At 58.0% G+C, this 57671-nt stretch carries 52 protein-coding genes (2 of these 52 cut by a window edge); 18 read left to right on the forward strand and 34 right to left on the reverse strand.

Annotated elements, in window-relative coordinates; genetic code table 11:
• On the forward strand, positions 1 to 728 hold the 3' portion of the coding sequence (locus VN622_06425) for a BON domain-containing protein (protein HWR35488.1). 388 nt of this gene lie to the left of the window's left edge; only the last 728 of its 1116 coding nucleotides appear in the window; the start codon falls outside the window, past its left edge; it ends in the stop codon at positions 726 to 728.
• Positions 729 to 816: 88 nt separating this feature from the next.
• On the opposite strand, the gene VN622_06430 is transcribed toward VN622_06425, so the two are convergent.
• The 6 genes from VN622_06430 to VN622_06455 all read right to left on the reverse strand — a co-directional run bounded on the left by VN622_06430 (position 817) and on the right by VN622_06455 (position 6473).
• Positions 817 to 2286 carry a sigma-54 dependent transcriptional regulator gene (locus VN622_06430; protein HWR35489.1) on the reverse strand — a complete coding sequence of 490 codons (1470 nt, stop codon included), beginning with the start codon at positions 2284 to 2286 and terminating at the stop codon, positions 817 to 819.
• Position 2287: 1 nt separating this feature from the next.
• On the reverse strand, positions 2288 to 2851 hold the full coding sequence (locus VN622_06435) for a hypothetical protein (protein HWR35490.1): 564 nt from the start codon (positions 2849 to 2851) through the stop codon (positions 2288 to 2290).
• Positions 2852 to 2939: 88 nt separating this feature from the next.
• Positions 2940 to 4277 (reverse strand): ATP-binding protein, encoded by a 1338-nt coding sequence (locus VN622_06440; GenBank protein ID HWR35491.1) that lies wholly within the window; start codon positions 4275 to 4277, stop codon positions 2940 to 2942.
• Positions 4277 to 5224, reverse strand: a complete 948-nt coding sequence (locus tag VN622_06445) for a prepilin peptidase (GenBank protein ID HWR35492.1) — start codon at positions 5222 to 5224, stop codon at positions 4277 to 4279. The genes VN622_06440 and VN622_06445 overlap by 1 nt, the downstream gene beginning before the upstream one ends.
• 123 nt (positions 5225 to 5347) lie before the next feature.
• Complete coding sequence (locus VN622_06450) at positions 5348 to 5839, reverse strand: hypothetical protein (protein HWR35493.1); 492 nt, start codon at positions 5837 to 5839, stop codon at positions 5348 to 5350.
• A 127-nt stretch (positions 5840 to 5966) separates the two neighbouring features.
• Positions 5967 to 6473 (reverse strand): DUF1569 domain-containing protein, encoded by a 507-nt coding sequence (locus VN622_06455; GenBank protein HWR35494.1) that lies wholly within the window; start codon positions 6471 to 6473, stop codon positions 5967 to 5969.
• Positions 6474 to 6629: 156 nt separating this feature from the next.
• Here VN622_06455 and VN622_06460 point away from each other — a divergent pair, with 156 nt between their 5' ends.
• Positions 6630 to 7292 carry a hypothetical protein gene (locus VN622_06460; protein HWR35495.1) on the forward strand — a complete coding sequence of 221 codons (663 nt, stop codon included), beginning with the start codon at positions 6630 to 6632 and terminating at the stop codon, positions 7290 to 7292.
• Between the two features lie 72 nt (positions 7293 to 7364).
• Here the strand turns inward: VN622_06460 and VN622_06465 are convergent, their stop codons facing one another.
• Both VN622_06465 and VN622_06470 read right to left on the reverse strand, forming a co-directional pair.
• Positions 7365 to 7928 (reverse strand): tetratricopeptide repeat protein, encoded by a 564-nt coding sequence (locus tag VN622_06465; protein ID HWR35496.1) that lies wholly within the window; start codon positions 7926 to 7928, stop codon positions 7365 to 7367.
• 161 nt (positions 7929 to 8089) lie between these two features.
• A complete protein-coding gene (locus tag VN622_06470; protein HWR35497.1) occupies positions 8090 to 8806 on the reverse strand; it encodes an OmpA family protein in 717 nt (238 codons plus the stop codon).
• A gap of 403 nt (positions 8807 to 9209) precedes the next feature.
• On the opposite strand from VN622_06470, the gene uvrC reads away from it, so the two are divergent.
• Complete coding sequence (gene uvrC, locus VN622_06475) at positions 9210 to 11060, forward strand: excinuclease ABC subunit UvrC (protein HWR35498.1); 1851 nt, start codon at positions 9210 to 9212, stop codon at positions 11058 to 11060.
• Between the two features lie 421 nt (positions 11061 to 11481).
• Entirely contained in the window at positions 11482 to 14892 is a 3411-nt protein-coding gene (locus VN622_06480; protein ID HWR35499.1) for a TonB-dependent receptor, read from the forward strand.
• A 106-nt stretch (positions 14893 to 14998) separates the two neighbouring features.
• Here VN622_06480 and VN622_06485 read toward each other — a convergent pair whose 3' ends face one another.
• Positions 14999 to 15499, reverse strand: coding sequence for a redoxin domain-containing protein (locus VN622_06485; GenBank protein HWR35500.1), 501 nt, complete (start codon positions 15497 to 15499; stop codon positions 14999 to 15001).
• A 167-nt stretch (positions 15500 to 15666) separates the two neighbouring features.
• Here VN622_06485 and dps point away from each other — a divergent pair, with 167 nt between their 5' ends.
• Both dps and VN622_06495 read left to right on the forward strand, forming a co-directional pair.
• Positions 15667 to 16275 (forward strand): DNA protection during starvation protein, encoded by a 609-nt coding sequence (gene dps, locus VN622_06490; protein HWR35501.1) that lies wholly within the window; start codon positions 15667 to 15669, stop codon positions 16273 to 16275.
• Between the two features lie 71 nt (positions 16276 to 16346).
• Positions 16347 to 16721: a 2Fe-2S iron-sulfur cluster-binding protein gene (locus VN622_06495; protein HWR35502.1), complete on the forward strand. Its 375-nt coding sequence runs from the start codon at positions 16347 to 16349 to the stop codon at positions 16719 to 16721.
• Positions 16722 to 16771: 50 nt separating this feature from the next.
• On the opposite strand, the gene VN622_06500 is transcribed toward VN622_06495, so the two are convergent.
• Both VN622_06500 and VN622_06505 read right to left on the reverse strand, forming a co-directional pair.
• Positions 16772 to 17473, reverse strand: coding sequence for a hypothetical protein (locus VN622_06500; protein ID HWR35503.1), 702 nt, complete (start codon positions 17471 to 17473; stop codon positions 16772 to 16774).
• Between the two features lie 81 nt (positions 17474 to 17554).
• Entirely contained in the window at positions 17555 to 18490 is a 936-nt protein-coding gene (locus VN622_06505) for a BadF/BadG/BcrA/BcrD ATPase family protein (protein HWR35504.1), read from the reverse strand.
• Positions 18491 to 18614: 124 nt separating this feature from the next.
• Here VN622_06505 and VN622_06510 point away from each other — a divergent pair, with 124 nt between their 5' ends.
• Together VN622_06510 and VN622_06515 are read left to right on the forward strand one after the other, a co-directional pair.
• On the forward strand, positions 18615 to 20195 hold the full coding sequence (locus tag VN622_06510) for a sodium:solute symporter (protein ID HWR35505.1): 1581 nt from the start codon (positions 18615 to 18617) through the stop codon (positions 20193 to 20195).
• Entirely contained in the window at positions 20188 to 21561 is a 1374-nt protein-coding gene (locus tag VN622_06515; protein ID HWR35506.1) for an amino acid permease, read from the forward strand. The genes VN622_06510 and VN622_06515 overlap by 8 nt, the downstream gene beginning before the upstream one ends.
• Before the next feature lie 22 nt (positions 21562 to 21583).
• Here VN622_06515 and glgA read toward each other — a convergent pair whose 3' ends face one another.
• Positions 21584 to 23068, reverse strand: a complete 1485-nt coding sequence (glgA, locus tag VN622_06520; GenBank protein ID HWR35507.1) for a glycogen synthase GlgA — start codon at positions 23066 to 23068, stop codon at positions 21584 to 21586.
• 50 nt (positions 23069 to 23118) lie between these two features.
• Here glgA and rsmA point away from each other — a divergent pair, with 50 nt between their 5' ends.
• Both rsmA and amrB read left to right on the forward strand, forming a co-directional pair.
• A complete protein-coding gene (gene rsmA, locus VN622_06525; GenBank protein ID HWR35508.1) occupies positions 23119 to 24102 on the forward strand; it encodes a 16S rRNA (adenine(1518)-N(6)/adenine(1519)-N(6))-dimethyltransferase RsmA in 984 nt (327 codons plus the stop codon).
• Between the two features lie 62 nt (positions 24103 to 24164).
• On the forward strand, positions 24165 to 24980 hold the full coding sequence (gene amrB / locus VN622_06530) for an AmmeMemoRadiSam system protein B (protein HWR35509.1): 816 nt from the start codon (positions 24165 to 24167) through the stop codon (positions 24978 to 24980).
• A gap of 73 nt (positions 24981 to 25053) precedes the next feature.
• Here the strand turns inward: amrB and VN622_06535 are convergent, their stop codons facing one another.
• From VN622_06535 to ruvC, 3 genes are all read right to left on the reverse strand, one after another.
• The gene (locus VN622_06535) at positions 25054 to 26745 is read right to left on the reverse strand and encodes a DUF6600 domain-containing protein (protein ID HWR35510.1); all 1692 of its coding nucleotides are present in this window, start codon (positions 26743 to 26745) and stop codon (positions 25054 to 25056) included.
• 144 nt (positions 26746 to 26889) lie between these two features.
• Positions 26890 to 27603 (reverse strand): hypothetical protein, encoded by a 714-nt coding sequence (locus VN622_06540; GenBank protein HWR35511.1) that lies wholly within the window; start codon positions 27601 to 27603, stop codon positions 26890 to 26892.
• A 66-nt stretch (positions 27604 to 27669) separates the two neighbouring features.
• A complete protein-coding gene (gene ruvC, locus VN622_06545; GenBank protein ID HWR35512.1) occupies positions 27670 to 28176 on the reverse strand; it encodes a crossover junction endodeoxyribonuclease RuvC in 507 nt (168 codons plus the stop codon).
• A 188-nt stretch (positions 28177 to 28364) separates the two neighbouring features.
• On the opposite strand from ruvC, the gene VN622_06550 reads away from it, so the two are divergent.
• The 3 genes from VN622_06550 to VN622_06560 all read left to right on the forward strand — a co-directional run bounded on the left by VN622_06550 (position 28365) and on the right by VN622_06560 (position 32339).
• Positions 28365 to 29426 carry a M20/M25/M40 family metallo-hydrolase gene (locus tag VN622_06550; protein ID HWR35513.1) on the forward strand — a complete coding sequence of 354 codons (1062 nt, stop codon included), beginning with the start codon at positions 28365 to 28367 and terminating at the stop codon, positions 29424 to 29426.
• 99 nt (positions 29427 to 29525) lie between these two features.
• Positions 29526 to 31691 carry a thioredoxin domain-containing protein gene (locus VN622_06555; protein ID HWR35514.1) on the forward strand — a complete coding sequence of 722 codons (2166 nt, stop codon included), beginning with the start codon at positions 29526 to 29528 and terminating at the stop codon, positions 31689 to 31691.
• A gap of 111 nt (positions 31692 to 31802) precedes the next feature.
• Entirely contained in the window at positions 31803 to 32339 is a 537-nt protein-coding gene (locus tag VN622_06560) for a hypothetical protein (protein ID HWR35515.1), read from the forward strand.
• Between the two features lie 139 nt (positions 32340 to 32478).
• Here the strand turns inward: VN622_06560 and VN622_06565 are convergent, their stop codons facing one another.
• The 7 genes from VN622_06565 to VN622_06595 form a co-directional block, all read right to left on the reverse strand.
• On the reverse strand, positions 32479 to 32910 hold the full coding sequence (locus tag VN622_06565; GenBank protein HWR35516.1) for a CBS domain-containing protein: 432 nt from the start codon (positions 32908 to 32910) through the stop codon (positions 32479 to 32481).
• 282 nt (positions 32911 to 33192) lie between these two features.
• Entirely contained in the window at positions 33193 to 34254 is a 1062-nt protein-coding gene (locus tag VN622_06570; GenBank protein HWR35517.1) for a hypothetical protein, read from the reverse strand.
• Positions 34255 to 34361: 107 nt separating this feature from the next.
• On the reverse strand, positions 34362 to 35765 hold the full coding sequence (locus VN622_06575; GenBank protein ID HWR35518.1) for a DUF58 domain-containing protein: 1404 nt from the start codon (positions 35763 to 35765) through the stop codon (positions 34362 to 34364).
• Positions 35766 to 35837: 72 nt separating this feature from the next.
• Entirely contained in the window at positions 35838 to 36119 is a 282-nt protein-coding gene (locus VN622_06580; protein HWR35519.1) for a PGPGW domain-containing protein, read from the reverse strand.
• A gap of 159 nt (positions 36120 to 36278) precedes the next feature.
• Complete coding sequence (locus VN622_06585) at positions 36279 to 37262, reverse strand: alpha/beta fold hydrolase (GenBank protein ID HWR35520.1); 984 nt, start codon at positions 37260 to 37262, stop codon at positions 36279 to 36281.
• A gap of 443 nt (positions 37263 to 37705) precedes the next feature.
• Positions 37706 to 38992, reverse strand: coding sequence for an HD domain-containing phosphohydrolase (locus tag VN622_06590; protein HWR35521.1), 1287 nt, complete (start codon positions 38990 to 38992; stop codon positions 37706 to 37708).
• A 123-nt stretch (positions 38993 to 39115) separates the two neighbouring features.
• Positions 39116 to 39826, reverse strand: coding sequence for an HAD family hydrolase (locus tag VN622_06595; GenBank protein ID HWR35522.1), 711 nt, complete (start codon positions 39824 to 39826; stop codon positions 39116 to 39118).
• Positions 39827 to 39937: 111 nt separating this feature from the next.
• Between VN622_06595 and VN622_06600 the strand changes: the two genes are divergently transcribed.
• Complete coding sequence (locus VN622_06600; protein ID HWR35523.1) at positions 39938 to 41707, forward strand: Zn-dependent hydrolase; 1770 nt, start codon at positions 39938 to 39940, stop codon at positions 41705 to 41707.
• A gap of 11 nt (positions 41708 to 41718) precedes the next feature.
• Positions 41719 to 42054, forward strand: coding sequence for a PilZ domain-containing protein (locus VN622_06605; protein ID HWR35524.1), 336 nt, complete (start codon positions 41719 to 41721; stop codon positions 42052 to 42054).
• Positions 42055 to 42158: 104 nt separating this feature from the next.
• Here the strand turns inward: VN622_06605 and VN622_06610 are convergent, their stop codons facing one another.
• The 12 genes from VN622_06610 to VN622_06665 form a co-directional block, all read right to left on the reverse strand.
• The gene (locus VN622_06610; GenBank protein ID HWR35525.1) at positions 42159 to 42842 is read right to left on the reverse strand and encodes a hypothetical protein; all 684 of its coding nucleotides are present in this window, start codon (positions 42840 to 42842) and stop codon (positions 42159 to 42161) included.
• Between the two features lie 137 nt (positions 42843 to 42979).
• Positions 42980 to 43573: a hypothetical protein gene (locus VN622_06615; protein ID HWR35526.1), complete on the reverse strand. Its 594-nt coding sequence runs from the start codon at positions 43571 to 43573 to the stop codon at positions 42980 to 42982.
• A 65-nt stretch (positions 43574 to 43638) separates the two neighbouring features.
• Positions 43639 to 44538 carry an MqnA/MqnD/SBP family protein gene (locus VN622_06620; protein ID HWR35527.1) on the reverse strand — a complete coding sequence of 300 codons (900 nt, stop codon included), beginning with the start codon at positions 44536 to 44538 and terminating at the stop codon, positions 43639 to 43641.
• Between the two features lie 136 nt (positions 44539 to 44674).
• Complete coding sequence (locus tag VN622_06625; protein HWR35528.1) at positions 44675 to 45244, reverse strand: biotin transporter BioY; 570 nt, start codon at positions 45242 to 45244, stop codon at positions 44675 to 44677.
• A 388-nt stretch (positions 45245 to 45632) separates the two neighbouring features.
• Positions 45633 to 46973 carry a Xaa-Pro peptidase family protein gene (locus VN622_06630; protein ID HWR35529.1) on the reverse strand — a complete coding sequence of 447 codons (1341 nt, stop codon included), beginning with the start codon at positions 46971 to 46973 and terminating at the stop codon, positions 45633 to 45635.
• Between the two features lie 78 nt (positions 46974 to 47051).
• Complete coding sequence (locus VN622_06635; GenBank protein ID HWR35530.1) at positions 47052 to 47573, reverse strand: SRPBCC domain-containing protein; 522 nt, start codon at positions 47571 to 47573, stop codon at positions 47052 to 47054.
• A 59-nt stretch (positions 47574 to 47632) separates the two neighbouring features.
• Positions 47633 to 49204, reverse strand: coding sequence for a cellulose synthase family protein (locus tag VN622_06640; protein HWR35531.1), 1572 nt, complete (start codon positions 49202 to 49204; stop codon positions 47633 to 47635).
• A gap of 243 nt (positions 49205 to 49447) precedes the next feature.
• Positions 49448 to 49699, reverse strand: a complete 252-nt coding sequence (locus tag VN622_06645; GenBank protein ID HWR35532.1) for a hypothetical protein — start codon at positions 49697 to 49699, stop codon at positions 49448 to 49450.
• A 59-nt stretch (positions 49700 to 49758) separates the two neighbouring features.
• Complete coding sequence (gene mqnC / locus VN622_06650) at positions 49759 to 50805, reverse strand: cyclic dehypoxanthinyl futalosine synthase (GenBank protein HWR35533.1); 1047 nt, start codon at positions 50803 to 50805, stop codon at positions 49759 to 49761.
• Between the two features lie 152 nt (positions 50806 to 50957).
• Positions 50958 to 51422 (reverse strand): helix-hairpin-helix domain-containing protein, encoded by a 465-nt coding sequence (locus tag VN622_06655; GenBank protein ID HWR35534.1) that lies wholly within the window; start codon positions 51420 to 51422, stop codon positions 50958 to 50960.
• A gap of 4 nt (positions 51423 to 51426) precedes the next feature.
• Positions 51427 to 52140 (reverse strand): VTT domain-containing protein, encoded by a 714-nt coding sequence (locus VN622_06660; protein ID HWR35535.1) that lies wholly within the window; start codon positions 52138 to 52140, stop codon positions 51427 to 51429.
• Positions 52141 to 52274: 134 nt separating this feature from the next.
• Complete coding sequence (locus tag VN622_06665) at positions 52275 to 53096, reverse strand: menaquinone biosynthesis protein (GenBank protein HWR35536.1); 822 nt, start codon at positions 53094 to 53096, stop codon at positions 52275 to 52277.
• Positions 53097 to 53220: 124 nt separating this feature from the next.
• On the opposite strand from VN622_06665, the gene dprA reads away from it, so the two are divergent.
• The 3 genes from dprA to VN622_06680 all read left to right on the forward strand — a co-directional run.
• Positions 53221 to 54396: a DNA-processing protein DprA gene (dprA, locus tag VN622_06670; protein HWR35537.1), complete on the forward strand. Its 1176-nt coding sequence runs from the start codon at positions 53221 to 53223 to the stop codon at positions 54394 to 54396.
• Positions 54397 to 54658: 262 nt separating this feature from the next.
• Complete coding sequence (gene topA, locus VN622_06675; protein ID HWR35538.1) at positions 54659 to 57217, forward strand: type I DNA topoisomerase; 2559 nt, start codon at positions 54659 to 54661, stop codon at positions 57215 to 57217.
• Between the two features lie 292 nt (positions 57218 to 57509).
• Positions 57510 to 57671 carry the 5' end (the start) of a hypothetical protein gene (locus tag VN622_06680; protein ID HWR35539.1) on the forward strand. The gene runs 1089 nt beyond the window's last position, so 162 of the gene's 1251 nt are visible here — the first part of the coding sequence; the start codon lies at positions 57510 to 57512; its stop codon lies beyond the right edge, outside the window.

Consider the following 57671-nt stretch of genomic DNA (forward strand, 5'->3'; position numbering starts at 1 on the left):
CGGCCCCCGTACAGGAACCGGCGCGTGAGCCCGCGCGCCGCTCGGCACAGCGCGCAACCAGCACGCGCGGCTCTTCGGCCAGCCAGACACATGTCCCAGATTACAGTAACAGCAGTAGCAGCTCGGCTTCGACCGCAACAACACCCGCTCCGGCCACACCCGTGATTCCGGCTGCACCCGTGATACAGAAAGTAACCGTACCCGACGGCACGACGCTTGCTATTCGCCTCATCGACGCCGTGGATTCCGAGAAGAGCCAGCCGGGCGATACCTTCCGCGCTACGCTCAACTCACCCATCGTTGTCGATGACAATATTGTCATCCCTGCCGATGCAGACGTGGAAGGTCGCGTTGTCGATGCCAAAAGCGCAGGCCGATTTAAAGGCCAATCGGCACTCGCAATCGAGTTGACAAAGATCAGCATCAACGGGCGCGGCTACCAGATTCGGACGAATCAATGGGCAAAGCAGGGCACGTCGCGCGGCAAGAATACGGCGGCTAAAGTTGGCGGAGGCGCCGCGCTCGGTGCAATCATCGGCGGACTTGCCGGCGGCGGTAAGGGCGCTGCGATTGGCGCCACGGTAGGCGCGGGCGCAGGAACAGGCGTGCAGGCCGCAACCCACGGCCAGCAGATCAAGCTGGGACCGGAAGCGCTGCTTACCTTCCGGCTGGAGAGCCCGGTGACGGTGATTCCGGCATCACAAGCCAATCGGCGCAGATTGGAATAATCGTCCAGCGGCGGCCACAGTCATCTGCAATCGGGGCACGGCTCACGCCGTGCCCTTTCTAGTCCATGCCTGCGCTCGTGCGCTCTTCTCAGTCCAGATCATAGGCGTGAATCTTTGTGAGCAGCGTCTTGTAGCTCACTCCTAGCCTTTGAGCCGTCGCCGCCTTATTCCATTTGCACTCGCGCAGTGTTGCTTCGATTTTTGCACGTTCGACCTGACGCACTGCCTGTGATGACACCTCGGCGAGAGAACCCTCCGCGCTGGGCGTCGCGAATGCCGTCACTTCGGTGCGCGCACACCCCGCACGTACGTTCATGGAAAGCGCGAGGTCGGCAGCGTGCAAATCGCCCTCGTTCAGAATAGCGGCGCGTTCGATTACGTTTTGTAATTCGCGAACGTTTCCCGGCCAGTTATGGGTACACAAAGCGCTCAACGCATCCGGCGCAAACTTCATGCGCGGCTTCCTGAGTTCTTTTCGGAATCGCTCCAGGAAATGCTCGGCCAGCAGCACGACATCCTCGCCGCGCTCGCGCAGTGCCGGTATGCGAATGGGGAAAACAGCAAGGCGGTAGTAGAGGTCGCGCCGAAACTCTCCCGCTTCCACCGCAGATTCCAGGTCGCGATTTGTCGCTGCGACGACGCGCACGTCCACAGTGATCTCGCCCGCGCCGCCCAGGCGATCGATTTTTTTCTCTTCAATGGCGCGCAGCAGCTTGCCTTGAGCGCTCAAGGGCAGTTCGCCGATCTCGTCAAGGAAGAGCGTGCCATGGTGGGCGACCTCGAATTTCCCCGGCTTGCGCTGCAACGCGCCGGTAAACGCGCCTTTCTCGTGGCCGAAGAGTTCGTTTTCGACGAGCGTTTCCGGAATTGCCGCACAGTTGATGGTCACCATCGGCTTGCTTGCCCGCGCGCTCAACTGGTGGATCGCACGAGCGAAGAGCTCCTTCCCTGTGCCGCTCTCGCCGAGCAGCAGAACCGTGCTATCGGTAGTGGCTATGCGCTGCATCTCGCGCGCGGTTACCTGCATGGAGGGGTGATCGCCCACAATGCGGGGGAAGCCGAATTTGCGCGCATACTCCTCGCGCAATACCACGACTTCGCGCACGAGTTCCTGACGCTCCATGGCACGTGCCAGCAGATGCTTCAGATATTCAAGATCGATCGGCTTTTGAATGAAGTCGTAAGCGCCTTCGCGCATGGCATCTACGGCCTCAGCGATGGAGCCGTAGGCCGTCATAATCACGACTGGCACGCTTGCGTCTGCAGCGATGGACGCACGGAGCACGTCCATGCCGCTGCCGCCGGGTAGCTTCAAATCCGTTAACACCGCAGACAGCCGGGTCGTCGCGAGTGCCGCAAGCGCCGGTGGGACACCCGCCGCGGGCACTGCTTCGTACCCCATGCGCGCCAATGCCGTCACCAGCATCTCGCGCAACTCCGCCTTGTCCTCCACCAGCAGAATGTTATCCATCAGCCTCGATTCATCGTGCTTGTCCGTCGATACAAAGAACGAAGGCGACCGAAAGTTCGGTCGCCCGAGAATTTCGTTCAGCGACACGCTAATCCATCGACACGCCAGCCTTACGAGCTTGCTCGCGAAGATCTTCCAGCTTCTGTTTCGCGGCGCTCAACGCAGTCTGGTTCTTCGCCAGGCCCTCTTTATACTTGCGATCTTCGTCGGCCCACTTCTTGTCATCGCGCAGGCGCGCGCCGGCATCGGCGTAGAACACGGCGGCACGCAGTTTGTACTCGCGGTCCATCAAAGCAAGTTCGCGCTCCAGATCCGCGATACCTTTTTTCGCATCGCTCACTTTGTCCTTCCACTCCTGTTCGCGCTTCTTCTTTTCTTCGGGCGTATCGGCATCCTTGCTGTTGCCGGAGTCTGCTTTCGCGGACTTCGCTTCCCTGGACGCGGTCGCGTCTTTTCCCGCATCGCTCCTGGACACATCATTCGGCACTGTTGTCGACGGAATCTCGTCGTTGGTGTACACCTTACTGGCTTTCGCCTTCGGCTGCTGCTCCTTTTGCCGGCGCGCCACATCGCCCAGAGACTGGGCACCTGCGGCGAGCACCAGCGTGCCAAACAGGATCGTGCAAATGCCTGACTTCGCGATGCGGGTCATGAATCAGTCTCCCTCGTTTTTACTGCACCCGGCGCACGCAGAGGCGCGCACTCGAAGCAAAGTTTCTCTCCCGAGTTTCTGGCCTATTCTAGCGCGATTCGTTGCCGTTACCAGTGCCGTTCGCCATGGGTAGCAGGAGCGTAAACGTCGTGCCACTTTCGTCACTAGACACGCGGACACTTCCACCGTGCTCGCTTACAATGCGGTGCACCAGGGCCAAGCCAAGCCCCGTTCCTTGCGCCTTCGTGGTGTAGAACGGGATGAATACCTTGCCAACGTCCTTCGGGTCGATGCCCTTGCCGTTGTCTTTCAATTCGATTTCCAACATCTCGCCGCGCGATTGTGCCCGCACAGATACACAAATAGCTTGACCATTGTAAGCGGCCTCCGCACTGTTTCGGAGCAGGTTGCTGAAGGCCTGACGCAGCGCGGTCCGATCTCCGCGCAAGGCCACATCCAATGACACATCGCAATCCAACGCTACGCCCGCCTCGGTAGCGCAATCCTGCAACACCGGCACAAGTTCGACCGTCACGTTCCGCATTTCGCCGGGACGAGCGAACTGGAGAAAGTCCATCACCACGCGATTCAGGGTCTGTGTTTCTCGCGCGATCCGCTCGCCGAAATCCCTGGCGGTGCCAGCTTCTCCCTGCGCGAGCATCTGTGCGTATCCACTGATGGTTGCGAGGGAGTTCTTGAATTCATGCGCAATCCCAGCCGACATTTCGCCAAGCGCTGCAAGGCTCTCTTTCGTGCGCATCTGACGTGCCAATTGCGTGATTTCCGTGAGGTCGCTGACCAGGCACGCTACTCCGAGGCGCTGTCCCCCGCCGGTCTTCACGGGCGAGAGCGTTACACCCAGGACGCGGACGTCTCCTGCGGGAGTGGTGTAGTCCATCTCCGCGCGCCGGAAGCTCTCGAGTCCGTTGGACTCGGACTGCGCGTCCTCAAGCGCGTGTATCAGAGGAGCGGCATCGGTCTCGGCGTCCGCAGAAAACATTCGCAGTGCGGTCACGCCACGAAACACGTCGCGTGCATGAAGCCCGATGGGCGAAGCGTATCCGAGGATTCGCTTCCCTGCCTCATTCGCCTGCTGCACCATGCCGGCCGTATTGAACAGCACCACGCCGCTTGCCAGATTTGAGAGCACTGCGGCGCTCACGTTTTCAGTTGCCGATGCCTTTGCGCTCGCCTCTTCACGCAAGCGACGCAGTTCCTGCTCCTGCTCCTTCAACCGCTGAATCACGCCGTTGTAGGTCTCCAGCGCGAAAGCGCTTTCGCCGACGGTTCGTGAGCGTAACTCTGTGTCGCCGGTCAGTTCTCGACGCACACGACGCATGAGCCACGCACCGCCAACAAACGCAACCGCCGCAAAGAACAGCACGGCAGCCGCACGCACTGTGACCGGGTTGGCGAGCCAATCCATCAGAAGCGCCCCAGGTACCAGCGCAGGATTGCGTCGCCGAAGAACACCGTCACCAGCGCCGCGATACCGAGAAACGTTCCAAAGGGCAGCCGTAGGCATCGCATCGCTGACTCATATGCCTCGCGTCTGCGCTCTTTCTTATCCGGATAGCGGCGCATCATGGACGGCGAACTGACGCGCTTTCGCCAGAGCAGCGGGAATTGCGCGATGCCCAGTACCGCACCAATCACCGAGCCCAGGAAGATTGTGAGCAGCACCGACCAGACACCCAGGAATGCGCCGATCATTGCCATCAGCTTCACGTCCCCGAAGCCCATGCCGACCATGCCGCGCAAACGGAAATACAATTCGCCCACACCCCAGATAAATCCCGCGCCGACAAGCGCACCCAGCAAAGAATTGGCGAACGAACGCCATCCCCAATCGAATGCTGTCAGCAGCTCCGCACCATGGGCAGAGGGAGAGAACGGACCGCCGACAAACATATCGAGTAGCTGAGGAGAAAAGGCCGGAAGGACGCTGAGTGCGAGTCCGACGAGGGCTCCCGTCAGTGTCAGTTTGTCCGGCAGCAATCGATTTTCACAGTCGGTAAAAATGAGCCCGAGCGTGAGGAAGGAGAAGATACAGAACTTGATGACGAGTCCGATGAAAGGCTGGAACACCACGAAGCACGCCAGGAACAAGAGCGCGGTGGTCAGCTCAACGATCGCGTAACGCGGCGTAATCGGCGTCCCGCAACGGCGACAACGCCCGCGCAAGAACACCCAACTCAGCACCGGAATATTGTCATATGCCGCAATCTCGGAGCCGCACTTGGGGCAAGCCGAACGGGGTTTCACCACGGAAAGTCCGCGCGGAAGCCTGTAGATGCAGACATTCAAAAAACTCCCGAACGCGAGTCCGAACAGGGAAACCGCCGCCATCGCGTAGAACGTGTAAAGGTCCACAATGTGCCTGTCGTGAATCTCTGATGAATTCCGAGATTATACGGGGATAGGACAAGTGGATAGTGGATAGTGATCAGTCGATAGTGACGATAGGATGGTGGCTGGTAGAGTAACCGCTGCGGATTACTCCGCCTTCCCTTCCTCTTCAATGGTGCGCAATAGCTCTCCGGGCATTCGTCCGGCAACAGAGCTATCGGGAGGCAGTTCGCCGGTCCAATTAATCTTGAGGCGGTTCACCAATCGCATCTGCGCACCGCAGTTGTTCCAGTTGCCGTCGCGCTGTTCTCGCACGGCGATCGCGTAACCGGAAATTTCGTCCTGCTTCTTCTCCGCCTTCCACTGCTTCAGCGCGCGAATCAACTCTTCATTCGGCATCTCATCCGGGCGGACAACCAGCACCCAGGGGTGAAATGAATCCATTGCGTACGCGCCTGCCGTAACGCCCGGAATCGCTTTCTTAACCCGTGCGTGATGCTTGCATGCGATTCGTACCGTGCGATCTTCGGAGTCGTCGTCTATAACCAGGAGATCGTTGCAAAACTTCAAAGCATCTAGAAGTTGCCCCAACGACTTTGCATTGTTCTTGGTGTGGACGAGCACAGTAAGTTTTGGCATGGGGCAAGGTCTCCCCATTCAGAGTGATGGGGACGGCCACAAGTTGCACACTCATTTACTGACAAAACAATGCCCGCGAGACACGCGGGCCTTTCCGCAAGGTATGCAATCTCGGCAACGCCGGTGACTAGCTTGTCGCGAGCCTCTCACGAATCTGCTTTACATGATGCCGGGCATGCATGGAGTGAAACTTCCGCCACTGCCGAATCGTAAGCGGACCGAGCACAGGGTGGGACGCGACTCGATAGTTGTCACCCCAACGCGCTTCGGCCTGTGCAAGCATTGAGTCCATCTTTCGGAGATTCGCCAGGGTCGATGCAATGATGGTCTCCAGATACACTTCCCGAGGCCTCACCCTCTCAGGGGCCTCCCGTCCGGACGGGAAGTAACCGATCCCGGTCACCAACAAGATAGCGACGCGCTGCTTCAGTGTTGGGGTTGGAACCTGCGGCTCCTCCGCGCTCGCCAGCAGACGTTCGAAAAGCTTCGCCGTACCGCTGTACGTCAGCGAAAGATGCTCCAGAATCTGGGCAGCACTCCATTTGCCGTTAGGCGCAGCACCCATCTGTTCGGGGCGCGCACCACTGGTGACTTCCGAAATCTCATTCCTCGCCCACTCGATGTATGCATCCATTCGGTCGTCCTCGGTGTCCATTAAATGGTACAACTTTGCTTCAATAGCTTAGAGATACCCGTCCGACCCACTCTGAATCATCGTTAGCGACGTGAAGTTGCGACTCATTGCGATTCAGCGTACGACTCATTGTTGGCAACTGAAAAGGAAAACACGATGGGCAAGTACCACTCAACCATCCCTGTCCTATTCGCACTCTTTTTGCTGGCTTCGCTTGCCGCGTGCTCATCTTCTCCCAACAAATTAAATGACACGGGCAAGACGCAATCCTCAACCACTCAGGAGGCGAAAACGGAAGCAACGCAATACGAGACCGGGCGCAACGCCTTCCAAAAGCTGTACGTGGCGGCCCGCGCCTTCGCCGCCGATGCGAAGCCTTATCGTCTGGAATCCGCATACACCGAAGGCGCTCCGGTTGGGCAGGGAAAGGCTGGCATCTGGAGCGCACAGTTCGCCTCCGCGTCGCGCCGCGCTATCAAGGCTTATACATGGTCCGGCCTGAGCGGCGAAGACGTGCCCGCCCGAGGTATCTCGCGTGGCACAGAGGACACCTACAATCCCGCGAATACTTCAACACAGGTGTTCGACGTGGCATTCCTGAAGATCGATAGCGATGCCGCCTTCACCGAAGCGCAGAAGCACGGTGGCGATAAGTTGATGAAGAAGGATCCCAAGCAACCCGTGTTCTTCTCTCTCGACTTCAGCCCCCGTAAGAGCGAGCTCGTTTGGCACGTCATCTACGGTACAAACCGAAATGACGCCAAGCTCCGTGTGGCCGTCAACGCAACAACTGGCAAATACATTGCGACGGAACACTAGGTTTCGTAGCCCCTGTTCCACCAATGCAAAAGCCCGCGCATCTTCGCGGGCCTGTTCACTTCCACGTATCACCTACTCATTAATTTTCAAGCTGGCTTTTTTGTCTTCAGGCTTCGGCAGGCGCTCAACGGCTTTCTTGGCATATTCTGCAGATGGCCCGTTCGGCAGGATCTTCAGATACTCCTCGTAGGCCTGCCGCGCATCGGCACCCTGTCCAAGGCTCTCCAGCGACTGCCCGAGCCGGAATGTCGCCACTGCGTCGTTCGGCTTCCACGATAGCGCTTCGCGATAGCGGCTAGCTGCCGCCTCAAAATTCTTCTTCTTGAAGTAGAAGTCCCCTATTTCAATGTTCTTCTCCGCTTTGTGCGGGTCGTAGGGTCTCATCTCGGTGACGTCGGCAGGAATCTCGCTGTTCGGATGCATCATCGCGTCGCCCCGGGGCGGGGAAAGGTCGATGCGCGTATCCTTGCTCGAACTGTGACCTGCTCCGTCGTCGGAGCGCGGCGCAGGCTCATTTTCGGCAGGCATCTGGGTGCGTTGGCTAGCCTTCGGCTTTTGCGGGCCGGAGCTTTGCGCGGCTGCTACGCCGGTCGAAAGTAATAGCCCCACCACAGCCCAACCTACAAGCTTTGTCATAGACATATTGTAACGCGCAGCTGCCCGCCACTACACACGCTCAAGGGAAAGCAAACCGCGAAAGACCAGCTCTTTAAGCCACGGTGAAACGCCGCCCGGGTAACAGGCGGCGTCAGATTATAGACACTTCATCAGGCCAGCACGCGGCCGGCGGAGTTTCCTTATTGCTGTGCAGACGTCTGGGCCGGCTGACCCACTACGTTCGTCATCAGCCGAACATCAACGCGGCGGTTCTCCGCGCGGCCTTGTGCGCTTGTGTTTTTCGCAGCTGGCTTGTCCTCGCCCAACCCGATCAAATAGATCTTGTGCGCGGGGATGTTGTGGTTCTGCGCCATGTACTGAATTACGGTGTCGGCGCGGCGTTGGCTCAGTTGGTAGTTGTAGTCCTTGTCGCCTGTTGAATCCGTGCCACCCTCGACGGCCACAATGTAGCCCTTGGTGTTCGGGATCTGCGATGCAAGTTGGTCCAGAACTTCCTTCGCCTTCTTGCTTAAATCAGCCTTGTCGAAACCGAAATGAACGCTCGTCTCCGCAACCGGACGATAGTTGTCCAGATTCGCCACCTGCTGCGTCAGCTGATCGACGCCAGTCACGGCCTTGGAGGCCAACTGCTGTGCCTGCTCTGCCTGCTGGCCTGCCGTTGTGGCTTTCTGGTCGACTTCGGAGGCTTTGGCCTGAACGCCTTGGATGCCTTGCTGAGCGCGCTGGTCGGTGTCGCGGATCTCGCGAGTCGTCTTCGAGGTCAGATCATCCAATTCATTGACCTTGTTGATAATGGGTGCGGTTTCACGTGCCACATGCTTCTTGCTGGCACATCCGGCTGTGAATGCCATGCTGCCCAGCAAGAGAACTGCTACCACTGGAACTCGGGCGATCATCGAAGGGCTCCTCACTCCCCTATATGGGGATTGACCAATCTTTTCGCGCGGCGAGTAACCTGGGGCCACGGAACTCTGCCGACTCGCAGACCGGCTCGCCGTTAGCGCTCGTCATCTGTAAGAGCAAACGCTCTGCCAATTCAGTGGATACCTATGCAGATGTCGCTCGTTTATTTTCTGTGACTTACAGCCCAGGCAGAATTTGTGCTTAGCAATTCTCCCATCAGGCAGGCAATCCGTGGAGGGAGAGTAGAATTTTTACCGGGAGGTTAGGCAGCCACAGTCGGCAGATTGTGGTGTTAACCTGTCGGTAATCTTGCAATGAATGGTGGCGGAGGTACTCACATCAGGAACTGAGTAGCCTGCGGCGAAACTGCCTACGCGCCACTGAGAACTGCTCCTCATGGACCTTCACCAGAAAATTCGGACGCTTCCCACAGACCCCGGCGTTTACATGTACAAGAACGCCGAGGGAGAGGTCATCTACGTTGGCAAGGCGAAGAACCTCCGTGCACGCGTGCGTTCCTACTTCGTTGAAGGTGCCTCTGAGGATGCCAAGACCGGGTCGCTCCTGCGCGAAGCCGTCGATCTGGAATACATCACGGTCGAGAACGAACGCGAGGCTCTCGCGCTCGAGAACAACCTGATCAAGCAGAAGAAGCCGCGCTACAACATTCTCCTGCGCGACGACAAGTCGTACCCGTACGTCAAGCTCACGCTCGGTGAACGCTTTCCGCGAGTTTTCGTCACCCGGCGACTGAAGAAAGACGGCTCAGCTTACTTCGGGCCGTTCTTCCCGGCGAACCTGGCCTATCGCATCGTAGACCTGATTCACAAGCATTTCCTCGTGCCATCGTGCAATATCGACCTGACGCGCGATCACCCGCGTCCTTGTTTGCAGTACTACATCAAGCGATGTCTCGGACCGTGTGTCGCCGGACTCACGACGCCCAGCATCTACTCGGAAGCTATCCGCGACGTTCGTCTGTTCCTTGAAGGCCGCCAGGGCGACCTGACGCATTCGTTGCGCGAACGCATGGAGCGCGCCGCCGTTGACGAGCAGTACGAGCTTGCCGCCAAGTATCGCGACCTCATTACCACCGTCGAGCAGGTCAGCGAGAAGCAGCGTATCGCCACCGCCGATGGGGACGACGCAGATGTCATCAATTATCACTACGAGAACCACCTGCTTGCCGCGAACCTTTTCCACATGCGCACAGGCAAGGTCCTCGACCGCCGTGAATTTTTCTGGGAAGACCTGGGAGAGCTCGAAGCCGGCAACCGTTTCGAGGTCGGAGAATTCTTCGGCACGCTGCTGAAGCAGCTCTACGTTGATGCGCAGTATGTTCCGCGCCAGATTTTCATTCCCGTAGAGTTCGAAGATCGCGCCACGCTCGAAGACCTGCTCAGCGAAAAGCGCGGCGCACGAGTGCACATTGAAGTTCCGCAGCGCGGCGATAAGCGTTCCCTGCTCGACCTCGTTGGCAACAACGCCAAGCAATCATATGACCAGCGCTTCCGGGTCATGAAGCCCCGCACGGATGTAATGAAGTCCGTATTGCAGGACGTATTCATGCTTGCCAAAGAACCTAAGCGCATAGAGTGTTTCGACATCTCGCACATACAGGGCGCGGAAACCGTCGCCAGCATGGTCGTGTGGGAAGACGGAAAAATGCGGAACTCCGAGTACCGCAAGTTCATCATCCGCACGGTCGAGGGCGTGGATGACTTCGCCTCCATGCGCGAAGTGATTACCCGGCGCTACAAGCGGCTGCTCGAAGACAAGGTGCTTCTACCCTCGCTCATCCTGGTGGACGGCGGCATCGGACAACTCCATGCAGCGGCGGAAGCATTGCAGATCATCGGTCTCACTACACAGCCGCTCGCGTCGATTGCCAAGCGCGAAGAGATCATCTACGTGTACGGACAGGAGGACGAGCCCGTTATCCTGGACCGGCATTCTCCGGCACTACACCTCGTACAGCAGGTGCGCGACGAAGCTCATCGCTTCGCCATCACCTTCCACCGCAAGCGTCGCCAGATGCGGGACCGTCACAGCGAATTGCTCGACATCCCCGGCATCGGCGAACTCACTCGCAAACGACTCCTGCAACATTTCGGCTCAGTGGAGTCGGTCCGGCAAGCCAACTACTCCGCGCTTACAGCAGTCGTTAACAGTAAGCAGGCAGACGCCATTCTCGACCACTTCAGTCGCGAAGCTAAGACTCAAGCCACCACACCCGACAGCGCATGACCGTGATTGATCTGCCCCACTAAAGTTCCATTCGGTGCATCAAGCCTACTTCCGCCACATAGGTGGTGGAACTTGCATACCACTTAATAGCCGCATTAGAAGATTCCTAAAAGCTAACAAATCCAAAATTGAATATAGCTTTTCGTCTGTTCTATGAACTTCCATAGGTGTAAGTCGAAACAAAGCACAGCAGCGTTGAAAATTCAGCATCTTACGTTGCTCTATCGCATGGCACCCGACGTGCGACTACTCTGCCCATAGTCGTTCTTCTATAGTTTCTTCTTCTTTTTTGATTCCTAATTAAGTTCTCAGCTTTATCGATTCCTTATTGATCCTCGGCCGAGCCATCTTCCAAAGCAGAATGTAGTCGAGATAGATGGGGAGTTATCCGTTCTGGATGACTCAATTGTGAGGACGATCTATGCACCGTTTTCAGAGACACTTCACGCTCGTGTTGTTGTTGCTGGCGTGCCTCATGGTCTCAGCCGCGGTCGCGCAAGAGACTACGGCTGGGCTCCAGGGCTACGTAAAAGATCCCACAGCTGCCGCAGTCACCAAGGCAACCGTGGAAGTCAGCGCAGCCACCCTCATCGGCACGAAGAAGCTTGAAACCGACGCGAGTGGTTTCTATCGCTTCTCCAACCTCCCTCCGGGCCAATACACCCTCGTTGTTACTGCCGCGGGCTTCCGGACTGTGAAGCGGACCGGCATCAAACTTGAGACCGGCCGACTCCCCAATATTGACATCACTCTCGAGGTCGGCACCACGACTGAGACAGTCGAGGTCACTGGCGCGGCACCTCTCGTTGACGTGAGCCAGAGCAAGGTTTCGGTCACCATCGAAGAACAGACGCTGGACAAGATGCCGAAGGGCCGTTCGTTCCAGTCTGTCATCCCCTTTGCCCCCGGCGCACGCCAGGAACCGCTGCAAAGCCGTCGTGACGATCCCACTCGCGCGAATGGCTTCCAGATCGATGGAGCCAGCGACTCCGAAAACGTCTACATGGTGGAAGGCTTAAACACCACAAACATCCAGGACGGCGGCGTCGGCAAGAACGTACCATTCGAATTCGTCCAGGAAGTTCAGATCAAAAGCAGCAGCTTCGAAGCTGAGTACGGCGGCGCGCTTGGCGGCGTCGTCAACGTCATCCAGAAGAAGGGTGCCAACAACTGGCACGGCAGCCTCTTCACGCACTATCGATCCGACGCATTCAATGCAAACGATCAGTGCGGCACCACGCCTGCACCGAACGCGCTCTCTGGTCAGCAGATCAATTGCGGCCTGCGCGGCGACCCCAACACCTCGTTTAGTTCCGGGACCAGGACGGACCAGGCGGCTCAGTACTATATCCAGATGAAAGATCCGCGCAAAATCGTAGAGCCCGGGTTCGAGATCGGTGGACCGATCCTGAAGGACCGCCTCTGGATCTTCAGCAGCTACGTTCCCACGCTTGACTCGATGGAGCGCACGGTCAATTTCAACGGTTCGACAAACCCCGGCCTACGAACATTCAGTCGCAGCTACCAGCAACACAATGCGATGACGCGCCTTGATTATCTGGCGTTCAGCAAGCTGCGTGTATTCAGCTCATGGCAGTATGGCTACTCCAAGACAAAGGGTGTTCTACCCGGCACGCCGGACTCCGTTTATAACCAGCTGAACACTAGCGCCAGCACCGATCCAAGCACGATTCGCTCGGATACAGGTACTGTCGCTCCTAGCTCCGTCTATAATTTCGGCGGCGACTGGACCCCGAGTTCCAAGATGGTCGTGACCTCACGATTCGGATACTTCTTCAACAACTCCGAAGATCGCGGCCGTCCCGTTGGACTTCGTTACCTGTACTCCGCCCCTCTGAATGCCCCCGCAGGTACAGACCCGGGCACACTCGGACTCGACGGAGCACTGTTGAACCAGGCGTACAAGAACACGATCGGCTTCTCGAACATTGGGCCGAACCAACAATTTATTTTCGACGCGTACAAGCGCAAGACGTTCAGCAGCGACGCTTCGTACTTCGTCAGCAGCTTCCTTGGTACCCACACCTTCAAGGTGGGATACGCTTGGAACAAGCTGTCAAACACCGTGCTGAACGGCTACAACACAGCCGAAGTTGATCTCTTCTATGGCCAGAAGTATCCGGTCGCAACCAACCAGAACGCCTGCGATGCGATCATCGCCCAAAATATCGCTCAGTACGGGGCGAACGGCAACCAGTGCCGTGGCTACGCGGGCTACTTCGTCGTCCATGACGGAGTGGATACTGCTGGCAAGGTAACCAGCAACAACCACGCGCTTTATTTACAGGACGCATGGAACGTCGGACGCGGATTAACGTTGAACATCGGTGTCCGTTTCGATAAGGAGTTCCTGCCGCCGTACGGCCCGGGTGCTTCTTCCATCAATTTCGGCTTTGGTGACAAGGTCGCGCCCCGTATCGGTGGTGCTTATGACGTGCTCCACAACGGAAAGCTGAAACTTTACGCGAGCTATGGGAAGTTCTTCGACATCATGAAGTACTCCCTGCCTCGCGGATCGTTTGGCGGTGAATACTGGCACGACTGCGTCTATGCGATGGACGACCCGAATTTCAACACCATCACGCCCACCGCGCCGGGTAACCATGGTTGCCCGGCGTCCGGCCCAGCGCCTGGCGTGACCGTCGGTCGTTTCATCGAAAACGTCGATTTCCGAAGGAACATCATCAACCCGCTGGATCCTGGAGTCGACCCGAACATCAAGCCCATGCAGCAGCATGAGTATGTGGCGGGTGCCGACTGGGCGATCAGGCCGAACCTGGGCTTGGAAGTTCGTTATTCGCGGAAACGCCTCGACCAAACTATCGAGGATATCGGCATTACCGATGACCTCGGTTTCTACATCGGCAACCCAGGCTCGACATATGGTGATCTGCTTCACCGCACTGCAAACGGCCTGGATCCCCAGTGCCCAAGCTGCCCAGCGCAGCCAAAGGCGATTCGTAACTATGACGGACTCGAGCTCCGCTTGACCAAGCAGGCATCGGAAAAGTGGTTTGGCTCCGTGTCCTACACCTATAGCCGGCTCAGAGGTAACTACTCCGGCCTTACCGATACCGACATTACGGACGGTAACGGCGGACGCCATAGCCCCAACAATCACCGCGCGTTTGATCAACCTCAGTTGCAGTTCGACTCGCACGGAAACATCATCGATGGCCCGCTCAGCACCGATCGTCCTCATGCACTGAAGATGTTCGGTTGGTATCGGCTGAAGTGGTGGGGCCAGGAGACCACGCTTGGCCTGACGCAGTCTGCGTTCTCAGGCACCCCAATCACAACCTGCTGGCCGACCCTTGGCACGACCTCGAGTTGCGTTTACGTCGAGGGACGCGGCAACTGGGTTGACCTGCACGCACTTCCCGGTAGCTATCAGCCGGATTCCACAAAAGCGAACTTCTGCGACACTTGCGGAAATCTCGTCTCGGACGGAATTCAGCACGGCAGGCGTACCGGCGTGTTCTCGCAGACAGACATGTCCTTCAACCACTCGTTCCGCGTCAGCAAGAACCACGAGAACCAGCGGCTCGGATTTGAATGGACCGTCTCGAACCTCTTGAACCAGCGGAACGTGCTGTCGGTCTTCAACACCCCGTTTGCTGGCGGTGGAATTGCTACTCCGAAAGACCCGGCCGTTCCCGAGACCGGCGTTGATTGGAAGGCCTTCCTGAACGGTTGGGACTACGTTGGCGTGAGCAACGGTCAAGCGTTGACTCTCTCCAATCGCTACGGCAAGCCGAACTTGTTCCAGGCTTCCCGTACGATGCGCTTCTCGGTGCGTTACACGTTCTAACTGAATTGCTAACTTCAGTAGGGCCCCGGCCCTGCTTTAACTCAGGACAGGTATTCACAATACCTGTCCTGTTTCTTTACGGGGTAACCGCGCCGAAGCGCCGGCGCTAAGCCGCTCCCTGCAACTGCAACCTCTTCAAGACCTGAAAACATTCTTCATTGTCGGGTAGCTCATCCCACCCATATACCTTGACGAAACGAATCCGCCCGGCTTTGTCCAGGACAGACACTGCCCTTGCGCTCACGCCTTGGTGCGGCGGTTCTTTACAAAAAAGTCTGTATCTTTTGGCAACATCGCCGTGAGGGTAGAAATCGCTACAGAGCGGAAAATCTATAGGTCCAATCGCCTTTTCCCAGGCAGTAATGCCTACGATGGAATCGACGCTAATAGCCAGCACCTGAGCATCGTAGGCAGCGAATGATTCCAAGTCTCTTTGGTACGCAACTATCTGGCTTTGTGAAACGTCGGTCCAGTTCAGTGGGTGAAATGCCAGAACGACGTTTTTGGTGTCTCGGTAGTCGCTGAGCGGCACCCTGATTTTGACACCGCCATTCACGGCTCGGAGGGTGAAATCGGGGGCGAAATCTCCAACTCTCAGTGTGTTCACTGGAATTCCCCTTGAGAGTGCATATCGTAATTGTAAGTCGCAAGATATTAGGTGCAGCAATTTCATCTCCGGTTCTGAGTTCCATTGGTCACGAGACATTAATCACGAGACATGGCCCAGAAGAAACCAAGCTTTAGACGCACGCATCCCTGATGCGGGAGGACTCTATGCAGGAGACTGTGAAACACGGGGATGTCACTCAACGAGTGGGTGTGGAAACCATTCGCGCGCGCGGTGTCGACGTGGAAAAACTGATCCAAATGTTGATCGCCAACGCTGCCGCCGAATTCGCCAGTACTTACTATTACTACACGATCCTGAGAATGCATCTTGCAGGTCACGAAGATTACAAGGAGATTTGCGAAGATGCCCGTCTGGAGGATCGGGCGCACTTCGAGCTGATCGTCCCGCGTATTTACGAGTTAGGTGGAGAACTGCCCAATGACCTGCCAACGTTCCACAACATCGCAGGCTGTGTTGCGGCTAAATTGCCCGATCCACCAACGGCCGTGAACATCCTAACGACTCTGCTCGAGGCCGAGCGGTGTGCGATTCGGAGCTGGAGCGCCGTTTGCGACGTAACATTCGGCAAGGACCCCAGAACCTACGACTTGGCATCTCGCATTTTGAACGAAGAAATCGAGCACGAAGCGTGGTTCATTGAACTACTCGCGTTCGAACGCGACAAGAAATCTGTGCCATCAGGCCACTTCCGGCGCGGAGAACCCGGCGAAGCACCTTACAGCAAAAATCGACCCTTCTACATCGGGTCATAACAAACGTTCCAGGATTCTGCTCGGCTGTGTTTTAGCCGGGCAGATCCTCCAGTTGCACCCAAAAGGACTCTGTGGAGAGCGACTCCGCCCGTACATCCTTCCACGTTCTCTTGACATTGCCCTATGGGGAGAAGCGGATTTCGGTCGGAAGGGACCAGTACATTTGGGACGCCGCGAATTCGGCTGGCATTACGCTGCCTGCGATTTGTCATCAGGGCCGTTGCCTCACCTGCGCTGGTCTTTTGGAGGGTGCGGGGCAGATTGATCAGTCAGATTCGGTTGGATACTATCCCCAGGATAAAGAAGCTGGTTATGTGCTTCTCTGCACGGGAAAACCTCGGACAGACCTTCGCATAAGAACCAACCAACAAACCGCGATGAGAAAACATCGTCTGAAGCTTGGGCTGCCAGCACCGTACTCATGGGTCACACCTATGGATATATAAGCAGCCAGTCTAGTGAGCGAATCTGCCTTGGCATACGTGCGAAGTGGCAGTTAACGATCCAGCAACCGTTCGACATAGTCCTTCACGTTTCGCGGCAGCCTGGAGTGGCTCAGCACGTCTCGCATCTCCCTCAACGGAAGCGCTTGTGCGAACTGTATCGCTTTCGCAAGCGGGGTGAACTCGCTGCGAAGCAGAGCCAATTGCACGTCGCGGCAGAGCGACCACTTGGGATGGGCACACACGGCGTGGACGAGTTGCGCGGGAGCGTCCTCGCGCATGATGGCCTTCGTCACCGCCGCTTCGGTCATTCGCGCGCTTGCCAGGGCCGCTTGCATGACGCGCGCTTCCGTGTCCGCCAGCAGCGCCGAAGCTACTCGCGTCGTGGCCTGCTTCGCCAAGGACAACCGCTCACCGGCGGAGACTCCTTCCAGTCGAGCAACGATGGTCTCCTCGGTGACAATCTTCAAGTCCGAAGCGACTGCAGGCATGAGCGACAGCTTCAGCAACTCGAAGGTGTAAAGCCGGCGAACCATAGGCAATGAGACGAAGCGCGGAGTTCGCGGATGCGCCGCGACTGCCATCTGCACCCTCCGGTGCTTCATGGCGTGGCCGCTGGATGCAATGGCTTCGAGCACGCTCGCGGCAAGATCGCGTCGCACCAGCAGCGCCAGCGCAAGGTCCTCGGTCAATCGTGGATCACCGGCAGCCGCGAGCAGATCGGCTTCCGAGTTCGACGCGATCAGAGTTTCCATTGCGACGCGCCCGTCAGCAACGCTCACCTCCACGCTTGCGCCCAAAGAATGTGTGCATTTTGTACCGGCTGCTTTCACCGCCTACCTGCCTTTTTCCACAGAGGAGGCGATACCCTCCGCCATCTTCCTGGCGAGTCGCACCGCGCCGATTGCTGGATCAAGAGTAGTGAGTTCGACGACCGCGTTCTTGCGTTCGGCGCGCAGAGCGTGGCCGAATGCCTGCCGGATGGTCGGCGAGTTCATGAAGACGCCTCCAGCCATGGCGACGGATAACTGCTGCATCCCCGGCCACAGCCGTCGCGCGACCACCTTCGCCAGATTCGCCAACGCACTTGCCGCCTCAATCAGGATGTTTCCGGCGATGCTGTCGCCTTCCACGGCGGCGGCCTGCACAACAGGAAAAAGCGTGGAATAGTTCGGTGGCGGAGTGGTGTTGCACGCGCGGCTCATCTCTGCATGTGCTTCGACACCCCAAGTGCTCATAATTTTCTCAAGCAGAACTGTGCTCTGCCCTGCATCGCAGGCGCGCAGCGCCGCTGCGACGGATTGGCGCCCGATCCAGTAGCCGGAGCCTACGTCGGAGATGACGCTGCCCCAACCGCCAGCGCGCGCTGTCTCTCCAAGGCTGTTGCGTCCAAAGGCTATGGAGCCGGTGCCGGAGATAGCCACAACACCGGGAGCACCGAGGAATGCCGCCTCGTGAGCCACCACCATATCCCTGACCACGCTGACCTTGCCGGGCACGATCTCGCGCACGATGCTGCCCACCAGTTCACGCACTCCAGTGCGAGAGCTGCCGGCAGCGCCAATGCACGCATACTCTATTTGCGCCGGATCGACGCCAGCGGCGCTACATGCGTCGCGTATGGCCGAGTGCAGATTGTTGCGAGCCTGGTCTGTGGGGCAGCGCGCGGCATTACAACCACCGGCGCTGGCCGTGCCAAGAACGGTATCGCCGGATGCAACGGTTGCTGTGGTCTTCGTGCCTCCGCCGTCGATACCTAAAAAGATTGCCATGGGTGGGCTCTGTTCTATCACAGACGCACAGGGCTGCGAACCCACAATTTGAGCAGCGCACATTGCGGTTTTCCCTGATAATGGCAGCGCCGCTAAAACCAACAGGGAGTATCGCCGGGACGGAATGGGACTGAACACGCTCGACCTTGTGCTCATCGCGCTCTACCTGGTTGGAATCACACTATTTGGGCTGCACTTCCGAAAGTCGCAGCACTCCCTGCGCGACTACTTCCTTGCCGATCGCAACGTTCCCTGGTGGGCGATCGCGCTCTCCATCGTCGCGGCCGAAACCAGCACGCTCACCATCATCAGCATTCCCGGACTCGCGTACGACACCAATCTTGCATTCCTGCAACTTGTGCTTGGATATCTGGTCGCGCGCGTCATTATCGTACTCATCTTTATCCCGCAATACTTTCGCGGGGAAATGTTCACGGCATATCAGCTCATTGATCAGCGCTTTGGGCCGCGTCTGCGATCTCTGACCGCAGGGTTGTTCCTGTTGACGCGCGCTGCGGCGGAAGGCGTTCGCGTCTTCGCAGTGTCGATCGTGGTAAGCATCGCGCTTGGGCCCATGCTGGCAAATTTTAGTGACATGCAGCGCGATGTAATCGCAATCGGTATCGTTACGCTGCTCACGCTGGTGTACACGTTCGAGGGCGGCATGACTGCCGTGATCTGGACGGACGTGGTGCAGATGGCAATCTACGTAGGCGGAACGATTGTCGGCTTCGTAACCATCCTGCACCTCGTGCCCGGAGGTTGGACGACGATAGCGACCGTGGCCGGGAGCGCCGGAAAGTTCAGTATCTTCGATTTCAGCTTCGATGTGACGCGCACGTATACGTTCTGGGCGGGATTGATTGGCGGAACATTCCTGACCACCGCAAGCCATGGGACAGATCAGTTGATGGTGCAACGCCTGCTCGCGGCGCGAAACGAACGGCAGTCAAAGGCGGCGCTGCTGGCAAGTGGCGTTTTCATCCTCTTCCAGTTCACATTGTTTCTGCTGGTCGGGGCGATGCTGTTCGTGTTCTACAAAAGCGTGTCTCCAATGGCGGCGTTCACGCGCTCTGACAGGATCTTTCCTACTTTTATCGTGCAGCAGATGCCACACGGCATTAGTGGATTGCTGATTGCCGCAATCCTGGCAGCGGCGATGAGCAACCTGAGTGCGGCGCTCAATTCCCTTTCCTCGACCTCCATGATCGACTTCTATTTACGGCGAAGACCGCAGACAAGCGATGCGCGAAGGATACTGCTCTCGCGTGTAGCGACAATTGTGTGGGGTCTTGTGCTGTTCGCGCTGGCCCTTCTTTCCCGGCACGGCGGGCGCGTTGTCGAGGTTGGACTCTCGATTGCCTCGGTTGCTTACGGCGCGCTGCTCGGCGTTTTCCTATTGGGAATCCTGACGAAGCGGGCAAGCGAAACGGGCGCCATGGTCGGCATGGCATGTGGATTCGCCGTGAACGTCTACGCATGGCTGGCGACGCTGCCGCCATGGTTCGTCGTCATGTCTACACGCATAACCGGCCACGCCCCGGCAGGGACTAAGCTTGCATGGACGTGGTATGTGCTGCTGGGGACGGCCGTAACGTTCGGCGTCGGATACATCGCGAGCTACTTCTGCACCTCGAATAACCGGGGCCCACGAACAAGCAGGGCGCCAAAAGATAGTCAGGAATTGCGGAGGGTTGATGGTTAAGGCGGGCGTTGCCAAACGTGAACTGGTACGCGAACTCGGCGCGAGCCATGCTACGGCGATCGTGGTGGGCACCATCATCGGCAGCGGAATTTTCCTTGTTCCGGCGGAGATGATGCAAGCTGTAGGCTCGGCGAAAATGGTTTACCTGGCGTGGATCGTTGGAGGAGTCCTCTCACTTTTCGGTGCGCTGACATACGCAGAGTTGGGAGCGCTGAAACCGCAAGCCGGCGGCGAATACGTTTACGTGCGTGACGCCTACGGGCCGACGGCGGGATTCCTCTATGGCTGGGCGTGGTTCATGATCGGCAAGCCCGCTTCTATTGCGAGCGTGACAGTTGCGATTGTGCGCGTGCTCGGCACTTTCAGTTCGCTGGCATTCCTGCAACAGAAGGCGTTCTCGATGGGCGTTGCGATCACATGGGGGCAGTTGGTTGCCATGGCGGTCACGGTGCTCATCTCCGCGCTGAACTATGTTGGCGTCCGGCGCGCCGGTAATTTCCAGGTCGTCTTCACGCTTTTGAAGATCGTGATGATCGTCGTGATCGCGGGGATCGGGTTTTCGTGGGCGGGGGGAAGTTGGTCGAACTTCACTACCAGTTACCCGGCTGCACGCGGCGGAATCGCGGGCTTCGTCGCAGCGCTCGTGGCAGCGCTTTGGGCATACGACGGGTGGAACGATCTCTCGATGGTGGCAGGCGAGGTGAGCCACCCGGAGCGCAACATTCCGCTAGGGCTTATCGGCGGAGTCGGCATCGTGGCCGCACTCTACATGCTGATGAATGCCGCAGTGCAATACGTCATGCCGGCATCGACGATGGCCGCCTCGCAGCAGGTGGCATCGCAGGCGACGGCTATGGCGATTGGAGTGGCGGGCGCGGCAATCGTTTCTGTCGGCATGGCGCTCTCCATGGTGGTAACGCTGAACGGGACGGTCATGAGCGGAGCGCGAATTCCTTTCGCCATGGCGCGGGATGGATACTTCTTCCAGAGTCTGGCGGACGTTCATCCCCGCTTCCACACTCCCTCGGTTGCGATCATCGTGCAGGCGGTGCTCGCGATTATTTTGCTGGCATTCGCCGGCACGTTCAGGGAACTGTTCTCGCTGGCAATCTTCTCAGAGTGGCTGTTCTACATGCTGGCGGCGAGCACGGTCTTCGTGTTTCGCAGGCGCGAACCGCATGCAAAGCGCGCGTACAAGACATGGGGCTATCCAGCGGTTCCCGCGCTGTTCATCGCAGCATCGGCAATTCTGCTCTACTACACCTTTGTGGAAAATCTGCGAAATTCACTGATCGGAACGCTGGTGATACTGGCGGGCATCCCCGTGTTCTGGTGGTTCAGGAGCAAGCGCGTAGCGAGCGCCTAGTACGAAGCGACTCTGTGGGCGGCTACCTGGCTCCGCTCACGAGTGGCATAGGTTGCGGTGCGCTGATGGGTCCCCGCAGCCCTTTCACGCGCTCGTACACCTTGACGTATTCCTTCGCCGAGGTCTTCCACGAAAAATCGCGAGCCATACCGTTGCGCATCAGGGTGTGCCAGACGGCGCTGTCAGTGTATGCGGCTATTGCAGTCTTGACGGTATCGAGGAGCGCTTCGCCGCTGTACTCCGAGAACTTGAAACCAGTTCCCTTGCGTCCATCCCACGGCTCAATCGTGTCATCGAGCCCACCCGTGGCGCGCACAACGGGTACTGTTCCGTACTTCAGGCTATAGATCTGGTTTAGACCGCAAGGTTCATAGCGTGAGGGCATAAGAAACATGTCCGCACCGGCCTCAATCTTGTGCGCGAGGACATTGTTATACGCGATCTTGATGGCGAACTTCTGTGGATATTGCCGGTTGAGGCGGCGGAAGAGGTCTTCGTATTCCTTATCGCCGGTGCCGAGTGCAACGACCAGCAGGTCTTCACGCATGAGGCGGTCGGCCACCTGCGCGATCAGGTCAAATCCCTTCTGGGCGGCGAAGCGCGAGATGATGCCGATGACAGGCAGAGTAGAAGCAGGATTGAGTCCGAACTCGCGCAGAAGGTCCTGCTTGCAACGCGCTTTTCCAGACAGGTCGCTGGCTGAGTAGTTTTCTGCGATGAACTTGTCCGCCTCTGGACTCCACTCCTCATAATCCACGCCGTTCAGAATTCCCGCGACCGAACCGGAACGGCTACGCAAGACTCCCTCCAGTCCGAAACCATATTCTGCGGTTTGAATCTCCTGCGCATATTTGCGGCTGACGGTGGTGATGAAATCACTGTAAGTGAGCGCGCCTTTGAGGAAGTTCACCTTGCCGTAGAATTCCAGCTTGGTAATGGTGAACAGGTCCCAGGGGAGCAGCAGTAAAGGCAGGATGTCCGGTGGGAAGAGTCCCTGGTATCCGATGTTGTGAATAGTGAAGACTGTTGGCACGCCGTGGAACGCAGGATCGTCCGCATAGAGCGTGCGCAGCAGTACGGGAAGCATCGCCGACTGCCAGTCGTGGCAGTGAAAGAGATCGGGGACGCCTAGTATCTTGGTCGCTTCCAGCACGGCGCGGCAGAAGAGATAGAAACGTTCGGCGTTATCGTGGTAGTCGCCAAGCGATGTGCCGTAGAGCGTGTCACGGTCGAAGAATGGCGGGTAGTCTATGAAATAGAATTGCACACCGGCATGAACGCCACCGTCCACGACGGAACAGAATCGGTACTGGTCGTCGAATGGAACGGTTATGCTGGGGATGACGGTCCTGGGATTTTCAAGCCGCGTCTGCCTGTATTTGGGTACAAAGACTGTAACCTTGTGTCCGATCGAGGCAAGTGCGCGTGGCAGTGCGCCGACGACATCCGCCAGGCCGCCCGTCTTCGAGAACGGCACGCATTCGGATGCCGCAAAAGCAATATGCATGGAGACCTCCAGCGGATCCACGCGCCCTGGAGACTATAAGCGAGCGCGGGATGGTAGAACAAATCCTTTCCCGCAGTGCGGCGGGACGGGATCAGATGCCGTTAGATGCTTTCGACGTCATCATGAAGCGGTCCAACGAGTGCGAGTCTAAAGCTACGACCAAGAGGTGGTCAAACGTGCAGAAAGCTACGGCGACCCTGAGTCGCAAACCGAAGCTGGGGCAAAACTTCCTCACCGATATCGGCGCGATCCACAAGATCGTTGACGCACTCGGCGACGTATCGCAAAAGATGGTGGTTGAGATAGGGCCCGGACGCGGAGCACTGACGGACGTGCTGGCCAATCGTGCGGCGCGGCTGGTCGCGGTGGAACTCGACCGCGTTCTCTCCGCACAATTGCGCATGAAGTATGCCACACGCCCGAACGTTGAGGTGATTGAAGCCGATGTGCTGACGGTTGACTTCCACACCATGCTTGGAAAAAGGCCGGGGCCGCTGCGCGACCTGCGTCCGACGGCCCAGGAAAAGGTGCGCGTGGTCGGCAATCTTCCCTACTACATCACTTCTGACATCCTGCTGGCGCTCTTCGCTGCAAGTGACGTAATCGAAAGCATCGTCGTGATGTTGCAACTGGAAGTGGCAGATAGGATTGCGGCGAAACCAGGAAGCAGCGAGTACGGACTGCTCTCGGCAACGGCGCAGCTCTACACAAAGGTGGAAAAGCTATTCACGCTGCCGCCCGAGGCTTTCCAGCCGCCACCGAAAGTACACTCGGCTGTGTTGCGGCTGACGGTCGCGCCGCGAATCCAAGAGCTGGGTGTAGACGAGAAGAAGTTCGTCGAATTCCTGAAGCTCACATTCGCGCAGAAGCGCAAGACGCTGTTTAACAATCTGCGAGACCGCTACGAGGGCGCGGCGGTTAAACGGGCGATGGCGGACGCGGGATTGAAGTCAGACGTGCGAGCGGAAGCAATCAATCTCGACAAGGCCGCCAAACTCTTCCACTTACTGGAGGCGGCGACGCAAGCGCACTAGAGCGGTCTTCAAGCAGGCGAGTGCTCGGATTCGGCGGGAGGCCGCTGGAAGCGGAGGTTGCGATGAACTCGACGATTCGACAGCCGGCAGTTGCCGGACAGTTCTATCCTGGAAAATCCGAGACGCTGCTGAGAGACATTGGGCAATACGCCGAGGCGGTTCCGGGCGAACAAATAAGTGCGCTTGGATGCGTAGTGCCACATGCGGGTTACATGTACTCCGGACACGTTGCTGGCGCGGTTTACGCCAAACTGGCGTTGCCGAAGCGCTACATCATTCTCTGCCCGAATCACACCGGGAAGGGACGTCCGCTGGCGATCATGAGCGAGGGCGCATGGCGGACGCCGCTGGGCGATGCGCGGATTGATGCGGAGCTGTCCGCTCAATTGAAATCCGCCGCGCCGTTGCTTTCGGAAGATGCGGTTGCACATAGCACGGAACATGCGCTCGAGGTGCAGATTCCATTCCTGCAGACGTTGACCCTAGACTTTTCCTTTGTGCCGGTCGCAGTTGGCGTCGGGGACTTCGATGTGCTGAGCACATTAGGTGAGGCCATTGCACAGGTGGTGAGCCGGGCAGAAGGGCCGGTGCTCGTCATCGCTTCCAGCGACATGAACCATTACGAAAGCGATGCGGTGACACGGGCGAAAGACGCAAAGGCAATTGAGCGTATTCTCGCGCTGGATGCTCGCGGGCTGCACGAGGTCGTGCGGCGCGAGAATATCACCATGTGTGGATATGGTCCGGCTGTGGCAATGCTGACGGCAGCAGTGCGGCTTGGGGCAAAATCAGCGGAGCTGATACGGTATGCAACTTCCGGCGATGTATCCGGCGACCGGAATTGGGTCGTGGGGTACGCAGGAATTGCAATCGCGTAAGGCGGCCATTAAGTATTAGTTTGGCAATCAAAAAGGGCGGTCACGGCCGCCCTTTCTGTAGTCTAAAAGCAGGTTAACGCGAACCGCGCCTGCCTCCGCCCTGTGCCGGAGAAGACCGCTCGGTGCGCATCATCGCTGGAGCCCGATCGATGCTTCGCTCAATGCCGCGTTCCATGCGCATTGGCCGCTCACTAGGTGCAGCCATTCGACTTGGAATGGAGCGCTGCGGTGCAGCCGAGGGCGGCGCAGACATGCGAGGCGGAGCCGACTGCTGCGGTGCCGGATTCGCTCCACGGCCTCTCACTGTTCGTTCGCTCGGTTCATAGTTCCCGCGTCCGTTTTCGGGTCGCGACGATTCTATCGTCCGACGTGGCCCGTCCTGCACAGGCGGGACACCTGCGTTGGCTGGAGAATCCGTTGCTATCGGCGTCTCTGGAGTGCGCATCACTCTCGGCGACGCGGGCGAACGGAGGCCTGGTAGCGCGGATTCCCGGTTCGCGCCGTCCACGCCGGGATGCCGTTCAGTCGAATCCCGTCGCAATGCCGGCTCTGTTCCTCGATTTGTGCGGCGAACATCCACGCCACGCATCGGACGATCTCCAATGCGCCTGTCCTCTGCATTGCCCCTATTGCGGAAGTGATCATTCTCTGGCCGGTTGCGTGGGACGGGACGCGCATGCCCTCCACCGGGACCAAGCGGGCTGTTGAAAGCACCTCTGCCCAGGATCACTGTGGGACCGTGATCTCTGTGCGGCGGACGAGGTGGCAAGAAACTGGACGGCCAATGCCTTGCGACCGGCACGGGATTCCACGCGTAGTTGTATCTGCGCGCCGGACTCCAGCACCATCCATAGCCACCGACGTGAACCCACTGGCCATACCGGTAAGGCGTCCAGCCCCACGGATAGGTGGAGACAAAGACCCAACCCTGACTCGGATACCACGCCCACGCGCCGTTATCGAAAGGATCCCAGCCAATGCCAAAGGACGACGGACGCCACATCCAGCCGTAGCCTGGAATGTTGTAGTAGCGGCCGTAGTACGAGAGATCGGCCATGCCGTAGGAAAATGGCGCGCCGTAGTAGCTGTTTGCATAACGGTACGACTGGTCGGATTTCGCGTAACGGTCCCGATAGTCAAGGCGCTCGCGATCCCAACTGTCTTCGCTCTCGACGTCGATTCCCCGGGCAACATAGTAACGAGCATCCTCAACGGGATCGAGCCTGACTGTCTCATTCTTTTTCACGACGACGCGCTCGTTGCGGCCCTGGAGGTCTAATTCACCCTTGAAGACCGCAACTCTGGAGCCCGTTTCGGAGGCGTCAAGACGGAAGTGCGCGGAGTTATTGACGGAGATGGTCTGGCGAGAGAACCAGATTCGGAAGTCGTCATCTCTCTTGTGCTTGATATCGAAGTAGAAGAGACCATTATCGACATCCACGAGCGTTGTCTTGTCGCCGCGGTCGGAGAGAGACAACTGGCGGAACACAATGCTCGCGGTTCCGGACACCCGCAACGTGCTGCCGTTCTCGAATTCAACCTCGGCACGTCCGTCCTCCCCAACTTCGATCCGGGTATCCTGCGTGACCGGCATGTTAAGGATGGCGCGCTCAATGCCCTGCCCCGTGGCGCGGTCGATATTTACCGTGCCATCGACGTAGCTGAGCCGCACAATGCGAGCATTGGACGTGAAGGCCGGAATCGCAAGTAGAACGCACATCCCGGCTATTAGCGCGCACAGAGCCGAAACTCTGCGAATGAACATAGGATGGCTCCCTTCTGTATTACCTTCCCTCAATACCTAAGAACACGCGATTGTAGCTCAATGTTGCGCTCAAATACCTAATGTCCAGGAATTCAGGGTTCGTGCAAATGATTCAATATCCGCGAGCTGCGGGGATGTCCAAAACTATTTTCCGTTCTCCTGCCCCAATCCGTTTCCCTGTTCAAGGATGCGCAGTGCGCGCTGGCGGGTGATATTCATGACCGAACGGTCATTCGCGATCTGCCGGAGTGTGGGCTCAACCACCTGGATTTCAGCAAGTCCGTTGCGCTTGGAAACTTCTTCCATGGCCTTCAAGTCGGCATCGAGACCAATCTTGTCGAAACGCATGGTGAACCTTATTCGGCGTCCGAATTCCATGGTCGTAGAAATGCGCTGAAAAAGTGAGGTGAGCTCCATAAGTTGTTGATTTTGCGACCAGTTGTAAGTGGTTTGCGTCGTGCGATCGCCTTCCTGGTAGCGCAGCGTCTTCGCGCCAGTGTTGGCGATGTTGCCCGTCTTGAACGCGAAGTCTCCCTGGAAGTAATTGAGCGCCTTGGCAAAGCTGAATATTTGGGTGCGAGTTCCCTCTGAAGCCGTGAATTTAACGATGTAAGGATCGCCAGGGATTTCATTCGGCACCTGGCGAGGTTGTGACTGATACGAAGCGCGTCCGGTGGAGTCGACCGAGATGCGATACCAGCGGGGGTCGGCTTCGCGCCAGTTCAACTCAAACGTAACGGTTGGAACTGGCGCATTCGTGCGGTCGGGTTCCGTCTGGGGGACTTGTGAGAACCCAAGCGTTGCGCAGAGAAGCAGAGCGAAAGTGAAGTTGCGCAACATCCTTGCAGTCGTTCTCATCGTAATCGCTCCTCCCGGAGGATGAACGGAACATAGGAAACAGATGCTCGAATCACGTATCGTGCATCAGCCGCGTGCCCGAGCATGGAGTCGGCTGAGCGTCGTAGCGGTATGGACGTGGCATATTGCAATCGCGAGTGCGTCGGCCGCATCCGACGGCTTCGGCGGATCAGCAAGGCGGAGGAGGCGCGCGACCATAACTTGCACCTGTGCCTTCTCCGCCCTACCATATCCGACGACGGCGGACTTGATCGCGAGCGGCGCATAGGCTTCGACGGCCAGTCCGCAACGTGAGGCCGCGAGCATGGCCACTCCCCGAACATGCCCCAACTTCAGAGCTGATTTCGCATTCGCAGCGAAGAAGACATCCTCGATGGCGACGACTTCCGGGCGATGCTCCTGCATGATCTCACAGAGCTGCGTGAAAACGCGATCGAGCCGTATCTCCAGGCGCTCGCGAGGCGACAGGCGAATCGCGCCCACAGTTACGCACTCCAGATGTCCCGTGGGATCGCCTTCGACGATGCCGAAGCCCGTGTATTCGCCGCCGCAATCGATTCCCATTACGCGCATCTTGCTGGAGTGTAGCACTGGCCGCGCACAGGATGGAGTGGGAAAGAGTAAAGCCCGCGAACACGCGGGCAACAGCGAACCGTCTTAAACGGTTTTCTGAATCATAGGTGTTCCTCCACTTCGCAACTGCGCCGCTTCGCCCAGGACGACGAAGCATTCCCCAGCAATAACGACGCAATTCACGCAGCTTGGGAACAAAGAATTCGCTGTTGGTTCTGGGCGCAGTTTGCGCGTCTGCTATCCTCTCGGCCATGGACGTCGTCTCACTTACCCGTCAACTGGTTGACATTGAGTCGCTCACCGGCAACGAGTCACAGGTTGGTGAGTTCCTGATCGAACACCTCACGGCGCTTGGATACCAGACCGAGCAGATGCCAGTTGAACGCCATCGCTTCAACGTTTGGGCTACGCCGGACGAGGAACCCGCGCCCGCTCTCGTTTTCAGCACTCATATCGATACGGTTCCTCCTTTCATTCCGTCGTCCGAAGACAACGAGAATATCTATGGGCGCGGTTCATGCGACGCAAAAGGCATCATTGCGGCGCAGATATTCGCGGCCGAGCAGTTGCGGGCTGCCGGAATATTGTGCGGCCTGCTGTTCGTGGTGGGCGAGGAGCGAGACTCCCTGGGGGCAGCTGTCGCGAACCAGCACGCTCGCGGATCCCGTTTCCTGATCAACGGAGAGCCTACGGAAAACCGGATTGCTCTGGCTTCGAGAGGCGCCTTGCGTGTGGAGGTGACGGCGCGGGGGCGCATGGCGCACTCTGCATATCCGGAACTGGGCGAGTCGGCGATCGACAAACTTCTGGATGCGCTGCAATCGCTACGCGCAATGCCGCTGCCGCACAACGATGAGATCGGCACGAGCACGCTGAACATCGGGATCATCGAGGGCGGTCGCGCGACGAACGTTATCCCCGATTTTGCCAAGGCACAACTGCTGTACAGGCTGGTGGGTCCGTCGGAAGATTTGCGGAAGAAGATCGTGACCGCTGTCGGCGCGCGAGCGGAAGTCGATTTCGTGCTCGATATACCGTTCATGAATTTTCGCAACGTTCCCGATGTGCCGGCAATGACTGCGTCTTTCACCACGGACATTCCGAAGCTGAGTGCGTGGGGTGAACCAGTTCTGCTCGGACCGGGGTCGATCCTGGTGGCACACACGGACCGCGAGTACATCCCCAAAGAACAACTCCGATCGGCGGTCGATCTCTACGCGAGAGTTGCAAGACATCTGCTGGGCCGGTAGCGAAGCGGGTGCGTCATCTGGGATGACAATGCCAAGTCTCTGCTGCGTGATTCGCAGAAGTGCACTCGCACCGTCGTTATGGCGATACACTAATGCCATATGAGCACGAGCCAGACGAACACCCTGGGCCACGCCTCTTCCGCTTACCTTCGATCCGCAATGCACCAGCCGATTCAGTGGCACGAGTGGGGCGATGAGGCTTTTGCTCTCGCTCAACGCGAGAATAAGCCTGTGTTACTGGACATCGGCGCGGTGTGGTGCCACTGGTGCCACGTGATGGATCGTGAGTCGTATGACAGTCCCGAAGTGGCGCGCATCATCAATGAAAACTTTGTTGCCATCAAGGTCGATCGCGATGAGCGCCCTGATGTGGATTCGCGTCACCAAACGGCGGTGGCCGCCATCAGCGGACAGGGCGGCTGGCCCCTCACCGTTTTCCTGACTTCGGAGGGCAAACCGTTCTACGGCGGCACGTACTTCCCTCCCGCGGACAGCATGGGACGCCCTGGGTTCAAGAAGATATTGCTCGCCATATCCGAGGCGTACCGTGAGCGCCGCTCGGATGTGGAAGAGGAAGCCGGAAAGCTGATGCACGCTCTCGGACACGCCGAAGGTATGCTGGGCGGCTCGGCCGAGTTTTCGCCTCGCGTTGTGGAACAGATGGTGCAGGCCGCACTCGGCGCCTTCGATCGGGAGAATGGCGGGTTTGGCGGAGCACCTAAGTTTCCGCATCCGGCAGCGCTGGATTTGCTGCTGGACTGGTACTCGCGCACAGGCGAAGAACAAGTAGGAACTGTGGTAATGAAAACGCTGGAGCACATGGCGCGTGGCGGCGTGTACGACCAGCTTGCAGGCGGCTTCCATCGCTACTCTGTGGACGAGCGCTGGTGCGTGCCGCACTTCGAGAAAATGTCCTATGACAACTCGGAGCTGCTGAAGAATTACGTTCACGCATACCAGGCGACGCGCAATCCCTTTTTCGCGCACATCGCGCGAGACATCATTCGCTGGATGGACGAGTGGCTCAGCGACCGCGAGCGCGGCGGCTTCTTCTCGTCGCAGGACGCAGACATCAACCTGGACGACGACGGTGATTACTTTACCTGGACTCGCGACGAAGCTAGCGCCGTGCTCAAAGAGCAGGAATTCGAAGTAGCAACGCTGCACTACGACATCGACGAAGTCGGCGAAATGCACCACAACCACGCGAAGAACGTTCTATGGATTCGTGCTTCTGTTGAGGAGATCGCGTCGCGGTTGGGCAAAGAGCGCAGCGAGGTCGAAACTTTGCTGGCTTCCGCAAAACAGAAGATGCTCAAGGCACGGCTTACGCGTCCTACGCCTTACATCGATAAAACGGTGTATACGAACTGGAACGCGCTTTGCATCTCGGCGTACCTGCACGCTTCCTCCGTGCTGGGAACGGCGACGTCGGGCGTGGCTGATTCCACGATGGAAAACGCGCGCAGCTTTGCGCTGCGCTCGCTCGACCGCCTGCTATCGGAAGCTTGGAATGTGGATCGCGGCCTGCTTCACGTCATCGCCTACTCCGATCTCTCGGCGACGCGCCGCGAAGTGCGAGGACTGTTGGACGATTACGCCTACACGGTGCTCGCCTGCCTGGATGCTTACGAAGCCACGGCAGACATGAGCTATTTCCGTTTCGCGCGTGCGATCGCTGATGCCATGATCGCGCGTTTCTACGATGTCACGTCCGGGGGATTCTTCGACACCGAACACGCGCGCACGGAGGCCGTCGCGCTCGGAGCGTTAAGCGCGAAGAGAAAGCCATTCCAGGACTCGCCGACTCCAGCCGGAGATCCATGCGCGGCGATCGGGTTGCTGCGTCTGCACGCTTACACGAACGAAGCTTCGTATCGCGACAAAGCGGAAAAAACACTGGAAGTTTTTGCTGGAATCGCAGAGCAGTTCGGCATCTACGCGGGGACATACGGCATTGCATCCATCTGGATGTTGCGCTCACATACGCAAGTTGTCCTCGTGGGACACGGATTGCAAGCCGACGCGCTGTACGATGCCGCCGTAGCTCCCTTCGCGATCAACAAGTCAGTGGTGCGCATTACCGAGAACGAGGCAGTGGGCGCCTATTTACCACCCGCTTTAAAACAAACAATTCCAAACGTGCCGGGACTGAGCGACGGCCGAGCGGTTGCAATCGTCTGCTCGGACTTCACCTGCCGCCCACCAGTTCATACGGCGGAAGACCTGACATATACATTGCGCGAAATCATCACGAAGAGGTGACGCGAGGAGTTGAGTACGTGCTCAGCGCCACTTTTTGCAGCTTCAGGCACGAAACCCATCGTCGCCAAATCGTTCGTCACAGGTTAGAGTTATTCTCGGAAGGAAAATACATTGGCCACAACTAAAAAGAAGAGTGCAACCAAACGCACCCGTACGGCCCCGCCTGCGCGAAAAAGCGCTGGCGCGCCCAAGAGCACGGCACGCAAGGCAAGCGGCAAGACAAATGGATTCCACGCTGGCCTCTACACGGTCCCACGCGGACACGTGAGCATCGCTGTTCCGCCGTTCTGGACGCTGCGACAGACCAACGACGACCTTGAACTCGACGCCCCCTCCGGTGGCACGTCCATCATCGTCAACGCTTATCAACGCAATCATGAAGTGAAGTCGCTGGACGCGCGTGTTTATCTGCACGACTTCCTGGAGCGGTTGCAAACGAAAGGCCGCCCGAAGATGCAGGGCGGGACTCGCCAGCATGCATCCGTGCACTATCGCGACACGGACGGGAATAACTGGGAGCTGCTCTTCCTGGCGAACGGCGATACGCTACTGATGGCAACGTGCAGCACGACCGGGCCAATGACCAGCAAGGAAGCACGCCTCGGCCTGGAAGTTATGCACTCGCTGAAGTTGAAGGCGAAGAAGTAAACGCGCACCAATCGAAAACATAAACGGTGCAGCCCGGCATGGGCGCTGCACCGTTTTCTGTTGCGATTTTCTGCGGCGGAACTTCTTGCAATGACTTCTGTTGAGAGATGGGCGGTAAGCAGTTCAGCAGAGGACTTCCCTACTCCGCGCCATTATTCATGTAGGCGCGCATCATACGGACTTCCACGTCTTTTTCGTCGAGATCGTGGAGCAGAAGATCGCGCATGGACAAGAAGCCGACGAGTTTGCCGTTGTCCACGACAGGCAGATGCCGGAATCCGTACTGCTTCATCACGAGCATGCAGCGGTCCACCAGTTCGTCCGTGCCAACGATGCGAGGATCTGGCGTCATAACTTCCGCTACGGATATCTGGCTGGGATCACGCGCCTCGATGAGAACGCGTGTCATGATGTCGCGCTCGGAGAAGACTCCGACCAGCGTGCCGCTTTGCACCACAGGAACCGCGCCTATATTGTGCCCGCTCATGTAGCGCGCGGCATCCAATACCTTATCGTCGGCCTGAACGTAATAGACTTCCCGCCCCCTCACCAACTCGTGAATCGTTGCCATTAGCTCCTCCCAACCGACTCGATGATGACCGAAATGCCTGCGCAGTAGATATATGGAGTTAACCCGCTCCGGTTCAGGAGAGCATGTTTGCCTCGGAGTATATGTCGAGTTCGGTTCGGACGAAAGACCAGATAATCTTTTTTTCTAGACGGCAGTGGCATGGTGCGAGATGTCCGTCGAGCACTGGAATCGAGGCCAGTCTGGTACGGAGCGGCAAGAAGCGGCAAAGTAGAAAGCCCAGCAGTTTAGTTTGCCGGGCTTTCGTGCGTGCGGAAAAACATCTCAGTCGCGATCGTCCAGGCTGAACAGATCGAGAATACGGCTCTGAGCGTTGATGTCTATCAGGATGATGCTGCGATTTAAAATGACGCGCTGAATGGCTCTGGGTAGCGATGGCAATTGCTGCTCACAACGAACCGGTAGAGCCTGAACGCGCTTCTGCAATCCTGGCGGGAGAGTGCCGTTCCTGCGGAGCTGCTTCTCCAGACCGGGCGGCAAGCGGTCACGCTTCGCAAGCCCAGGAGGCAGATTGCGAGTATCGCCCATGCACCCCCGGATGACGCGACGTTCGCGCGCGGAAAACTCCGGAACCCAGCCGCGGCCGTCATTGATGCGAACGGCGTCCTCCCGGCGTTGGAGGTCGCGATCGTCGTCCAAATTCCTGACGGAATCGTTCGCCCTGGCAGCGGTGTTGTTGCTGTAACCGGAGTTGGTGCGGTAGCCGGAGACCTTTGCCGCCTGCGAATTCGAAGTCGTTCTCCAGGACAGAATGGCTTCCGAGTCGACTCTGGACTCTCTCTTGCCGGTGGCTGCGGCTGCGCCTGTACCTGCGGCTGCGCCAACAGCGGCTCCAACGGCAGCACCCTTGCCGCCACCCGTGATCGCGCCGATGATCGCACCGGCGGCAGCGCCACCGCCAATCTTGGTGGTATTGCTTTTGGTGTGCGACTCGCCCTTAAGAAGTAGCGGCTCAACATTGACGCTGGCTGCTACGGAGCCGTACTCGACTCGCGTGAGCGCCAGTTCCAGCACTCCGGGCCCACTGAGGCGGCCGGAACGCTTCGCCGACACAACGGTTCCGGCGACATCCGCGCCCTTGGGGAAAACCGTCGTGCCGTTCACGACGACCGGGCTTTGCAGCGTACCACGGAAAGTGTCTCCCGCATTGGCGGTTTCGCTGCTCAGGCTATCGATGAGACGGACATCCAACTGAGTGCCGCTCGGAATGACGCCCGCGTTGGACTGCGACTGTGGCCGCCGCATCTGCGCACTGGCGAGTACGCTCGCAAACATCAGCACACATGCCATTGCGCCAGCGATTGCGCCGGCAGAAATCTTGCGCATTACTTTGTCCTCCCGCAGCTTTGTCTCCGAATGCTATTCGCCGCCAAAGACAAGCACAAGTGACTGAGGGACATCGGCCTTGTAGCCTTATCCAGGAGCGCTGTCCACTACTTGTCAATGAATACGAAATAGGAAGATTGCCAGAGCCTGGAGGGGATGCTGCCGCGCTGCCGAGCCGTTAGGACGACATTGTAATCGTCTGTAACATCGAGCGTTTCCAGCACCGACGTGCCCTCGCACTCCTTCACCAGCGCCAGGTAAGCAAGGAACTGGTAGACGTCGTGACCTCCGTCATAACCTGCGGCGGCAAAGCTCAACTCCGTGTGTTCGTCGGCGAAGTGCCATCCCAGAGATGCCGCAAGTGCGACTGCGTTCTCATACGCGGCCTGGCTGACCACGCCCGGCGCAGGATTGTCGAAGACAATACGCAACTTGCGCTCGTCCTCGCGCGTAAACTCGCGCACCTTCAGCGAGCCTGATTTGGCGGTGGATTTCCAATCGACGTGGCGAGCGGAGTCCTCAGGGCCGTACTCGCGTATGCGGTAGAGGTCGTATCCGCGTCCCCGCACGTAGCTCTCAAACTCGCCGGTTATCATCGGCAGTACTTCGAATAGCTCATCCGTCGGCTCCACCGGCGGATAGACAACGATCTCGCGATTCAGCGGCACTCGGCGCGTCTTCACCAGGAATGAGAATGGGAATCGCGTGGCAAGGCCGAAGCTGTTCTGGACGTAACGTCCGCGACGGTCGAAGCGCAGCTCGAGATCTGCGCGCCCAGCATCGCCCGGCGCGATGTATGGGAAGTAAACACGCTCGCGGAAAATCGCTTCGCCGGGTGCAGCTTGGTCTTTGCGCTCGAACCAGATGTCAGGCCAGCGCACCCAAGGCTTCCGTCCGGTCTTCTCTGATGGGAATACGAAAACGGTATGGCGGGTTCCCCAGCGCTTGCCGGTCTTCTTCTGGCGTGGTGGCACGACGCTGACCGATAAGGCGGGAAGCAAGCGGCGCAGGTTTCGCAACACAAGGCGCGCGCTGACCGCGGTTCCAGCAAAGACGTGTGCCGGAATGTTCACCTCAAGCAGCAGACCGCGAAGTACCAGGGCGGAAGAGACTCCGCCGACCAGCACAGCCGCGAGCATGGCAGCAACCACTAGGAAGAGGAGATTGTTGCCGGTGTTGAGTGCCGCTACGCCGATGACCAGCGTGAGCACGATGTAGGCCACGCCTTCCCTGGTAACGTCGAAATCAAAGGCGTCACGCATTCCGGCAACCACCACGCGCCGGGCCAGGTAAGGTACGGTCGTGAGGCCCACGACGGCAGCAAGCAAAAGGGCCGCCGATGCCAGAATACCGGTCGCCAGAACATTTCCGGATTCACTGGCAACGGTGGAGAGCACGGCCGCAGCCAGAGCCAGAGCGAGTCCGACAATGGCTACCAGGAAGCGTACCCACGCTTCGTACTCCACGCTAGACAAGACCTTCGACAACACGGACTTGAGCCACGCCGACATGCTGACTACATCATTACCGATTTCGGGGCGGATTGCGAAGAGCAATGCGTGGAGAGTTTATTCAGGGAAGGCCTATTCAGGATCTGCGACGCGTGCTCCGCGATGCGTAAGACGGTGCAGCCAGGCTTTGGCGTGCAGCTCTGCATGATTGATGTGCGCGGCGATTCGCGGGAAGCGATTGCGTAGCCCTTGCAGCAGATTGTGCGCCCAGGCGCACTCTGTCGAAAGGATTATAAGGCCGATGAGCAGGAACAATATTCCCTGCAGGACCGGCAGAACCAATCCAGCGATACCAAGGATGATAAACATCCACCCTACGGAGATGATTAAAACGCGTTTGGCTCGAGATCTCATTTGCTGTGTTGTTGGATGCGGCGCGATTTCAATGTACGGCACTAATTTTCGCGTGCATCCGCTGAAGTCCGCCTGTAGCGCAGCCTTTCGATGCACACTGTAACGTCCTTAAAAGCACGCGACGACATCTTATCGAGACTACCACGAGACTTTATCCGGTCACGGTGACGCATAGCCGGGTCCGGCTATGTCTCCCAAATTTCTGCTCGGGGCGGTCCGGCTGAGCCAGTCAATCAGGATTCGGTTGAATTCCTCAGGCGCTTCTTCGTACGGAAGGTGACCGACACCGGGCATGACGACGAGTTCGGCATCTCTCATGTGCAGCTTTAGCTTTGCCGCGGAAGTTACAGGAACAGCGCTGTCCTGATCTCCCCAGACAAGCAGCGTTGGCGCCAGAATGATCGCGGCTTTCTCCTTCAATTTCGCGAGGTCGCCGTGCCAGTGCTTGACTATGTCCAGCACATAATCCACGGTGCCCGGAGTCCGTATTGGCGCGTCATAACCTTGGCGCGTTGCGCGAGTCACCTTGGCGGGATCGGCGTACATACGTTCCAGCATGAGCCCGCGTGCGACGGAGAAGATGCCGATGGCAGGTACGATTGTGCGAAAGCAAAATGCGCCGACTGGATGTCCCAACAACCTGGTTCGCCGAAGGCCGACACGCGACCAGGGATTCATCGGCGCCACGAGCACGAGGCGTCCTATGATTCCGCCGCGCTCTTCCGCATCGATGGCGGCCATCATCATGACCAGGCCGCCTCCGTGAGAAGTGCCTACGAGATCGACGCCGTGCAGTCCTTCTTCGCGCATCCAGCGCAGCAGACGGCGCGCCGTCTCGCCGAGGCTGAAGCTCAACGCGCCTCGCGGCGGACGCTCCGAAAACCCTATACCGAGCAGATCGACGGCGTACACGGAGGCGCGCTCAGAAAGCGCTTCAATGTTGAAGCGCCACGAGAAGGAATAGCCAAGAAGCCCATGAATCAAAACGATAGGCGGACCAGCTGTCGCTAGGTTTTGTGCACACTGAAAAAGGTAGCGCATGCGGAATTCGCCGATTGAGGCCCAGCGCTCTTCGCCGACAACAAACCGCTCTCCACCGCCGTGATTAACCGGATCTTGGAGCGCGCCATTTCGTTTCTGCAAAGGAACCTCCAAGTTCTTTGTCATGATGAAAACCAAATACAACCGAATTCCTGAATGATGAATCTCATTTACCGATATCGCCTCTGTCGCTTCTGTATGGGGAGTCCAACTCTGGACTCCCCAATTTTTCTGGCCACACCGGAGATCATTCCAACCGCATCGACTGCCGATCCCCTGCTTATCCTCACCCAACCAACTCGCTCGAACAAGCCTTCTCTTCGATGATGGCCGATGATGCAGGGAGAAAGCGCGATCCGCCGATTCCTGCCAGGAACGGCGTTGGGGTCAAAACAGTCTGTTCAATCGAGGATTCTGTCACGTGCAAAAAGCGGGGTTATCCTGAGCGAAGCGAAGAATCTGCTGTTCATAACAAAGCAGATACGGAGGTCGCGCAAAAGCAGCGGTGACCTCAGGATGATCCCAATATAGTCTTCAGGAACCTGTTAAGCGGAGTAAACGCGCGCTTTGTTGACCTTGTGCAGCAGCATCGACGCATAGTGATCTACGTCGCTCGGTCCAAGATCGCAGCGCATCTGCAGGTCCAGAAATGGCTCCTTATCGGAGCTTCTGGGTGCCCACTTTCCGAGCAGTTGCGGATTGCTGTTGGCGACCGTGTCACGACGCACCTGTATCAGGAGACCCTGCACGGCGTTCGCATCGAACTTGGTTGGTGTGAGTTTTACGATTTCGTTCAGCGCTTCGCCGACAGTCATTGGCTGCCGGTACGGGCGCTCGCTCGTCATGGCGTCGAAACTATCGGCCACGGCGATAAGGCGTGCCGCTTCCGGAATGTCATCCTGATGCAGCTTGTCCGGGTATCCGGTGCCGTCGCTGCGCTCGTGGTGCCACCGCACGACATCGGGGATCTTGGGCCAGGGGAAGTGCACACCTTGCACGATCTCGTGTCCAAGCACGGTATGGTCCGCCATCTCCCGGAATTCCTGCGGGTCGAGTGCCGTGGTTTTGCCGAATAGATACTTGTCCACCGCGACCTTGCCGATGTCGTGCAGGTATCCGGCTGCACGCACTCCAGCGGCTTCGCTGGCTTCAGATCCCATGGCCTCGGCGATTCCGGCAGCGTAGCGGCCTACGCGGAGCGAGTGTCCGTGAATATTTACGTGCTTGAAATCGATGGCGGCGGCGAAGGCTTCCAGCGTCGTGTCGTAGAAGTTATGCACGGTCGCCATCAGCTTCAGGTTCTCGGTCACGCGCTGCGCCAGCGTCTCGGTCAGCGTGTTGTTGTGAACGGCGACGGAAATGTAATGCGAGAGCAGGCCTACGGTCTCCAGCTCTTCGCTTTCGTACGGTGCACCGTCTGCGCGCTGTCCGAGGGCGATCATGCCCACGAGCTTGCCGCCGACGAGCAACGGCGCCAGGCACTTCAATAGTTCCGGCGCAACGTTCCCGTTCGAACTGAGGAACTCGGCCGACATATCCGAAGAAAGCTGCCGGGGGCCAGACACCTTACACAGTGCGTGGACGTGCTTCGGCAGCAACGGAATAACTGCTGGGTGAGGGAAGGAGGCGAACCCGCGAGCCGCGATGGAGGCCATCATTGCCGGCTTGTCGGTAAAACGAAAGAGTGCGCCTTCGCGTGCATCGAGCGCGTCCATGAGAGAAGCAAGCATCAGCGGCGCGGTTTCGCTGAAATCGCGTTCCGCCGTGATAGCAGGTCCCAGGTCGCTCAACGCTTCGAACGTGAGAAGGAGACGCCGAATATTGTTCTTCATCACTGCCACGGGGTGGTAGTGAGAACCTACAGAGCAAAACGAGAGTACCACGCGTGCCCTGCTTTCGGGGCATGGCCGCTAGTTCCTAAGTAGATGCTGGGGTCAGTACCTTCCCAGTGCCCCTCAGAAAAAATTCTGAAGCTCGCGGAACTTCTCCACTCTCAGCAGCACGCGGTCGCCGGCCGCTTCTGCTACGTCTTCGTGTTCCAGAATCCAGGTATTGTCGTGGGGGACAAACACGGCGTTGAGCCCCGCGGCAATCGCAGGATTGATATCCGATCTCGGGCTGTTGCCGACCATCCACGTGGTATCACGCGCCAAATCGTATTTCTCCACGATCGAGCAATAAGTAGCCGCGTCCTTCTCGGCTACAATCTCCACCGCTGCGAAATGTTCCTTCAGCCCGGAACGATCGAGCTTTCCGCTCTGCTCGGTGACATTGCCCTTCGTCATCACAATCAGGTGATGGCGGGGCTGGAGGTACGCGAGCGTCTCTTGTACGCCGGCGATGATTTCGACCGGATGCTCTGCAATGGCGTGCGCAAAGCCGTGGATGCTCTCGTGCAGCGCTGGCGTGATCGGCTCGACCGACAGCTTCTCAAAGGTCTCCACCAGTGCATGTGCGAAGGAGTGCAGGCCGTAACCGTGCTTCAGGATGTTGCCGCGCTCCACCTCGTTCAGCACCTCGCGCACCTGCAGTGGCGTGAGTTCCTTGTGCTGAAGGAACGAGATGAAGTGCGCGATGGCGCGCTCGAAATAAATATTGTTCTCCCACAGCGTGTCATCGGCGTCGATGAGCAGCGTCTGAGGCGTGCGATTCCATGTAGTCTTCATTCGACTCCAGAATACAGAATGACGGCGCGAACTCGAATAGCCGGATTGTGAAAACCTGCATGGCGTTCTCCAATGTACAATTTTGCTTTCCGAACCAGTTCTTCCTTTGCTATGAAACGAATCGCAGTCGCGCTCGCCATCGTTGCAGTCATTGCTTCTTTCTCGACCACCTCCTCTGCCCAGCGAAAGCAAGGCCGTGCACGAAAGTATCCCATCGGCGGATCGTACCCTAGCGGCGCCAAGTTGAAAGTGGCGCGGGATCTCGATCAACGGCTGGCCAGGTTCAAACCGGTCACGATGCCTTTCAATGAAAAGGCACTCTCGGCAAAAGAGGGCCGCTTGGTCCGCAAACTCGTGGAAGCAGCGCGCTACCTCGACTACATCTTCTGGCGCCAGAACGATCCGGAAGCGTTGACGCTTTATCAGCAGTTAGTAGGGGGCAAGGACCCGCGTGATCGCAAGCTGCAGCGAATGTTGTTCATCAACGCCAGCCGATTCGATTTCATCGATGGGAACAAGCCTTTCGTTGGCACCAGTCCCATGCCTCCCGGACGCGGCTTGTATCCACACGGAGTCACGCGAGAGCAGATCGAGAAGTACGTCCAGGAGCACCCGGAAAAAAAAGCTGAAATCTACAGTTCTTACACCGTGCTACGCCGGAACGGGGATAACCTGGAGGGCTTGCGGTACCACATTGCGTACCGCGCCTTCCTGCAACCGGCGGCGAAGGCGCTGCGTGAAGCCGCCGCGCTCAGTGAAGACAAAGCGTTCGCGGAGTTCCTGCACAAGCGCGCCGACGCGCTGCTCACCGACGACTACTTCCCTAGCGATCTGCTGTGGCTGGACTTGCAGAATCCCAAGTTCGACATCATCTTCGCTCCTTACGAGAGCTATATCGACGAAGTGCTCGGCACGAAGACCTCTTACGGTGCCGCCGTCCTCATACGCAATGAGGCTGAGAGCAAGAAACTCGCTGTGTTTCAGAAGTACGTTCCGGAGATTCAGGAGTCTCTCCCGCTTGCGGCTGAGGACAAGCCCTCCAAGCGCGGGCAGACTTCGCCGATGGAAGTGATGGATGTCCCCTACTGGTCGGGAGACTTTCTGCACGGCTACCAGGCCGTTGCCGACAATCTGCCGAACGATCCGCGCATTCACCAGCAGAAGGGGACAAAGAAGATTTTCTTCAGGAACTTCATGGATGCACGCGTGAACGACATCATCATGCCGCTGGCGCGACGGCTGATGCGTCCCGACCAGGCGGCGCGCGCCTCGGCAGACGGCTATCTCACGATCGTGATGATGCACGAGATTTCGCATGGGATCGGGCCGGTGTTCTCGCGCACGCCGGCCGGCAAGCAGGAAATACGCGAGGCTGTCGGGCCTGTCTATAGCGCCTTGGAAGAGGCGAAAGCCGACGTAGTGGGCATGGTGGGCACCAGGTGGCTCGTTGACCACGGCTATCTGCCGCAAACCCGCATGGAGGAGTATTACGCCTCCTACGTCGCCGGCATCTTCCGCACGGTGCGCTTTGGTACGGCCGAAGCTCACGGGCACGCCGAAATGATGGAGTTTAACTACCTGCTTGAGCAAGGCGCTATCCGCCTTGAGCCCGCTTCTACGCCCGCTCGCGCCGGTTCTAAGGGCAAACGCACAGCCGCTCCGGCCCGCTATGTCATCGACTTCACCAGGATGCCCACGGCGCTTGCCTCGCTCGCCAAAGAACTCCTGGAGACCGAGGCCACCGGCGATCGCGAAAGAGCAGAGAGATGGTTTGCAAAGTACGATAAGATGCCAGCCGAACTTCGCACCGCCCTCCAGGCGGTTCGCGATGTCCCGGTGGACATGTACCCCGTCTTCTCGTTCCCGGAAATCGTGCAGTAGAGGAGCAGCCAATGTCTGAGGTTGATCGCCGCAAGTTTGAACGCGTCACACTGCCGGAGTCCGCCAAGGTCTTCGCCGAGGATGAACGCGGAAACTCCTTGGGCCCGGTGCGCATACTAGGTCGTGGCGGCATGCTCGTGGATACGCGCGCTGCCCTTGCCTCCGGTTCGCACGGCGCCTTCTACATCGTCGATGATTCGGAGGCCATACGCCGCGAGGTGCATGCCGTCGTGCGCTACGTGGTATCGGACGGAATCGGCCTTGAGTTCGAAGATTTGGATCCTGACGCAGCCGTCGAGATCGGCGTCATCATCGGCAAGCATTACTCTGCCGCGCACGCTCGATAGTTCGTCCGCGGAGACCGAAACGACAAAGCCGTCCCTGCGGGGGCGGCTTTTTTCTGGCACTGACCGGACTCAAACACGCAGAGAAGACTCTGCCGAATTCACCTTTAAAAGTTAACGATCACGAACTTGGCGGCACCTTTGTCGCCGTTCGTGAGTTTACTGGCGGCACCAGCCTTCAGGATGGCCAGTTCATCTTTGTTCAAAGAGATTGTGCTGCCAGTTTCGGTTTCGAGCTTTAGGTCGCTAAGTGCAATCAAGACGTGGTCTGCCCCAATTAACTCAAAGCTGTCGCCAGACGCCAATTGTGTTCGAGTGGCGGAAAGCGCACCTCGGGTGAGCGACGTGGACCATGTGGGCTTAACCGACGTCAGGTCTGAACCAAACTCGTCAGTGTCGTAGCTTCCATACTGCGAGTTGAACGGCACAGGCAAGAGCGTTTCGACCATAACCTCTCGGTGAGCAATTGAGGTGTCGTTGCGAATGGCGTGCTGCTGCACACGTCTGTAATGAAACCGGGCTTCGCCGGAAGTCCAGTCATGACTGAGGTCCCCCTGCCCCTCAAAGAGGGTCGTGGTTCGACTTGCAGTCGTCACAATCGAGAGATACGGTGCCTTATTGCAATGAGGTTTCGTGCTTTCCAAACGGCCAAGTTCCAGAGCCAATACGCGAACGCGATTGTTTTCAACGATGACGCTGTAATGGGAGTCCTCAGACGCATCTCGACATTTGGATTGCGCCTGCAATGCATCTGGTACTGCGAGCGCACACAGGAGCGTGAGTACGGACACAACTTGTGCTCGGCATCTCATGCCGTGCATTGTAGACAGGTTGTGCATATTCAGGGTGATTACTTCGGAGATGGCACGGGTGACCGTGTTCCAATCCTGGTTTGCCACACCCGGTCGGGGCGCGGAATCAGAGTCTTCTACTTCGACAGGTACTTCTCTGGGATCGGATTGTCGGGACGTTCCTCGTCCCACATCACCGTAACTACCCACCAGCGAGTTCCGTCGGTCAGCAATTGAATGCTGTTGATGCCGCGCGCAAACGGCTTTCCGTTCTTTTCGTGGCGTGACTCGTAGGTGCCGAACACGTGGGCTATGGTGCCGAAGCTGTCGATCTTGTTTGCTATGCCGGTTTCGAAGAAACCTTCCTTCTCCAGGTACGGTCCGCTGCGCTCGACGTACTCTTTCGGAGTGAACACCCTGTGGACGAAGGTTCCGTTCGGACGCTTACTGCTGAATGCCATGTGCGCTTCTGGCAGGAAAAGCGAGTGGAATCGGTTCCAGTCGCGCGGCCCCGGCGTGCCTGAGATCACGTCATACAGAGCCGCTATGATTGCCTCGATGGACTTCACGTCCTCGGGACGCGCTGGCGGCTTAGCGGCCATCGCTGGCGGCTGGGTCTGAGGTTGGACCTGCGGCTTCGGACTTGGTTGAGCGTCTGGTTGCTGTGCTGCTGCGGCCAGGGTGAGTACAAATACTAAGGCCACCAGCGTGGCCAGTATTCGCCGCTTCATGGGGTTCTCCATTGGCGTATCTGCCCTACAGGCCGCTGCCCGGTGGCCTTCGATTTTCTGGACGCTTATCGCGTCCCTTTGGAAGCGCTGCTGGATGCCTGCATATTTTCCGGGACATCCACCCAGTCCATCTTCGGTTCCAGTGGAATGATGCCTTTTTCGTGGCCCATGTTCAGTAGAAGGCCGACCGCTTCGCGTCCGTCCGCACCGTAATCCAGCGTGCGCTCGTTCACGTACATGCCGACAAACTTGTCGGCCGACTGCGTGTCGAGGTCACGAGCGAACTGCATTGCGTACTGCAACGCTTCTTCACGGTTGTCCAGCGCGTACTGGATGCTGTCGCGCAGGGCAATGCAGACCTTCTGCATAACGTCAGTCCCAAGCTCGCGCTTGATGGCGTTGCCGCCCAGCGGCAGTGGCAAGCCCGTGAGCTCGCGCCACCACTTACCCATGTCGAGGATGCGGTTCAGTCCGCTCTTGGCGTACGTGAGCTGCCCTTCGTGGATGATCAACCCAGCTTCGTAACGGCCTTCCAGCACCTGCGGAATGATCTGGTCGAAGGGAACGACTTCCGTCTGCACTTCCGGCGCAAAAAGCTTCAGCGCGAGATATGCGGTTGTCAGCTTGCCCGGCACGGCAATTTTGACGTCCTTGATCTCATCAACCGTGAAGTTCTTGCTCGACACGATCATCGGACCGTAGCCGTCGCCGACGCTGCCGCCGCTCGGCATCATTGCGTACCTGTCTTGCAGATACGGATACGAATGGAACGAAATAGCTGTGACGTCGTAGTACGCTTCGTCAATCGCCTTCTGGTTCAGCGTCTCGATGTCGCACAGCGTGTGCGTGAACTTGAAGCCAGGCACACGAACCTTATTCGTCGCCAGACCATAGAACATGAACGCATCATCCGAATCCGGACTGTGCGCAACTTTGATTTCTTTCACTGACTTACTGCTACTCATAGGTCCTTTAGGTCTGAGCGACCAGGAGGCGGTAACTCCAGCTTACAGTCGATCGGTGCTCCGGGGATTTGCCGCGATTACAAAATTGAAAGAGCAGCCGGCGCATAGCAACCGGCTGCTCTGATTTTCGCACGTTTTACTTCGACCGTGTATTGAACTTCATCGCCAGCCCGGCGGCCGACGTTACCTTCATGATTTCGCCGAAGATGAATGGGTACAGGCCAAAACCCACAGCGACCGGTGCCGGCGTCCCGGTCAGAATCATCAGCCAGCTCACCCCAGCCGCAAACAGTACAAGTTCAGCCGCACAAGCAGCCAACAGCTTGCCGCTGAAAGACTTGCGGCCGTGCTCCGCGACCCAGCCGGCCACAAATGCCGCCACGGGATAACCGATAAGATATCCGCCGGTTGGACCGAGCAACTGCGCCAGCCCGCCCGGACCCGCCGGACTGAATACCGGCATGCCTGCGGCACCCTGCGCCAGATACAGCGCCGCGGCTGCAAAGCCGCGCTTGCTGCCCAGCAACAGGCCCACCGCGAGAACAGCGAAGTTCGCCAGCGTCAAAGGTACCGGCGTAAAAGGAAGGGGCACGCTGATGCGCGCGCAGATCGCAATCGCAAGGCTCGCGCCAACAACGATTGCAGTTTGCTTTGTCAGGACCAGCGAGCGGTCCGCAAGATTGCCGTAAGTCGCAGCTTTCGCCATTTACAACTTCCTGGTAGTAGATTTCCGAACGACTCGTCTAACACTGCCGCGGGGCCGCCGTTTACGACGCTGGCGTCTTCGGTCCCCGTGTCAGGTGATCATGCCTGTGCTGATGGTGCCCATCGACTGGGTTCGACAAATGGCGTTTCACCCGAACATAGAAGGCGATTGCCACACCGGCCAGAGCCAACGTGCACAGTACCAATATTACAAATAGCACTTTAATGATCACAGGTGTCTAGCATACCAAATCCCAGGCAAAACCCAATGTGCGTTATGCCTGCCAAAGTGCGTTCTCGCGTCACGAGCCTTCGTGACCAACAACTTAACCGTCCATCTGACGCGCTCATCCGAGGTTCCGTCATTTCAACGAGGAGGTGCACGGACTTCACCTCTCCATCGCTGCTTCGATCTCATCCGCCGTGTGCGGCAGATCGGCCGTCAAGTTCACAAGCTTGCCGTCCGGACCAACGAGAACGATATTTTCAATGCGCACGCCAAGCTTTTCTTCCGGGATGTAGATGCCCGGCTCGATGGTGAACACCATTCCTGTCGACAAGGGCCCGCGACCCGGGTCATGCACTTCCAGTCCGACGTTGTGCCCCAGGCCATGTATGAAGTATTTGCCAAGAGGCTGCCCGTGTAGATCCTTGCCGTGCGTGTTGATGTAGTCGTATGCAGTCTTGTAGAGCGATTCCGGGCTGTTGCCGGTCAGAACGGATTTGCCGGCCACGAACGCGTCCATCACGGCGCGCTGCGCGCCCAGTACGATGTCGTAGATCTCGCGCTGACGGGGTGTGAACTTGCCGTTCGCAGGTGCAGTACGCGTGATGTCCGAGGCGTACATGGAATACTCGCCCGCCACGTCCATGACGACGAGATCGCCATCGTCGATCGTCTTCGAATTGTCGGCGTAGTGCAGCACCGTGGAGTTGATTCCGGACCCCACGATGGGAGCATAGGCCGGGCGCTCGCATCCACGTTTCATGAACTCGTACTGCATCAGCCCAGAAATCTGTAGCTCGGTAACGCCGGGCTTGATTGCCTTCAACGCCGCCAGGTGCGCGGCCTTCGAAGCCTCGGTCGCCTTGCGAATGCGCTCCTGCTCTCCGGCGTCCTTGACGGCACGCATCTCCGCGAGCAGGGCCTTGACGTCCTGCACGGAGCCGTAGTTCGGGAACGTGTTCGCCCTGCGCAGCCATTCCAAGGGAATTGTCGCTGGCGAGTTTTCACCCGCCTCCGCCAGGTCGGTCAGCACCAGCGCACGCGGTTGCGGCAGCACCTTCACCAGTTCGTCGCGCAGTTTGTCGAGGACTTCAACGCGTGCGAAGCCTGCAATCTCGCTGGCGCGCGAGTTCTCCGGACCGAGCGTCGGCCCAGTCCACTTCTCCTGGGAGACGTTGTGGGCGGGCAGGAAGAGAATCTCCGTGTACGGACGAGCGGGATGCTCAGGCGTAGCGGCCACTTCCGGCGCGATGACCAGCGCGGCACCGGGCTCGGCCCATCCCGACAGGTAGAAAAAGTTATTGTCCTGGCGGAAGCCGTGCAGCGAGCCCTCAGACTCAGTTGCGGCGAACATCAACACCACTGCGCCTTTTGTCCTGCTCGCCAGCGCCATGCGCCGCGCGCGGTAATCGGAATTCGGCTGTCGGTCCAGCGCAAGCGTGGTGGTCGACATCAGCACAATGAGTGCAAACACAGAAAGTGAATATCGTTTTCGGATAGGCATGGAATGCTCCACACGTTGGACGGCGCGGAGTGCGAATCGTAACAATCTGCGCGCTCTCAATTCCACGTGTTTTCAACGCTAGTCCTGCGTCTCGGCCCGGGCCTTTAGCGCGTTGTTCATCTCGCGATAGCCGCGCGCGTTATCGACAAGCGCGATGTTCTTCCACATTGGCACAACGAGGATTCCACTGAAGCGCTCGCTCTGCGTCAGGCGAGTGTGCGTGGCGTCCAGAGCCTCTAGCTCGAACCGCTGCTCCCGGTCGAGGATTCCTGGCAGCACCACACGTCGCGTCCAGCGCATCTGCCGGTTCGCCTGCACAACGCGGATCCGCGCGGTGTAACTGACGGCGTTGGAATCCTGCCCGAGCGTAATCCGAACCTTCTCTCCTTGGCGCGCCTGCCCTTCTACGCGCATATAGGGATTCCAATACGGATACGAATTGAAATCCGTCAGAAGCTGCCAGACACGATCGGCGGGCGCATTGATTTCAGTGGAGGCGAGGAAGGATCGAACCTGGTGGTAGGGACTAAACCACCAGATCCCATAGACAAGCGCGAACATCAACAGCACCAGGGCAAGCCGAATGATGACTTTGCGCATGAGGTTCCAGGTACGAAGTCAAATTGACAAATTAAAAACCCAATCGCATGAAGATTGCCCTACACGCCCACCGGGAACGGCTTCACGTGCTCTTCCGAACTCGGCACAGCGCGTCCCATCAGCGTATCGAACCTGCCTTGCAACAGCGACATCAATCCCGTGTACCAGTATCCAAGCACAAACAACAGGAGAAACGGCACCGTGATGTAGTTCTCGTTCGAAATGGCGTACCAGCACGCGGCTGCAAAGTACGTTCCGATCAACAGTTCGATCCACGGTATCAGTCCCAGGCGCTTACGATACTTTTTCGCGGCAGCGCTCGTCTGTCCTTTTGCTTGCACGCGGTATTTTGGCGTGCGCGCAAACGCCGTCTGGTGGCCCATCAGAGCCTCCAACACAGCCTTAGAATTTGTGATGGTCAGACCGATGCCGAGCGCCATGAGGAACGGCAGATAGAGGAATGTTTTGTACCACCTACCGGGAAAAAGTTCTTTCTGCGAAACCAGGTAGAAGCTGGAGATGGAGAACGTCGATGCCATGAACAGCGGCAGATCGATGTACAGCATCTGGAACCAGCCCTGGTAGAAGCGGATGATCATCGCGGGCAGGAGCAGTACGCTGAGAATGATCATCAGTGGATAGCTCAGGTTTGCCGTCAGGTGATACCAGGCTTCCACCTTCTCGCGCTTCGAAACCGGCGAGTTCAGCACCTTCGGTAAATCTTTGATCGCGCACTGGATGAGGCCCTTCGCCCAGCGTGCCTGCTGAGTTTTGAAGGCTGTCATCTCGATCGGCAGCTCCGCCGGACACTCCACGTCTTGCAGATACTTAAAGCGCCAGCCCTTCAGTTGTGAGCGATAGCTGAGATCGGTGTCTTCCGTCAGCGTATCGTGCTCCCAGCCGCCAGCGTCGTCGATTGCCTGCTTGCGCCACATTCCGGCCGTGCCGTTGAAATTGAAGAACACACCCTTGCGCGAGCGTCCGCCATGTTCGAGCACAAAGTGACCGTCAAGCAGAATAGCTTCCACGTTCGTCAGGAACGAGTAGTCGCGGTTCAGGTGTGTCCAGCGCGTCTGCACCATTCCGATGTTGGGCTCGGCAAAGTGGTGAATCACGCGCATGATCCAGTCGGCTGGCGGCGTGAAGTCCGCGTCGAAGATGGCGACGAACTCGCCTTTAGATGTTTTCAATCCATTATCGAGTGCGCCCGCTTTGTAGCCATAGCGATCCGTACGGTGGATGTACACGATCGGGTGCCCCATCGCCGCGTAGCGTTCGACCACGTCGCGCGCCACCTCAACCGTCTCGTCCGTCGAGTCGTCCAGCACCTGTATCTCAAGCCGGTCGCGGGGATACTCCATTTTGCAGATGGAGTCCACAAGGCGGTCCACCACGAACTGCTCGTTGAAGATCGGCAGTTGAATGGTGACGCGCGGCAACTCAGCGAAGCGGCTTGGCGGCTCCGTCGCTTTCTTCTTGCGATTGCGGTAGTACATCCAGACGAGCTGGTACCGATGGAATCCGTATGCCGCAAGAATAATCAGGACGATGAAGTACGGAATCAGCAATGCCAGGTCAAAACCATTCGCCTGGTATAGCCCCTTGAAACTCTGATTCGTTTGCCTGTTCAAAAATTGCACAAACGCGTTTTGACGCGGCTGTAAGAGCGCGAAGGCGAAGGACATCCAGCAGGAAAGCAGAAGAATACTCCAGCCGAGCAGAATAAACGGGCAAACCGCCACCCAAAACAATTGATTGTACCCGATAGAGGCTGGCGCACCGACAGAATCCTAGGCGAGCCGGCTTGGGCTTACACTGGAAGTGGCGATTTAAGATCGAGAGAATCTGAGGGTGTCGCGGTTGCCATGTGTTCGCTAGCGCGGGGCCTCGAACACGGTCAGCACGATGTAGCCGAGCAGCGCATAGAAAATCGCGTTGGCCGCGAATATGTACTCGGTCGCATTCACGCTGCGGCGAATGGCTTCTGGCAAGGCGTTCCTCACAACCCACGCTCCGGGGATGGTGAGTGTCTCCAGCATGTCCGGCAAACTGATTACCTGGGCAGCGTACCCGAGCGTGAACGTCACGCCTATGCCGATCAAGACGGACAGCAGCAGCTTTTGCACGGTAGACCTTCGTGCGAACCCGATTTGATCACCGGGTGAGGCATGCGGCAGTCTCACATCTAGTTCAAAAAATATTTCGTGTACAGCGTGTCTCTTTGAGCCGGACGGAACCCCGCATCTCGAATGATGCGTCTAAGTTCCTCCTCGGTTGTACAGTTCGTTACTCCAGCCGAACGAACCACGTTTTCTTCGATCATGACCGAGCCAACGTCATTGCCACCAAAGTGGAGTCCCATCTGGCAAACCTTCAGCCCCTGCGTCACCCAGCTGGCTTGCACATTGGGAAAATTCGACAGGAAAACACGGGAGATCGCCAATGTTTTCAAGTACTCGACGGCAGTAGCCTCATCCCAGCCGCGTCCACCCAACGCCGTGTGCTTGGGCTGGAACGACCAGGGGATGAATGCCGTAAACCCACCGGTTTCTTCCTGCAGGTTGTAGATGTGCTGGAAGTGGTTGATGCGGTGCTCGAATGTCTCGCCGACCCCGAACATCATCGTCGCTGTCGTTTTCATGCCCAGTTTGTGGGCCGTGCGATGCACAAGCATCCAGTCTTCGGTCAGGCACTTCAGCCGCGCCACCTTCTGCCGCACTTCGTCGTCAAGAATCTCGGCACCGCCGCCAGGGATCGACTCCAACCCAGCATCGCGCAGACGCCGGATCGTGTCCTCGACGCTCAATGCACTGTATTCGGCAATAGCAAGGATCTCCGACGCTGAAAAGCAATGCAGGTGTACCTGCGGAAAGCGCTGCTTGATGCCGCTCAACATCCGCTCGAAGTAGTCGATCTTCAGATCGGGGTGCAGTCCGCCCTGCATCAGCACGCCGGTACCACCCAACTCGACCGTCTCGCGCACCTTTTCGTAAATGGTATCGAAATCGAGAATGTATCCCTCGTCCGCGAGCTTTCCCTTCAGAGGACGATAGAAGGCGCAAAACGAGCAGTACTCGGTGCAGTAGTTTGTGTAATTAATATTGCGGTCGATGATGTAGCTGACCACGCCTTCCGGATGGAGACGGCGGCGCACGGCATCAGCTTCCATCCCGATGCCAATCAGGTCATCGGAACGAAACATGTCAAGAGCTTGTTCTTTCGTTAGCGGCATGGCCTCACTAGACGGGCCTTACGAGGCGCGAAGGAACCGTCACACTTCCAAGTGAACGATTGTAATCGCGAATCAACCCCCAATCCAAGTTCGCGTCGGATGAATGCCACAAAGAACAGGGCGGCACGTAGCCGCCCTGCGTAACCGGTCCATTAGGGTTTCTTTTCGCCTGGCATGGGAGACTTTGATTTCGTGGCCTTTGCGGTAGTCTTCGGACCGTGCTTCGCCACGATTTGATCTTTGATCGAATCGTACGTGCTCTGCGGGACGATGCTCTTCGTTACCAGATCGGTCTTTGCACGATACGGACGGCCGTCAATGATCTTCTTCGAATAAGCTTCGCCGACACCGGGCAGAGCGTCGAGTTGTTCCTTAGTCGCGGTGTTGATGTCCAGCTTTTCGCTCTTTCCGGACGTTTTGCCGGCGGCGTGCTTGGCGGTGTCGGCAGTCGCGCCGGCAGCATCCTTCGTCGATTCGGCGGCCTCATTTTGCGCCTTCTTCGCCTGGTGCTCGGCCTTCGTGCTTGTTGTCGATGTCTGGCTGGTTTGCGCTGTCGCAGGCAGTATGAAAACGGCGAACGCCAGCAGTGTTCCCAGTGCGAGTTTCTGTAGGTTCATCGGTTTAACTCCTCTTTTGTTTGGGATGCTCGGCCAGAGGAACTCGTGTTACGAAATCCGTGTTGCGCAATCTATTCAGTTCGTCATCCGGCAGCGCTGATGCTGCTTGTTCCCTGCGCCGCCGCCGATGCCGCAAGTACAGTAGAAGCCCGGTGACTCCGCCCACTACCGCGAGTCCGACAAGCGTCCACAGTGCAGGCTTGTAGTACTTTCCGAAGAAACTGAAGATGTGCCGCCCGTAATGCGCAGCTACCCACGCTACCAGCGTGAAGCGCAACAACCGGCCCGTAGTAAGCGCCGTCAGAAATTTGTGTCGCGGATATTGCAACGCACCGGCAGTTGCCAGAAACGGCACCATTGGTACCGGCGGCGGCGCTATCGCGCCAAGGAACACGGACCAGAATCCCCAGCGCTCAAACACGCGGTAAGCACGCTCCGCCTGCTTCCGCTTGAACTTCTTCTCGACAGCTTCCTTGCCTCCCTTGCGTGCAATCCGGTAAGTGACGTAGCCGCCGAGGACGGAACCTGCCGTTGCCATCAGCGCGTAATACCACCAAAGATCACGCCGGGCTGCACTCAGCACAATTGTGAGTGCGTCCATGCTGCCCGGAAGGGGAACGACGGAACTATCGAGCAAACCGAGAATAATGAATGCAAAGCCACCAAGTTTCTGGACCAGTTTCCAGCCTGATAGCCACGCCAGCAAAGAGAAAGACATAGAGGAACGAAAGCTCTTCCTCTTAGAAGCAAATTCTTGATAAAGGGTTCTGCTCCTGGAGATTTATGCAGAGTAGAAAGAGGGCTGGTTGGAAATGAGGATGTGATAAACAATCTGATCTTACAGGACTTGCTTCACAGCAATCTGAAATCCGGCACCCGGTCAATCACTCCGCATTCAGCCGCATAGTGGAAATACAGTTTCATACCTTCGGTGCAATCCTCGTCGAGATAGTAGTGGATGCTCTCCGTAAGGTAGCTCTCGATCGATGCCCGCGACAAACCGAGCCGGCTCGACCACTCTTCCGCCGTCGTGCGAACGTTCTCGCGCTGAAGGCCGTGGTCGCGGGAGCGCTGGAAGATTTTCGCAAGCGGAAGTTGCGCACACATCTCTTGCAGTGCCGCTCTGCGCACCGCCCAGAATGCGAACACGAAGGGTTTCCCCGTTTTCTGGCTCCAGACCTCCGCCAAGTCGTAAGCGTAGTAACCGGTCGTGCTCGCCATCAGTGCCGGATCGCCAATGAGCAATGCAGCGTCGCAGCGTTCGAGCATCGGCCCGAGTTTTGGTTCCATAGGAAACATCTCGCGCCGCCCGCCGAACCAGTTTGTTAGCAGCACCTGCGTCAATGCTACAGAGGTTCGCGATGACGTATCGATCGCGACCGTCGTGATTTGCTCGATCGGCACTTTGCTGATCAGCAGAATCGAGCGAACCGGGCCCTTTGCCGCGATAGCAATGTCAGGAATGATCACCAGATCGGGTATCTGCGCGTACGTTATTACCGGAACGATGCCGATATCTGCTGAGCCCTCCTGCAGAGCGCGCGCACAGGCCGACGGCACCGTGTACTGCACTTCGAAATTGTTGCTCAGTTCCGGCGAGGGCTCGTGCTCGAAGTCCCACATGAGCGGAGCCGTATTCAAAAACGAGATGGCGGAGATACGAAGAGAGCGCATGAGAAGTTTTTAAGATGAATCCCGCAACAACTTACCTTCAGATTCTACACGCAATCGCCGACGGCATCCTTGACAACGTTTTTATGCGGCGTGTACAGTCCGCACTTCCTCGGAGAATCAGAAGATGTCCTCGGCCCCGTCCTCCTTAGACGTATCTGCACTCGATCTGCAGTGGTTGGCGCTGTCACTCACTCCATCGCTCGGCCCCACGCGCTCCAGACGTTTGCTGGAACGCTTCGGAGCGATTGACCAGATTTTTCGCGCCTCGCTCACTGAACTCGAAGCCGCCGGATTGCAGGCCGTCGCTGCGCAGGCCATCGCGCTGGGCGAGTCCGTGCGCGCCGCCGAATCGGAAGTGGCAAAAGCAGCTGCCGCAGGCGCGCGCGTCCTGACCCCTGCATCGCCGGAGTTCCCCCTGACCTTGCAGGAGATCTACGATCCTCCACTTGCGCTGTTCGTTACCGGAGCGGTGGAAACACTTACCCGGCCGGGCATTGCCGTGGTCGGAACGCGCCACCCTACCCCCTACGGGCTGGGGATGGCCGAGCGACTCTCCTGCGACCTTGCGGCCCGTGGGCTCATCATATTTAGTGGAATGGCTCGCGGGGTAGACTCCGCCGCCCACCGCGGAGCGGTCAACGCGGGCGGCCGGACGGTAGCCGTTTTCGGCACTGGCGTAGACGTTCTCTACCCGCGCGAGAATCGCAAGCTCGCCGAACAGATCGTCGCGAACGGCGGGGCTCTCGTCAGCGAATTCCCGATGGGCACGACCCCACAGCCGCACAATTTTCCCATTCGCAATCGCATCATCAGCGGGATTTCGTCCGGAGTGCTGGTGGTGGAAGCGGGTGAGTACAGCGGCACGCGTATCACGGCGCGTTGTGCTCTGGAACAATCCCGCGAGGTCTTCGCTGTTCCTGGAAACGTGACCAACAAACTTTCGTGGGGACCCAACACGCTGATCAAGCAGGGTGCCAAGCTGGTCGCCACCTGGGAAGACGTCTGGGAGGAGTTGCCGACGCAGATACGCCTTCTTCTGAAGCCGCCAGCAACAGACGAAGCAGAGCGTTCGGAGGAAACGGTCACCGCACCGCTCTTCGATCAGTCGGCAAACCTGTCGCCGAACGAGAAGAAGGTATTCGCCGTAATCAAAGCAGATGAATCGATCCACATAGACGAAATCGTAGAGAGATTCGACTCGCAGCTCTCGTCGTCCGACATCTTCTCTGCCCTCTTTGAGTTGGAAATGTCCGGTAAAATCCGCCAGATGCCGGGGAAGAACTACGTGCGATGCTTCTGAAGCTTCTCAGCTGCTGAGCTACTACGTAAAAGAATCCTCGGCGCTTGAGGGGCAACTGCGGGAAGTAGGGCGGATGTTGGCCGCCCTGAATCGAATGATCAGACCACCCGTTTCCGTGCCCCGGCGCCGCAGTTTGTCGGCTCAGTAGATTAGCTGCTATTCAGGTTGCGGGCTTAGCAACTCAGTAGCTACTAACCCCAGTTGGGCATTTTCCGACTTCCGTGCTAGTTTCATGGCAGTCGCAGAGTACGAAGAGGTTCCATTGTCTAAAGGTCTAGTCATCGTCGAGTCGCCAGCAAAGGCCAAGACGATCCAGAAATATCTCGGGAACGACTTTGAAGTCGAAGCTTCGCTCGGTCATATCAAAGACCTGCCGAAGAAGGGCCTCGGTGTCGATATCGAAAACGACTTCGAAACCGAGTACATCGTTATTCCCGGCAAAGAGAAGGTTGTTGCCCGGCTGAAGAAGCTAGCCAAAGGCGTCGACGCCATCTATCTCGCGCCTGATCCCGATCGAGAGGGCGAAGCTATTGCCGCTCATCTTTCGCAGGAACTCGGCGGCGACGGCAGCGGCACCAAGAAGAGGAAGAACGGCGACCAGGCAATCCACCGCGTCACCTTCAACGAGATCACGAAGAAAGCCGTACAGGACGCGTTCCTGCATCCGCGTGAGATCGATTGGAATCTTGTGGATGCGCAACAGACGCGCCGCGTTCTCGACCGTATTGTCGGATTCCAGGTGTCGCCGCTGCTGTGGGACAAGGTGCGCCGCGGGCTTTCAGCCGGACGCGTACAGACTGTTGCTCTCCGCCTCATCGTCGAGCGCGAGCGTGAGATCAAGGCCTTCGATAAGAAGGAATACTGGACGATTGACGCGCACCTGACCACCGGCAAACCGCCTGCGTTCGATGCCCGATTCATCGGCATCGACAGCGAGAAGACGGAAGTCGCGAACCAGGAACAGGCCGACGCGATCGTCGCGGCGCTGCACGAAGCGCAGTGGGTTGTTCGCTCCGTAGACAAGCGCGAGCGACGTCGCAATCCGGTTCCGCCGTTTACGACCAGTAAGTTCCAGCAGGACGCCTCGCGCAAGCTCGGCATGTCGGTCAAGCGCGCCATGATGGTTGCGCAGCGACTCTACGAAGGTGTCGAGCTCGGCGAAGAGGGTACCGTCGGCCTCATCACCTACATGCGTACCGACTCGCCTCGCGTCTCCAACGACGCATTGGCCGAAGTACGCCAGCTCGTCGGCTCGCAGTTTGGCCGGGAGTTCCTGCCCGAACAGCCCAACGAGTACAAGTCGAAGAAGGGCGCGCAGGAAGCGCACGAAGCGATTCGTCCCACCTCCGTTTCACGACATCCGGACGATGTGAAAAAGTATCTGCACGAGGATGAGTACAAGGTTTACAAGCTCATCTGGCAGCGTTTTGTCGCATCACAGATGAACGCCGCGGTGTTCGATCAGACCACGGTGGAAATTGACGCCAACGCCAGCAACGGCCAAGTCTTCCAATATCGTGTCACGGGCTCCGTGCTCAAGTTCGAAGGCTTCCTCAAGGTTTACGAGGAATCCAAAGACACGAAGGACGACGAAGACGAGGCGCTGAAGAATAAGTTGCCGGCAATGGAGCAGGGCCAGAATCTCACCCTCAGGGAGCTTAAGCCGGAGCAGCACTTTACCGAACCTCCGCCTCGCTTCAATGAAGCTTCTCTCGTCAAGGAACTGGAAGAGCGCGGCATCGGACGCCCGTCAACGTACGCTGCCATTCTCACCACCATCCAGGAGCGCCAGTACGTGCAGAAGACGCCCGGAAGGGGCGGCAAGTTCTTCCCCACCGAGATCGGCATGGTCGTGACCGACCTGTTGGTCGAGAACCTGAAAGACATCTTCGACCCCACGTTCACGGCGCGCATGGAAGAAGAATTGGACGAGATTGAAGACGGCCAGAAGAAGTGGACCGAGGCTCTCAGCGAGTTCTATGGCAAGTTCGAGAAGGATCTCTCCTACGCTGAAAAGCACATGGAGAACATCAAGCGCATGGAGAAGCCCACGGACGAGAAGTGCGAGCGTTGCGGCTCGCCGCTGGTTATAAAGTGGGGCAAACACGGATCCTTCTTTGCATGTAGCACCTATGACAAGAAGGACCCCAACTCCTGCACCTTCACGAAAGAGAACCCGATTGATCTTCCAGACCTCGACACGGCCGACGTGCAGGAGACTTCGCAAGAGGAGTATTGCGAGAACTGCGGCCGCCCGATGGTTCTGAAGCGTGGACGCTTCGGGCAGTTCATGGCTTGCACCGGGTATCCCGAGTGCAAGACGACGCGCCGCCTCGATCAGGCGAAGAAAATTCCCGATGTTCCGCTCGATGAGAAATGTCCGCAGTGCGGCACGCGGAACCTGGTCGTGCGCCACGGGCGCTACGGCGAGTTCACGTCGTGCAGCGGTTATCCGGATTGCAAGTACGTGAAGCAGAATTTTATCGGCATGAAGTGTCCGAAGTGCAACGAAGGCGAGCTGGTCGAAAAGAAGGCGCGCACTCGCGGCAACATCTTCTACGGCTGCTCGAACTATCCGAACTGCGACTTCACTTCGGCCTACAAGCCGATTCCCGAGCCGTGTCCGCAGTGCGGCAGTCCGTACCTGCTGGAGAAGTATCTGAAGAGCGGCAACGTCATCGTTTGTCCCAACAACAGGAAGACGGCGGATGCGGACGAAAAGCCGAAGCGGCGCAGCAAGAAAGCCGCTGCCGAGGAAGCGCCAACCGTGAAGTGCGACTACTCGCGTCCCGCTCCCGAGAAACCTGAGCCGGTCGTATAAACGAGCTCAATCCTTGCCCAAAAAGCCTCTGGGTACCCCGGAGGCTTTTGCTTTGTATGTTACTTTCACGTTTATTTTTAATTGATTGATGACAAATAATTTACCAATCACCTAACCCACTCTTGCCCGAGGCGCTTTCGGCAGACGCCAGCCCGCGTGGTCTGCGAATCGCGCAGATTCTGTTTTCCGAGTGAGAAACATCTACCTACCCTGACCACTCCGCTCCCACGGATTGCATCCACACAATCCAGCAGCACTGAATGCTGCACCTTCTGTTGGAGGCTGCCCGCCCATGAACGCAGTTGTCATACCCATCTCTGCTCCGCAACGACTTGAAGATCTAGGTGTGCGACGGAGCATTCTGGAAGAACTGGCCCTGAAGATCATCTATCTCGCCGGCGAGATATCAATGGTCGATCTCGCGGACCTCATGCGTCTGAGCACTGTGGCGGCC

The organism is Clostridia bacterium, assembly GCA_035561135.1.
GTDB lineage: Bacteria > Acidobacteriota > Terriglobia > Terriglobales > Acidobacteriaceae > DATMYA01.

What these genes read in the sequence shown, in the direction of transcription:
- VN622_06435 (HWR35490.1), bottom strand. Translation starts at nt 2,851, where the DNA reads ATGACCCGCATCGCGAAGTCAGGCATTTGCACGATCCTGTTTGGCACG.
- VN622_06440 (HWR35491.1), bottom strand. Translation starts at nt 4,277, where the DNA reads ATGGATTGGCTCGCCAACCCGGTCACAGTGCGTGCGGCTGCCGTGCTG.
- VN622_06450 (HWR35493.1), bottom strand. Translation starts at nt 5,839, where the DNA reads ATGCCAAAACTTACTGTGCTCGTCCACACCAAGAACAATGCAAAGTCG.
- VN622_06455 (HWR35494.1), bottom strand. Translation starts at nt 6,473, where the DNA reads ATGGATGCATACATCGAGTGGGCGAGGAATGAGATTTCGGAAGTCACC.
- VN622_06460 (HWR35495.1), top strand. Translation starts at nt 6,630, where the DNA reads ATGGGCAAGTACCACTCAACCATCCCTGTCCTATTCGCACTCTTTTTG.
- VN622_06465 (HWR35496.1), bottom strand. Translation starts at nt 7,928, where the DNA reads ATGACAAAGCTTGTAGGTTGGGCTGTGGTGGGGCTATTACTTTCGACC.
- VN622_06470 (HWR35497.1), bottom strand. Translation starts at nt 8,806, where the DNA reads ATGATCGCCCGAGTTCCAGTGGTAGCAGTTCTCTTGCTGGGCAGCATG.
- uvrC (HWR35498.1), top strand. Translation starts at nt 9,210, where the DNA reads ATGGACCTTCACCAGAAAATTCGGACGCTTCCCACAGACCCCGGCGTT.
- VN622_06480 (HWR35499.1), top strand. Translation starts at nt 11,482, where the DNA reads ATGCACCGTTTTCAGAGACACTTCACGCTCGTGTTGTTGTTGCTGGCG.
- dps (HWR35501.1), top strand. Translation starts at nt 15,667, where the DNA reads ATGCAGGAGACTGTGAAACACGGGGATGTCACTCAACGAGTGGGTGTG.
- VN622_06500 (HWR35503.1), bottom strand. Translation starts at nt 17,473, where the DNA reads ATGGAAACTCTGATCGCGTCGAACTCGGAAGCCGATCTGCTCGCGGCT.
- VN622_06505 (HWR35504.1), bottom strand. Translation starts at nt 18,490, where the DNA reads ATGGCAATCTTTTTAGGTATCGACGGCGGAGGCACGAAGACCACAGCA.
- VN622_06510 (HWR35505.1), top strand. Translation starts at nt 18,615, where the DNA reads ATGGGACTGAACACGCTCGACCTTGTGCTCATCGCGCTCTACCTGGTT.
- VN622_06515 (HWR35506.1), top strand. Translation starts at nt 20,188, where the DNA reads ATGGTTAAGGCGGGCGTTGCCAAACGTGAACTGGTACGCGAACTCGGC.
- glgA (HWR35507.1), bottom strand. Translation starts at nt 23,068, where the DNA reads ATGCATATTGCTTTTGCGGCATCCGAATGCGTGCCGTTCTCGAAGACG.
- rsmA (HWR35508.1), top strand. Translation starts at nt 23,119, where the DNA reads ATGGTAGAACAAATCCTTTCCCGCAGTGCGGCGGGACGGGATCAGATG.
- amrB (HWR35509.1), top strand. Translation starts at nt 24,165, where the DNA reads ATGAACTCGACGATTCGACAGCCGGCAGTTGCCGGACAGTTCTATCCT.
- VN622_06535 (HWR35510.1), bottom strand. Translation starts at nt 26,745, where the DNA reads ATGTTCATTCGCAGAGTTTCGGCTCTGTGCGCGCTAATAGCCGGGATG.
- VN622_06540 (HWR35511.1), bottom strand. Translation starts at nt 27,603, where the DNA reads ATGAGAACGACTGCAAGGATGTTGCGCAACTTCACTTTCGCTCTGCTT.
- ruvC (HWR35512.1), bottom strand. Translation starts at nt 28,176, where the DNA reads ATGCGCGTAATGGGAATCGATTGCGGCGGCGAATACACGGGCTTCGGC.
- VN622_06555 (HWR35514.1), top strand. Translation starts at nt 29,526, where the DNA reads ATGAGCACGAGCCAGACGAACACCCTGGGCCACGCCTCTTCCGCTTAC.
- VN622_06565 (HWR35516.1), bottom strand. Translation starts at nt 32,910, where the DNA reads ATGGCAACGATTCACGAGTTGGTGAGGGGGCGGGAAGTCTATTACGTT.
- VN622_06570 (HWR35517.1), bottom strand. Translation starts at nt 34,254, where the DNA reads ATGCGCAAGATTTCTGCCGGCGCAATCGCTGGCGCAATGGCATGTGTG.
- VN622_06575 (HWR35518.1), bottom strand. Translation starts at nt 35,765, where the DNA reads ATGTCGGCGTGGCTCAAGTCCGTGTTGTCGAAGGTCTTGTCTAGCGTG.
- VN622_06580 (HWR35519.1), bottom strand. Translation starts at nt 36,119, where the DNA reads ATGAGATCTCGAGCCAAACGCGTTTTAATCATCTCCGTAGGGTGGATG.
- VN622_06590 (HWR35521.1), bottom strand. Translation starts at nt 38,992, where the DNA reads ATGAAGAACAATATTCGGCGTCTCCTTCTCACGTTCGAAGCGTTGAGC.
- VN622_06595 (HWR35522.1), bottom strand. Translation starts at nt 39,826, where the DNA reads ATGAAGACTACATGGAATCGCACGCCTCAGACGCTGCTCATCGACGCC.
- VN622_06600 (HWR35523.1), top strand. Translation starts at nt 39,938, where the DNA reads ATGAAACGAATCGCAGTCGCGCTCGCCATCGTTGCAGTCATTGCTTCT.
- VN622_06605 (HWR35524.1), top strand. Translation starts at nt 41,719, where the DNA reads ATGTCTGAGGTTGATCGCCGCAAGTTTGAACGCGTCACACTGCCGGAG.
- VN622_06615 (HWR35526.1), bottom strand. Translation starts at nt 43,573, where the DNA reads ATGAAGCGGCGAATACTGGCCACGCTGGTGGCCTTAGTATTTGTACTC.
- VN622_06620 (HWR35527.1), bottom strand. Translation starts at nt 44,538, where the DNA reads ATGAGTAGCAGTAAGTCAGTGAAAGAAATCAAAGTTGCGCACAGTCCG.
- VN622_06625 (HWR35528.1), bottom strand. Translation starts at nt 45,244, where the DNA reads ATGGCGAAAGCTGCGACTTACGGCAATCTTGCGGACCGCTCGCTGGTC.
- VN622_06630 (HWR35529.1), bottom strand. Translation starts at nt 46,973, where the DNA reads ATGCCTATCCGAAAACGATATTCACTTTCTGTGTTTGCACTCATTGTG.
- VN622_06635 (HWR35530.1), bottom strand. Translation starts at nt 47,573, where the DNA reads ATGCGCAAAGTCATCATTCGGCTTGCCCTGGTGCTGTTGATGTTCGCG.
- mqnC (HWR35533.1), bottom strand. Translation starts at nt 50,805, where the DNA reads ATGCCGCTAACGAAAGAACAAGCTCTTGACATGTTTCGTTCCGATGAC.
- VN622_06655 (HWR35534.1), bottom strand. Translation starts at nt 51,422, where the DNA reads ATGAACCTACAGAAACTCGCACTGGGAACACTGCTGGCGTTCGCCGTT.
- VN622_06660 (HWR35535.1), bottom strand. Translation starts at nt 52,140, where the DNA reads ATGTCTTTCTCTTTGCTGGCGTGGCTATCAGGCTGGAAACTGGTCCAG.
- VN622_06665 (HWR35536.1), bottom strand. Translation starts at nt 53,096, where the DNA reads ATGCGCTCTCTTCGTATCTCCGCCATCTCGTTTTTGAATACGGCTCCG.
- dprA (HWR35537.1), top strand. Translation starts at nt 53,221, where the DNA reads ATGTCCTCGGCCCCGTCCTCCTTAGACGTATCTGCACTCGATCTGCAG.